Annotated in this window: 49 protein-coding genes and 3 pseudogenes (1 of these 52 running past the window's edge); 15 read left to right on the plus strand and 37 right to left on the minus strand. The window is 47.3% G+C overall.

The features are described 5' to 3' along the window. Positions 1–1,488: 1,488 nt before the first annotated feature. The 4 genes and pseudogenes from BMX14_RS16935 to BMX14_RS12865 form a co-directional block, all read right to left on the minus strand. Positions 1,489–1,692, minus strand: coding sequence for a hypothetical protein (locus BMX14_RS16935; protein ID WP_092677413.1), 204 nt, complete (start codon positions 1,690–1,692; stop codon positions 1,489–1,491). Between the two features lie 27 nt (positions 1,693–1,719). After that, on the minus strand, positions 1,720–2,037 hold the full coding sequence (locus tag BMX14_RS12855; protein WP_177173151.1) for a phage gp6-like head-tail connector protein: 318 nt from the start codon (positions 2,035–2,037) through the stop codon (positions 1,720–1,722). A 448-nt stretch (positions 2,038–2,485) separates the two neighbouring features. Next, entirely contained in the window at positions 2,486–3,370 is an 885-nt protein-coding gene (locus BMX14_RS12860; protein ID WP_092677417.1) for a GNAT family protein, read from the minus strand. A 231-nt stretch (positions 3,371–3,601) separates the two neighbouring features. Beyond that, positions 3,602–4,201 (minus strand): annotated as a pseudogene (locus tag BMX14_RS12865) (IS1 family transposase). Positions 4,202–4,278: 77 nt separating this feature from the next. Between BMX14_RS12865 and BMX14_RS16940 the strand changes: the two are divergent. Then, a pseudogene (locus BMX14_RS16940) lies at positions 4,279–4,459 on the plus strand (recombinase); the annotation flags it as partial. A gap of 175 nt (positions 4,460–4,634) precedes the next feature. On the opposite strand, the gene BMX14_RS12870 reads toward BMX14_RS16940, so the two are convergent. Together BMX14_RS12870 and BMX14_RS12875 are read right to left on the minus strand one after the other, a co-directional pair. Continuing rightward, positions 4,635–5,573, minus strand: coding sequence for a DUF535 family protein (locus BMX14_RS12870; RefSeq protein WP_092677419.1), 939 nt, complete (start codon positions 5,571–5,573; stop codon positions 4,635–4,637). Positions 5,574–5,740: 167 nt separating this feature from the next. Continuing rightward, entirely contained in the window at positions 5,741–6,001 is a 261-nt protein-coding gene (locus BMX14_RS12875) for a hypothetical protein (RefSeq protein WP_092677421.1), read from the minus strand. A 165-nt stretch (positions 6,002–6,166) separates the two neighbouring features. Here BMX14_RS12875 and BMX14_RS12880 point away from each other — a divergent pair, with 165 nt between their 5' ends. Further along, positions 6,167–6,901 carry a 4'-phosphopantetheinyl transferase family protein gene (locus BMX14_RS12880; RefSeq protein WP_177173152.1) on the plus strand — a complete coding sequence of 245 codons (735 nt, stop codon included), beginning with the start codon at positions 6,167–6,169 and terminating at the stop codon, positions 6,899–6,901. Here BMX14_RS12880 and alkB read toward each other — a convergent pair. Beyond that, on the minus strand, positions 6,896–7,516 hold the full coding sequence (gene alkB, locus BMX14_RS12885; protein WP_092677425.1) for a DNA oxidative demethylase AlkB: 621 nt from the start codon (positions 7,514–7,516) through the stop codon (positions 6,896–6,898). The genes BMX14_RS12880 and alkB overlap by 6 nt on opposite strands. Positions 7,517–7,526: 10 nt before the next feature. Next, positions 7,527–8,567 carry an FAD:protein FMN transferase ApbE gene (apbE, locus tag BMX14_RS12890; protein ID WP_092677427.1) on the minus strand — a complete coding sequence of 347 codons (1,041 nt, stop codon included), beginning with the start codon at positions 8,565–8,567 and terminating at the stop codon, positions 7,527–7,529. Between the two features lie 164 nt (positions 8,568–8,731). Between apbE and BMX14_RS16595 the strand changes: the two genes are divergently transcribed. Next, positions 8,732–8,896, plus strand: a complete 165-nt coding sequence (locus BMX14_RS16595) for a hypothetical protein (RefSeq protein WP_177173153.1) — start codon at positions 8,732–8,734, stop codon at positions 8,894–8,896. Between the two features lie 60 nt (positions 8,897–8,956). Here the strand turns inward: BMX14_RS16595 and ompC are convergent, their stop codons facing one another. Next, a complete protein-coding gene (gene ompC / locus BMX14_RS12895) occupies positions 8,957–10,072 on the minus strand; it encodes a porin OmpC (protein WP_092677429.1) in 1,116 nt (371 codons plus the stop codon). A 515-nt stretch (positions 10,073–10,587) separates the two neighbouring features. Between ompC and rcsD the strand changes: the two genes are divergently transcribed. Further along, positions 10,588–13,242 carry a phosphotransferase RcsD gene (gene rcsD, locus BMX14_RS12900; RefSeq protein WP_177173154.1) on the plus strand — a complete coding sequence of 885 codons (2,655 nt, stop codon included), beginning with the start codon at positions 10,588–10,590 and terminating at the stop codon, positions 13,240–13,242. Next, positions 13,235–13,882, plus strand: a complete 648-nt coding sequence (rcsB, locus tag BMX14_RS12905; protein WP_092677433.1) for a response regulator transcription factor RcsB — start codon at positions 13,235–13,237, stop codon at positions 13,880–13,882. The genes rcsD and rcsB overlap by 8 nt, the downstream gene beginning before the upstream one ends. A gap of 31 nt (positions 13,883–13,913) precedes the next feature. On the opposite strand, the gene rcsC is transcribed toward rcsB, so the two are convergent. Both rcsC and gyrA read right to left on the minus strand, forming a co-directional pair. Next, positions 13,914–16,763, minus strand: a complete 2,850-nt coding sequence (gene rcsC, locus BMX14_RS12910; RefSeq protein WP_092677606.1) for a two-component system sensor histidine kinase RcsC — start codon at positions 16,761–16,763, stop codon at positions 13,914–13,916. Between the two features lie 85 nt (positions 16,764–16,848). Then, a complete protein-coding gene (gyrA, locus tag BMX14_RS12915) occupies positions 16,849–19,482 on the minus strand; it encodes a DNA topoisomerase (ATP-hydrolyzing) subunit A (RefSeq protein WP_092677435.1) in 2,634 nt (877 codons plus the stop codon). A 170-nt stretch (positions 19,483–19,652) separates the two neighbouring features. On the opposite strand from gyrA, the gene ubiG reads away from it, so the two are divergent. The 4 genes from ubiG to yfaE all read left to right on the plus strand — a co-directional run bounded on the left by ubiG (position 19,653) and on the right by yfaE (position 24,496). Further along, complete coding sequence (ubiG, locus tag BMX14_RS12920) at positions 19,653–20,384, plus strand: bifunctional 2-polyprenyl-6-hydroxyphenol methylase/3-demethylubiquinol 3-O-methyltransferase UbiG (RefSeq protein ID WP_092677437.1); 732 nt, start codon at positions 19,653–19,655, stop codon at positions 20,382–20,384. Between the two features lie 344 nt (positions 20,385–20,728). Beyond that, a complete protein-coding gene (nrdA, locus tag BMX14_RS12925; RefSeq protein ID WP_092677439.1) occupies positions 20,729–23,014 on the plus strand; it encodes a class 1a ribonucleoside-diphosphate reductase subunit alpha in 2,286 nt (761 codons plus the stop codon). An 82-nt stretch (positions 23,015–23,096) separates the two neighbouring features. Further along, positions 23,097–24,227, plus strand: coding sequence for a class Ia ribonucleoside-diphosphate reductase subunit beta (gene nrdB, locus BMX14_RS12930; protein WP_092677441.1), 1,131 nt, complete (start codon positions 23,097–23,099; stop codon positions 24,225–24,227). A gap of 2 nt (positions 24,228–24,229) precedes the next feature. Beyond that, a complete protein-coding gene (gene yfaE / locus BMX14_RS12935) occupies positions 24,230–24,496 on the plus strand; it encodes a class I ribonucleotide reductase maintenance protein YfaE (RefSeq protein WP_092677608.1) in 267 nt (88 codons plus the stop codon). Positions 24,497–24,512: 16 nt separating this feature from the next. Here yfaE and BMX14_RS12940 read toward each other — a convergent pair whose 3' ends face one another. After that, a complete protein-coding gene (locus BMX14_RS12940) occupies positions 24,513–25,688 on the minus strand; it encodes a CinA family nicotinamide mononucleotide deamidase-related protein (RefSeq protein ID WP_092677610.1) in 1,176 nt (391 codons plus the stop codon). Between the two features lie 31 nt (positions 25,689–25,719). Beyond that, positions 25,720–26,025 carry a DUF883 family protein gene (locus tag BMX14_RS12945; protein ID WP_092677442.1) on the minus strand — a complete coding sequence of 102 codons (306 nt, stop codon included), beginning with the start codon at positions 26,023–26,025 and terminating at the stop codon, positions 25,720–25,722. A gap of 254 nt (positions 26,026–26,279) precedes the next feature. Here BMX14_RS12945 and BMX14_RS12950 point away from each other — a divergent pair, with 254 nt between their 5' ends. Next, positions 26,280–27,938: a glucan biosynthesis protein D gene (locus BMX14_RS12950; protein ID WP_092677444.1), complete on the plus strand. Its 1,659-nt coding sequence runs from the start codon at positions 26,280–26,282 to the stop codon at positions 27,936–27,938. 178 nt (positions 27,939–28,116) lie between these two features. Continuing rightward, entirely contained in the window at positions 28,117–28,422 is a 306-nt protein-coding gene (locus tag BMX14_RS12955; RefSeq protein WP_092677446.1) for a hypothetical protein, read from the plus strand. A 91-nt stretch (positions 28,423–28,513) separates the two neighbouring features. On the opposite strand, the gene BMX14_RS12960 is transcribed toward BMX14_RS12955, so the two are convergent. The 15 genes and pseudogenes from BMX14_RS12960 to BMX14_RS13030 form a co-directional block, all read right to left on the minus strand. Beyond that, on the minus strand, positions 28,514–28,882 hold the full coding sequence (locus BMX14_RS12960; RefSeq protein WP_092677448.1) for a hypothetical protein: 369 nt from the start codon (positions 28,880–28,882) through the stop codon (positions 28,514–28,516). Between the two features lie 155 nt (positions 28,883–29,037). Next, positions 29,038–30,495, minus strand: coding sequence for an NADH-quinone oxidoreductase subunit NuoN (nuoN, locus tag BMX14_RS12965; RefSeq protein ID WP_092677450.1), 1,458 nt, complete (start codon positions 30,493–30,495; stop codon positions 29,038–29,040). 6 nt (positions 30,496–30,501) lie between these two features. Continuing rightward, complete coding sequence (gene nuoM / locus BMX14_RS12970; RefSeq protein ID WP_092677452.1) at positions 30,502–32,022, minus strand: NADH-quinone oxidoreductase subunit M; 1,521 nt, start codon at positions 32,020–32,022, stop codon at positions 30,502–30,504. A 99-nt stretch (positions 32,023–32,121) separates the two neighbouring features. Further along, on the minus strand, positions 32,122–33,957 hold the full coding sequence (gene nuoL, locus BMX14_RS12975; RefSeq protein WP_092677454.1) for an NADH-quinone oxidoreductase subunit L: 1,836 nt from the start codon (positions 33,955–33,957) through the stop codon (positions 32,122–32,124). After that, on the minus strand, positions 33,954–34,256 hold the full coding sequence (nuoK, locus tag BMX14_RS12980) for an NADH-quinone oxidoreductase subunit NuoK (protein WP_048912308.1): 303 nt from the start codon (positions 34,254–34,256) through the stop codon (positions 33,954–33,956). The genes nuoL and nuoK overlap by 4 nt, the downstream gene beginning before the upstream one ends. Further along, positions 34,253–34,807, minus strand: coding sequence for an NADH-quinone oxidoreductase subunit J (gene nuoJ / locus BMX14_RS12985; RefSeq protein ID WP_092677456.1), 555 nt, complete (start codon positions 34,805–34,807; stop codon positions 34,253–34,255). The genes nuoK and nuoJ overlap by 4 nt, the downstream gene beginning before the upstream one ends. A 10-nt stretch (positions 34,808–34,817) precedes the next feature. Next, complete coding sequence (nuoI, locus tag BMX14_RS12990) at positions 34,818–35,360, minus strand: NADH-quinone oxidoreductase subunit NuoI (protein ID WP_048912310.1); 543 nt, start codon at positions 35,358–35,360, stop codon at positions 34,818–34,820. Between the two features lie 11 nt (positions 35,361–35,371). Continuing rightward, positions 35,372–36,349, minus strand: coding sequence for an NADH-quinone oxidoreductase subunit NuoH (nuoH, locus tag BMX14_RS12995; protein WP_092677458.1), 978 nt, complete (start codon positions 36,347–36,349; stop codon positions 35,372–35,374). Further along, on the minus strand, positions 36,346–39,069 hold the full coding sequence (gene nuoG, locus BMX14_RS13000; protein ID WP_092677460.1) for an NADH-quinone oxidoreductase subunit NuoG: 2,724 nt from the start codon (positions 39,067–39,069) through the stop codon (positions 36,346–36,348). The genes nuoH and nuoG overlap by 4 nt, the downstream gene beginning before the upstream one ends. A 92-nt stretch (positions 39,070–39,161) precedes the next feature. Then, a complete protein-coding gene (gene nuoF, locus BMX14_RS13005; RefSeq protein ID WP_092677612.1) occupies positions 39,162–40,502 on the minus strand; it encodes an NADH-quinone oxidoreductase subunit NuoF in 1,341 nt (446 codons plus the stop codon). Positions 40,503–40,504: 2 nt separating this feature from the next. Next, positions 40,505–41,020: an NADH-quinone oxidoreductase subunit NuoE gene (nuoE, locus tag BMX14_RS13010; RefSeq protein ID WP_092677462.1), complete on the minus strand. Its 516-nt coding sequence runs from the start codon at positions 41,018–41,020 to the stop codon at positions 40,505–40,507. Positions 41,021–41,022: 2 nt separating this feature from the next. Then, positions 41,023–42,836 (minus strand): annotated as a pseudogene (gene nuoC / locus BMX14_RS13015) (NADH-quinone oxidoreductase subunit C/D). 88 nt (positions 42,837–42,924) lie between these two features. Then, positions 42,925–43,605, minus strand: a complete 681-nt coding sequence (locus BMX14_RS13020; RefSeq protein ID WP_092677466.1) for a NuoB/complex I 20 kDa subunit family protein — start codon at positions 43,603–43,605, stop codon at positions 42,925–42,927. 12 nt (positions 43,606–43,617) lie between these two features. Beyond that, entirely contained in the window at positions 43,618–44,061 is a 444-nt protein-coding gene (locus BMX14_RS13025; protein ID WP_092677468.1) for an NADH-quinone oxidoreductase subunit A, read from the minus strand. Between the two features lie 478 nt (positions 44,062–44,539). Beyond that, entirely contained in the window at positions 44,540–45,478 is a 939-nt protein-coding gene (locus BMX14_RS13030; RefSeq protein WP_092677470.1) for a LysR substrate-binding domain-containing protein, read from the minus strand. An 813-nt stretch (positions 45,479–46,291) separates the two neighbouring features. On the opposite strand from BMX14_RS13030, the gene BMX14_RS13035 reads away from it, so the two are divergent. Continuing rightward, positions 46,292–47,509: a pyridoxal phosphate-dependent aminotransferase gene (locus BMX14_RS13035; RefSeq protein ID WP_092677472.1), complete on the plus strand. Its 1,218-nt coding sequence runs from the start codon at positions 46,292–46,294 to the stop codon at positions 47,507–47,509. A 58-nt stretch (positions 47,510–47,567) separates the two neighbouring features. Next, positions 47,568–48,173 (plus strand): 5'-deoxynucleotidase, encoded by a 606-nt coding sequence (gene yfbR, locus BMX14_RS13040; protein ID WP_092677474.1) that lies wholly within the window; start codon positions 47,568–47,570, stop codon positions 48,171–48,173. 51 nt (positions 48,174–48,224) lie between these two features. Here yfbR and BMX14_RS13045 read toward each other — a convergent pair whose 3' ends face one another. Further along, positions 48,225–48,866 carry a sugar phosphatase gene (locus tag BMX14_RS13045; protein ID WP_092677476.1) on the minus strand — a complete coding sequence of 214 codons (642 nt, stop codon included), beginning with the start codon at positions 48,864–48,866 and terminating at the stop codon, positions 48,225–48,227. 14 nt (positions 48,867–48,880) lie between these two features. Further along, positions 48,881–49,330 (minus strand): terminus macrodomain insulation protein YfbV, encoded by a 450-nt coding sequence (yfbV, locus tag BMX14_RS13050; RefSeq protein WP_092677478.1) that lies wholly within the window; start codon positions 49,328–49,330, stop codon positions 48,881–48,883. A 297-nt stretch (positions 49,331–49,627) separates the two neighbouring features. On the opposite strand from yfbV, the gene BMX14_RS13055 reads away from it, so the two are divergent. Beyond that, positions 49,628–50,830 carry an acetate kinase gene (locus BMX14_RS13055; protein ID WP_092677479.1) on the plus strand — a complete coding sequence of 401 codons (1,203 nt, stop codon included), beginning with the start codon at positions 49,628–49,630 and terminating at the stop codon, positions 50,828–50,830. A gap of 41 nt (positions 50,831–50,871) precedes the next feature. After that, positions 50,872–53,022 (plus strand): phosphate acetyltransferase, encoded by a 2,151-nt coding sequence (gene pta, locus BMX14_RS13060; protein WP_092677481.1) that lies wholly within the window; start codon positions 50,872–50,874, stop codon positions 53,020–53,022. Positions 53,023–53,071: 49 nt separating this feature from the next. Here pta and yfcD read toward each other — a convergent pair whose 3' ends face one another. From yfcD to purF, 7 genes are all read right to left on the minus strand, one after another. Further along, positions 53,072–53,593, minus strand: coding sequence for an NUDIX hydrolase YfcD (gene yfcD, locus BMX14_RS13065; protein ID WP_092677483.1), 522 nt, complete (start codon positions 53,591–53,593; stop codon positions 53,072–53,074). A gap of 118 nt (positions 53,594–53,711) precedes the next feature. Next, positions 53,712–54,485 (minus strand): ABC transporter ATP-binding protein, encoded by a 774-nt coding sequence (locus BMX14_RS13070; RefSeq protein ID WP_092677614.1) that lies wholly within the window; start codon positions 54,483–54,485, stop codon positions 53,712–53,714. Between the two features lie 13 nt (positions 54,486–54,498). Beyond that, a complete protein-coding gene (gene hisM, locus BMX14_RS13075) occupies positions 54,499–55,206 on the minus strand; it encodes a histidine ABC transporter permease HisM (RefSeq protein WP_092677485.1) in 708 nt (235 codons plus the stop codon). After that, positions 55,203–55,889, minus strand: a complete 687-nt coding sequence (locus tag BMX14_RS13080; RefSeq protein ID WP_092677487.1) for an ABC transporter permease — start codon at positions 55,887–55,889, stop codon at positions 55,203–55,205. The genes hisM and BMX14_RS13080 overlap by 4 nt, the downstream gene beginning before the upstream one ends. A gap of 64 nt (positions 55,890–55,953) precedes the next feature. Continuing rightward, entirely contained in the window at positions 55,954–56,736 is a 783-nt protein-coding gene (locus BMX14_RS13085) for a lysine/arginine/ornithine ABC transporter substrate-binding protein (protein WP_092677489.1), read from the minus strand. Positions 56,737–56,861: 125 nt separating this feature from the next. After that, positions 56,862–57,434: a UbiX family flavin prenyltransferase gene (locus BMX14_RS13090; RefSeq protein ID WP_092677491.1), complete on the minus strand. Its 573-nt coding sequence runs from the start codon at positions 57,432–57,434 to the stop codon at positions 56,862–56,864. Positions 57,435–57,539: 105 nt separating this feature from the next. Beyond that, on the minus strand, positions 57,540–57,671 hold the 3' end of the coding sequence (purF, locus tag BMX14_RS13095; protein WP_092677493.1) for an amidophosphoribosyltransferase. It continues 1,386 nt past the right edge of the window; only the last 132 of its 1,518 coding nucleotides appear in the window; its start codon lies off the right edge, out of view; it ends in the stop codon at positions 57,540–57,542.

Consider the following 57,671-nt stretch of genomic DNA (forward strand, 5'->3'; position numbering starts at 1 on the left):
AGATAGTGAGTAATTTTACCACTGTAAGACAACGTTAGACAGTAAATAAGCCGTGATAATGTTGGTTCACTCATACTCAATGTTGGTTCAAAACGTATTTTGGTTGGTTCACTTTTTGAGAAAAATACTAATTAAAACAAACGTCTTTACAAATTGAACCAACTGAACCAACTGAACTAACGTGTTTTTCTATATTTATAATAAAGTGTGAGTGAGCAGCGATGATTGCAAAACCGGATTAAAGAGGTGAAGCTATTTTCGTAGCTTCGGTGGTGACCTGCTAAACTATCGTAAGTACATACGAAAGACCTACCGACAAATCAGGCGGCAGTTTTACCCTTTAAGTGCTAAACCACTAATTTGTGGTGATTAGCGATACGGTGTTTCCCGTAACGGTAGGTAGCAAAGCCCTGATTCGGGCTTAGAGTATAACTGCGACAATTCCGTAGTTAAGTTTTACGAATCTTTCGTAATACCGATAATCCAGAAGCCTCATATCGATGAAGTGCCAAAAAATCGACACGTTATCGGGATATGTCGATAGTGCGTACATAGATATTTGCCAGCCACTAGCAGGGGCTCACAACAGAGTTACCGATAGTTACCCTGTTAGCTGGTGATCGAAAGCATCGACAGAGTAAACATTGCTTACCCTGTTAGTTGGAAGCCAATGAGATTGGCTCACAAAGGCAGAATATTGCCTTAGCTCATTATCTGAGAGTTACCGACAGTAACGCACAAAGTAGGAAGCTCCGAAATCGGAGGCACCTAGAGGCGATAATCGAAAGCGCAGATTTACGTTGTCGAGATAATCAGGGGGTTACAAAATTATTGTGACCGTCACTCTATAGGTTCCCTTCAAATCAAGGCGACCAGAGCGCAATTCTACGCTTTGCTTTTTAATCATGTGTTTAACACACATTTAGAACCCCCCCTCAAAATTGAGGAGGGGTAACGTGGCTCAAAATTGAGCTGGCTGATTTAATTGATAAAAACGACCGCCACCCCATAGACCTACTACACAAAAAAGGTAGTGGCCTACCCTACCCCATGAAGGGAATAAGATTACGGCAAGGTTTAACGGGGATATTACGGGGAGGTTGTTACTCGATGGCTGACCGTGGGGATCTAACTAATAAAAAAATATGAGGGAATTTACTCACTGGACGGCTGAATAAACTGAGGCAAGAAAGAGCGTCAAAAATGGGGTAAGAATTATTTTTAGGACTACGTTTAGGACTACGTTTAGATATTTTACAATGACGTGACTTTATAAATCATACACTTATGATACCAGTTCATAGCCTCTCGTGCCGACCAAAAATCCCTAAAAAAAGCAGCCACTTACGGCTGCTTTTTTTATGTCTGATATTTGCCAAGGGTAAAAAGAGGGTAAAAGTACCGCCTCAGTCGAGGCTTTTGACCATAAAAGTCACTCCCCCTATCACTCAGGCATTATCAATATCGTCACCCTCGATAACGCCATCGTTAGTCTTGAAACTCCCATACCCCACGTCGGCAAACATCAGCTTGCCCTTTACATCGAGCAGCCCGCGTCACTTTATAGCCAGGTTCGGCCACAGCATATCCCTCGTCGGTTAGAATGGTGATCGAGGATTGGCTAACGTGCATAAGTGACGCGGGAGTAAGTCTTGCTTCTACGTAATCTATTGCGGGGAATAGGAAGGCCATAGCTGTCTCTGGTTAATATTTGTGCGTTTATATTGCTGCATCAATCTCACAATTAACCCATTGGCGACCATCACTTTGAGACAGCGAGATCGACCGCAGAAGCGCTACCATTGGTGATGACAGCGTCCCTATCTGCGTACCAGTTGCCCAACTAAGCATTGCGGTTTCAATATCAGCATCATAGAGAAGCCGAAACGATTCTCTCAGAGACTTATCATCGTCTGCTGATTCGAATAACTTCCTACGGGTGTAGGCTTCAACATAACGCGAGGCTAGTTTTATTTTTGCCGAGATCCATACGGCTTCGGCTTCATCCGTATTACTTGCATTAATACGGCAATACAATTTAACCTGCTTAATCGTCAGGATTATTGACCGCCTTTTTTCCACAAACACCTTGGGTGATTTCGCTACGACGCCACTTTGGCTATCGACGTCGACCCTTTTGATCTCCGCTAGCGTTGCGTATCCGAGTAAAATAAGTCCACATCCACGTTGTTCTTTACAGTAAATGTTTCACCTTCTGCGATAACCTGACCTGCTACGAGTAGTGGTTTTATTCGCTATCAGTTTCAGCTAGAGCTTTGGCGTAGCAATACACCTACTAATTTTTCTAAGACTAGTAACTTGATGATTATTGCATTAGATGAGGGTCATAATATCTTACTACTTCAAGAGATCCTGATGTAGTAAGTAAAAATATATTAAAATACTGGTAACGTTACCCATCACCGCCAGTCAATAGATTGATGTCATCACCTATATTTCCTATTAGAAAAAATGGGAAATATTCTTAGAAAATCATTTTCCCTAACTTCATCTCATGTGCCCAAATATTTTTATATGACCATTTTTTATTAGATAATCCAATGCTGAATATAAATTCTTTATTCGCATCCTGGCAAATTCGTTGGGCTTCAGCAATATTTACTGATAATAAAATACTTCCAAGACTGAAATCTTTCACACTTATATCAATACTACCATTATGATCATCAAAATATATCCAATTATTACATTCAGCTTTGTAAATCAAATCGTATGCACATGGCTTACCATTAAACATTAACACATTACCAAAAATCATGGGTCGAATTGATTCAATAAACTCTGAAAGTTCTTTAATATCATTTTCATCATACTTATTATCCCAGCGAAGCCCCATCAATGAAAGATATATGCGACTTAACTCAGTACTATTAAATGATGTCACAGGTAAAATTCCACCACCATTGGCAAGAAACTTTCTTGTCTCCGCTTGTCTTTTTTTCAGGGTCTTTTTAGAGAATCTCTCTTTTACAATACAAACAGATCTACGATTAAGTAGACCATAGCTTGCGTTGAAAAACTGTTTTTTATGTCTAATTGATAATGCTTTGGTCTTTACAGGAAGATAGCACCTACCTTTTTCCGGACATATAGGGAGTATTATATTTTCAAAAATAAGTGGTATTTTATTGTAATTATGCTTTAAGTTTGAATGTTCATCAGTAAAGTATGCACCTACAATTTCACCATTAACTTCTCTATGATAAAACTTAATTCGATTAGGATTTTTCTTTTCAAGAAAATCTAACATGATTGGGTGATTACAAACGGCCCCTCCAAATTTCGCATACGCTTTGCAATAGTTTTCATAGTTGGATAATTCCCATCCAGATATTTTTTCTAAAATCATAGGATTAATATCTCCATATTTTTTTGGTAATACTACCAAACTGTTTAAAGTCCATTCCTAATAACCTCAAAGCCTCTTAGCGTATAGAGATTTCGATGACCTTTACCACTGACAATAATTATCATGTTGTACCTAACGCCATTCATTACTGCCGGGGAAATATTAGCATTTAATGAATAAATGGTAAGTAAACATAAATTACTCTAATGGTTCATAATCGGCGGAGGCATCCTATTGGTAGAACAAGTATTTCTCAATGACGACACCGATGACTTTTTCATGCGACTCAACAGAGCATGAGAAGCAAATCGTTTTCCGAGCTAGGCGATTCATTCGGGTTCTGAGTGTGAGGTTGTTACGCTTAATACGTTGGGTGAAGATTTTTCCCGTAAAATGCTTATCTCTAGGTACTTCTTTTGCACAACTCCCCCCGTTATCGCTGGTTATCATATCAGTAGAAAAGGTGTAAGCAGAGACAATAGCTCATAACAGGTATCATCTGTTCTTGACCCGAATGTAAACGTAAACGCCAACACCGTACCCGTTATTGTGTTGGAGGCATACCAGATCCAGTATGCTTGAGCTTTACTGCCGACAACCTCCCACTGCTCATCACGCTCACAGATAAGTGCAATATCAGCATGTATTAGCGGAGAGGAGATTATTCGTTTTGGTGAGCGTTTTTTAAAGTGCGGATAACGTTATTAATACCCACTTTAAGCGTTCTTGCTGTATCACGGACACCCGCACCATTGAATGGCATCTGCGTAATTTTTTTTGGCGGCAGCGAAAACAGTCAGCCCCCTTAGGGTTTTGACCATACCGTTAGATTTAAGCAGAGTGACAGCGGGGAAAATGAACAGTAGTGCTTGCCATGATAAGATCTCAAATTCGACCTTGCTCTATAGACGAATCATGCAAGGCTTGAGGTTTCACGTATAAAACAACCTAATTAAGTTATCGTCGGTTGCGTAGGGTTATCAGCCAGAGGATGAATTATTCGGAACGCTACATATTCACCTGAAGACAGTGCAGCAAAAGGAAGCTTCTCATGTTGCGATACCTATCGGGTCAGCACTGAAATTTATTTGAGACGGTAAGGGTTGATGAACAGCCTTTCTTTAACCTTAGGTGAGTCAATAAGAGCGATAGGGGGGAGAATGGCCCCAAAAGAATAACCACTCGATCGGTGGCCGGTTAGTTTCATTAACTTTTCTACCCTGCTCACTCCATCTCACTGAACGATGAAGTAAGCAAGGGTGTTTTATGCATTCGACACTTGTAATGTCCGAGCCGCTTCTTGGGGTTGAGAATGGTCAGCAATACGTTGGAGATGATTAACAATATCCAGCGCCATCTGCTGGCGTAGGGCTTCTCGTTTTCGGAAAGCTGATCGGTGTTTACTTTCTACCTGCTCAACGTTGCGCTCCGCTTCCTGACGTGGAAGTTGATACCATCCCTGCCCATCAACCTCTGGGGTGAGTTCTGCCCAAAAGGCATCATAACTCGACTTAAGGTGGTGCGATTTGATGTGGTGGCTATCGGCTATCCCGCAAATTTTCTCTACCTCATAGCTATCGGCTAACGCATAGGCGGCGGACAGCAGCAGATTTTTTGGCCGCAAACCAAACATCGCTTTGGTTATCGCTCTAACCTGATCTTGTCCTTCACCCGGTTTAGGACCTTGTAAGCCGCAGAGGTAAAGTGTTTTTCCAGTGGCATCGAACGAATACGTCAGGCTATATAACGGTGCCTCACTATTTGGTGCAAAAAGATAAAGCCCCATCTCCCCTTCGCGAACAAAGCGGGAATGCATCAGTCTGAGGGTTGCCTGCTCGTCGTTTTTTAATTCTAAGGTCGCAATCGTCAGCCCCGTCGAGGTATCACTAAATAACGTTGGGATAAAGCGTGGATCAATGCTCTGGTCGAGGCGCTGTAGCGTAGTCGACATAGAGGCCAGCTTTTGCTTGATAGTCCAGTGTTTGTTCAGATATTTATTAAAAGGACGTGCAGCTAGACTCACGACTTCTTTACGTTGTGAAACCTGCTGTGCAATTAGCGAACGCTGACATAACTGGAAATAGCGCCAATAAAGCACTGGATGACTGACTAGAGTTCGGCAGGCGCGCTTATAAAAATTAAATTTTCTAAGCGCTTCATTCCACTTTGGATTATTTTTACGCCAAGTTCTAAAACGTCCCATCGAAATATCCTAATTCTATGCAGAGTGGCGCGAGTTAACGCGGTTCAGCCACAGAATAACGGGAATTTTCTCAACGCATTCTCAACGGAATAGGGGTTTACTTACGTAATCTTAACGGAATCTAAACAGAAGGAAAAAACAGAGCAGCCGTAGCTGCTCAGAAGATTTTAGCTTTCTTGCTCTTGATGATTGATTTCAATATCAATATTCTGAATTGTCGCATCAATATTATCGAGTAATTTACCTTGCTCGTTAAGTAATGTATTAATTTGATCCGCAAATTCTTTATGCTTGTATTCACCCGCGTCAAACGCTAACCACTGTGCTGAAAGCGTCTCAGTGTTGTTCTGCGCATAATGGCGCATCTCCTTTAATTGCGAGGTCACATCACGAAAATAATCCAGTTGAGTTTTTTCTACTTCGCTCATTACGACAACTCCTCTATCATTAATTTTTGGGTGTGTCCTAAGCTTGGCAAAAATTCTGCGGTTCGCCTTCAGATTAATCCGCAATAGTAAGTCATACACTTTTACTCGCGGCGAGGTGATTTAGTCGGTATTCTGAATCCTCTCTCTAACGTGATGAAATGGATTATGCCTCGACTGCTCCCCCCAACCTTTCAAATCGAACCGCTCGAGCCATGCCTGCCTTTTATTTTACAGGCCGAAGTGAGCACAGACCCTCTACGCGCAGCGTGCTGTCTCTTTGATCCCAGTGCTTTCACGCCGCAACTCACCCGTCAGTTCGGCTTGGTGCTGCCCGAGGCGCTGCGCCATGCGGTCAAAAAACGCCAAGCGGAATATGTGGCGAGCCGCTGGCTAGTGGCGAAACTGTTAGAGACTATCGATATCCCGAACTTCCAACTTTTTAATCGGCCTGACCGTTCACCGATCTGGCCAACGGGCAAAGTAGGATCCCTTTCACATCATGATCACAAAACATTTGCCCTTATCGACAGCTACCCGACATGGGTTGGCAACGATATCGAGCGGATGTTGACCCAGCAGAAAGCCGCAGAACTTCGATCGATGATCATGACCCATGAAGAGCTATCTCTGCTAACTTCAGCCGGTTTTTCATTATCTCAGGCAACAACGTTGGTTTTCTCTGTGAAAGAAACCGTCTACAAAGCGGTCTATCCTGAGGTGCAAACAGTGTTTGGGTTTGAACAAGTCACAATCACTGCCTGTGATCCCCATATCGGTAGGGTGACGGCGCACTTATCTGCCGTCGCGCAACCTATATCGAGCCATCATCCACACTGGGACATTCATTATTGGCTCACCGACACAGAAGTCATGAGTTGGGTAGCGAGGAAAACATTATAGCGCTTTGCGAAAGGTGATATTAAAGCGATAAGGCCCGGTAAGTGGATGAATACCGGGCTTCAAGGGCGAAATACCATGGAAACAGAGACGCGATTCCCTCCCCCACACCACCACGTCGCCGTGTTCCAATAACACTTTATTGGTCTTATCACTACGTTGTCGGCCACCGAACAGAAATACCGCAGGTAAACCGAGTGACACTGAGACGATAGGTTGATGGAGATCGCGCTCATTTTTATCTTGGTGTAATGTCATTTTACTGCCTACCGCATAGCGATTGATCAAGCAGCTATCAGGAACGAAGTCTGGATAGTCGGCCGCGATGGCTGCACGTTGCGCAACTGCTAGGAGTGTGTCACTGAGCGGTAGGCTCTCAGCATTAGACAAATAGCCATCTCTCCCTGAAAGCCACTGCGCCGCGCCACAGCCCGTCATGGCGACAGACATTTTAACCCCCCCCGGTGTTATACGATGAATGAAAGGGCTCTGCGTGGCGATACGATTTATCTCTCGAAAAAGCGCGTCGTCATCCCCTTGTACAAAACGCCTCAAGATTACTGCACCGGACGCGAGCGGCTCTTGCCAAGGTGCTTCATCTTCGAAAAAATCAAACATTTCTCCCCCGTTAGTGACTCTGATTGTTAACTATAAACGTGTTGAACGTAGGCGACGCCCATCCTACAAAATCATCGCCTTGTTTCGTAATCAGATACACCGCAAGGTTAAGGCGCATCGCCAAGGCTTTCGCTTTTTCGGTCCCTAACACCATCAATCCGGTATCCCACGCATCCGCTTCCAATGCAGTAGTGGCAATAACAGTTGCGGAGACCAGATGATGTTCGATCGGTTGCCCGGTACTCGGATCAATAATATGAGATATCCGCTTACCTTCTAATTCGTAATAATTACGGTAATCGCCGGAGGTACTAATTCCATGCCCCTGTAGATCTACCACTACCTGGGCTTGATTCACCTTATCGGTAGGCTTCTGTACAGCCACTCGCCAAGGTTGACCTTGCTGAGGCTGACCACGGGAAATAAGTGCTCCCCCCACCGAGACGAGATAATTTCGCACGCCCTGCTGTTCCATGAGTCTTGCTAAGTGATCCGCGGCAAATCCCTCACCGACCGTAGAAAGATCGACATAGAGATCGGGAATATCTTTGCGTAACGTACTGCCATTTATCGTTTCACTGAGCGTCAAGTGTTGTAAGCCCACTCGATTTCGTGCTGCTGTAATTTGCGAGGCTGAAGGAGTACGGGTCGGCACTGCATGAGGACCAAAGCCCCAAAGATTAACGAGGGGACCAATCGTAATATCCATTGCCCCCTCAGTCATCCGTCCAACATACAGTGAACGAGTGATGATGGCGGCAACATTATCACTGACTGGCTGGGGATCAAGGCTTGGATTTTGATTAAAGTGCGAGAGCCAAGAATCCTTTTTCCACGTCGATAACTCTTGATCATCTGCGTCGAGACGTTGCTGAATCAATTGTGGTAACTGTTTTACTTGCTCAGGAGTCAAACCGCCTGCGGTCACTCGCCAGACCGTGCCCATAGTTTTACCTTGGAATATCTGATCGGGTTGAGATGAACGGTCACAGCCGACTAAGACCGAGCAAACGAGTAATAATAATGTTTGGCGAACTATTGATAATTGCATAGCCACTCTCTGTGTCGTTGAGCGATTTTGGCGCACTCTACTCTTGGCATGCACCGAAACGGAGCCTTTATTTTACTGATTATGCCTCAACACACGTGTCGAGCGGTGCTAAGGTTGGCACTATCTTTGCATCGATTGTAAAACCCTCAATGTGGAGATAGCTTATGCAAACACTTCAACAGTTATTCACTCAATGTCGTGCGCTCTATGATCAGTGGCTTATTGCAGGCGGATTCAGTGCTAATGGGATGTTTATGGAAGGGCATTATTGCATAAGAGAGTCCGTGACCTTAGCGGAAGTCGACTCGCCGCCACCTACTCAAAATTAAAGCATAGCGAAAAAAAACAGGATGCTTGAGCATCCTGTTTTTTTATGCGCCGAGATACCCTTAGAACTGGTAAACAAGGCCTAGAGCGACAGTATCGTCTGTAGTAATGCCTGCAGCTTGAGTGAAGTCGTTGTTCTTCATCAAGTTGATTTGATAATCAACATAGGTAGACATATTTTTGTTGAAATAATAGGTCGCGCCGACATCCACATATTTCTTAAGATTCTGATTACCGTATTGACCTAAATCAGAACCACGTGAGTTCACATAGGCTAAAGATGGACGTAAACCAAAGTCGAATTGGTACTGAGCCACTAACTCCCAGTTATCGGCCTTGTTGGCATAACCGTAAGCAGTAGAGCTGGTGTCACCAAATTTTGTGGCGTTATAAGAGCGTGTGTACATGGCCGCAAGGTATACGCCGTTCGCATCATATTTTAAACCACCGGAATACGCTGTCGCTTTATCGCCACTTCCTTGAATATTACGATAATTTCCGCGACCGTTTTGGTCGTTAGTCCGGTCAGAAGCAAAGAGTGCACCACCCAGTGACAGTCCGTTACCTAAATCATAGGTAGAGCTTAACCCCCAACCATCGCCATTTTGCCCTAGGACATCACGACCATTAGGTGACTCTGTCGCATTACCGTTTTTCCCTTGATACTGAACAGCGAAGTTAAGACCATCAACTAAGCCAAAGAAATTATTATTACGGTAAGTCGCTAAGCCATTGCTGCGTTGGAATAAGAAGTTGTCCGCGCCATAAGTATCACCACCAAACTCAGGCAATACATCGGTCCAGCCAGCAATATCATACATAACACCGTAGCTACGGCCGTAGTCGATTGAACCTGCGTCACCAAAACGTAAACCTGCATAACCAATACGAGTATAGTTATTTGCTGTACCTTGTGATTCAGCATTGTTCAGGGCAACTTGGTATTCCCACTGACCATAACCGGTCAATTGATCGGTAACTTGCGTTTCACCTAGGAAGCCAAAGCGCATATAAGATTGATCGCCGTCATTCCCATCATCTTTAGAAAAATAATGTAAGCCGTCGACCTTACCGAATAAATCTAATTTATTACCGTCTTTATTGTAGATTTCTGCAGCACTTGCGGAACCTGCCATAATAAGTGCTGGAACGAGCAAAGAAAGAGCGCGGATTTTCATCTGTATTTTCCTCGAAAACCGTAATCCTGAAAAAATGTCAACTAATTATGCAAAAAACGCTTCATTGACTATAATTAATTTTTGAAGCGGAAAATTGTCAATGCGGAAGTTACTAAAGCACAGAAGATATTTCAATGTGTTTCTTATTTATGTCTAAATGTAAATTTAATAATATAAATTTTAGTTATACTTGTAGTGGATGACAAGTAATGACACTGATTGATAATTTTCATTTATCCATTTCTCTGACGTATCTACGCGATGTTTCGTTTCCGCACTGAATGTACAAACGTTTAGCCCTCTAAGTACTATTATCACCTCGCTATCATCATTTATATTCATTATTGTTTTTTAACTTATTTTTATAAGTTTTCACCTACTTCTTACCGAGCTTATGCTCGGTATTTTTTTATCTGTTTTTGTTATCCGCCCCGTGGTTTCCCCCTCACACCCGTTACACACTCAATGAGATCTGGCATAATTGAACTCCCTTAATGCCTCAAATTGAGACCTGTATGCTGTTCAAAATTCCTGAAATGACACCGAATAACTTACGTAAGCTACTTATTGTATTGCTCACGCTTCTAATCATTTCGTTTATCAGCCTGATTTACAGCAGCAGTTCAGCCATTGTTGAACAACAGGGTTCGTCATTGAGTAGCTTTACACATTCGCTACAAAATCGTATCGAAAAATACCGTTATATCTCATGGCAGATTTTTGACTCGGCCACACAAGGTACGACGGCTACGCTACCCGGGCCGGTAAACCAGTCAACCCTTCAACCCGGTATTTTCGCGGTCAGTACCTCTTCACCGAAAATAGAGACATTAATCTTTGGCGAGCACGAGCTGGCTACCCAGAACCTTGCCGCTCAGATCTCACAATATACCGAAACGCTTTGGGCCTCGGCTAAACTGACGTGGGCCTTGTATTACCTCAATGGTGAAGATAACAGCCTGGCAGTCATTACTAACGGTCACTTGATTAAGACGCTGAACCGTTATGAAGGGCGTAACATCGCCGCCTCAATTGCCGGGCGGCGGAATGAAATGCTTCAGCAATCCAATACGCTGGATGAAAAAGAGAGTTTTTCCGCGTTACGTCGTAATCAACTACTTTCTCGTGGCGCCTTTATCACCTTACGGACAACCTTTAATCAGCCTGGGCACTTGGCAACCATTCTCGCCGTTGATTTGCCTCTCGATGATCTGAACAATAACGCGTTGGATCTCTCCGCCTTACAAATTCATAATGAAGAGTCAGTAACAAAAAAGAGTGCTAAGGGCAGTTATTTCCTAAACCTGTCTGCCTTGAGTATTGATCTCCTTCGGCCCGTCTCGGGTGCGCCATTAACGGTAACTTACCATTTACCGCTAATGACCGTCTTCCATGCCATGATCGATGAACTGCTGCCTGTTTATTTAATATTGTTCGCATTGATCCTCTTAACCGCAGGCGCGTTGTTTTTCGTGCACGAAAATAAAGCGCAGCCGACTAATAAGGTCGACCCTTGGGTTGAGAAACTTCAGCAATTCACTCAAGAACTCGTCAAAAATTTTCCGATGGGCTATCTAATTTATGATGCTAACCAAGGGAAAATTCTGCTTTCAAACGACATGTCAGACCACCTGGTGCAACATCTGAATTTTAAAAAAATGGTTGATATGTCATCGAACCCATTCGAGCTGTTACAGGTGACGGTGAATAACGAAATTTATCAAGTACGCCATCACACCAGCCAGATTATCAGCCACTACCACATATTCACCTTCCGCGAACAGAATCGTGAGCAACTGGTCAGTCAACAACTACAGAATGCTCAAGCCATGCTAGAGAAAAATCATACCTTACGCCGTCAATTCTTCGAACAGTTGAGCAACACCTTTAGCCGACCCATGTACCAAGTCGATGCGGCGGTGGCTGAGTTACTCGTCACAACGCCCACGCTGCTACCTCATAGCTTGCTGCAAGGTGTACGCTCTCTGAGCAGATTAACCCGCAATATTGAAATGCTGAATACAGTCGAATCGGGGAAATATCCTGTTAACCGCCAGAGCGTCGATCTCCAGCAGATTTTAGACGATGTGATCGCTGAAAACCAACCTATGATCACCGAAAAAGCAGTACTTCTGGTAGTAGATAATAGTGAGCTAACGCAATCGACACGGTTGGGCGATGAGACACTTATTTTTCAGATAATTACAACTGTACTTCGCTATTCCATTGAAAATACAGTGTGGGGCAAAATTAAATTAAAGATTTCGCAAAGTGCGGAATTTGCTGATCGACTTTTGCTTGAAATTGTTGATACTGGGCCGGGGCTCTCAGCACAGGAACAGGAAAATATCGATTTTCCGTTTATCAGTGCAGTCAGCGCCAAGGTCGCCGACTATTCGACTAGTCTCGATCTGTTCTTTTGTAAACAGCTCTTGGCGCTGTTTGATAGTGCATTGACCATCGAATCGAAAAGTCACATTGGTACCCGCTATCAAATGCAACTTGTGCTACCGCCAGAGAATGATGTCACAGAGGATGAAGGAAAGCTCCTCGAAGATGTCAGAGTGCTGGTCAGTATCGTCGCCGATGACATTCGCCATATCGTCTGTCGGCAGCTACTGCGCTGGGGAGCTAAATATGATTTTCCAGAAGATCGCTACTCGGGTCAACAATGTGACCTCATGATTACCGATGATGTGGAACAACTCGACGATTGGGGAGTCTTACTTTCAACTAACAGCGAATTGCTGGTCAGTGATCCCCGTCAAAGGCAAGCTAATGTCAACATTAGCCGTTCTATCCTTGATGCCATTATGGCGTTAATAGAGCAACAAATTGGAGAGGATGTAATATCACAGGGAGAGGAAGCAGTATCGACGTCATTGTGGGAAAGTTCAGAGTATTACTCTATCTTTGAACAGACCGTTAAAGAAGATATGGATAAGCTGCGGAGCGAAATAACGCAAGACGACTACTCTGCGCTTGCCCTGACTGCACATCGACTCAAGGGTGTTTTTGCCATGCTTACTTTGCAAAAAGGAAAAACAATCTGTGAGGAGATTGAGAGTCAAATAGAGCAACACCAAAAATTGAACATTACGAACAGTATTAGTGAATTACAAAATTATGTCGATTCGCTGTTACAGCAAGGTAGCCAAAAAAATGAATAATATGAATGTAATTATCGCAGACGACCATCCAATTGTACTCTTCGGAATCCGTAAATCCTTAGAGCAAATCGAATGGGTAAACGTTGTGGGCGAATTTGAAGACTCTACTACGCTAATTAATAACTTAGGTAAACTTGATGCACACGTCCTGATTACCGACCTCTCCATGCCTGGAGACAAATACGGCGACGGCATCACACTGATTAAATATATCAAACGCCATTACCCTGATTTATCGATCATTGTCTTAACTATGAACAATAATCCGGCAATTTTAGGTTCTGTGCTCGATTTGGATATTGAAGGAATTGTTCTTAAGCAAGGTGCACCGACAGATCTGCCTAAAGCGTTAGCCGCTCTGCAAAAAGGCAAAAAATATACGCCTGATTCGGTCGCGCGTCTTCTTGAAAAAATAAGCGCAGGCGGCTACGGCGACAAACGCCTTTCTCCGAAAGAAAGTGAAGTATTACGTCTCTTCGCAGAAGGCTTCTTAGTAACTGAGATCGCGCGTAAACTTAACCGCAGTATTAAGACCATCAGTAGCCAAAAGAAATCGGCGATGATGAAATTAGGCGTCGATAATGACATCGCCTTGCTCAACTATCTCTCTTCGGTGAGTCATTCCAGCATAGACGAGTAATCAAGTAGAGAGTAGAGGTAACTAAAAGCCTTTACTCTCTGTTAGCTTTCGATAAGTACTTTCCTAGTGCTTGCTGTAGCTCTTCTAAGGTAATTGGCTTAGACAGGCAATCATCCATCCCTGCCTCTATGCACTGTTGTTGTTCTTTCGCTAACGCGTTGGCAGTAAGACCGATAATCGGGTAACAGTAGCCATCACCACGTAGTTGACGCGCTAAGCCGTAACCATCAAGGTTTGGCATGTTAATATCGGTTAGCACCAAATCAATATCGCCGAGGCTTAGCACCTCTAAGGCATCAATTCCGTCTTTCGCTGTGCGAGTGCGATAGCCAAGCGTGGTCAATTGTTCACTGAGTAACAAGCGGTTAATGGGATGATCGTCCACCACTAAGATAAGATGCCCTGACTGCTCATCAATCGACGGCATTACCCCAAGCTGCTCGCCTTTGGTATTCTGTGGGGAGCTTTGCCAAAGTTGCGCTAATAGCTCAGGGAGTTGGTAGGCTTCCGCCGTTGAAATGAGCCAATACCCTTCAGCTGTGCGAATCGATTTATCATTATGTAACGCAGAGAACAGGACCCATTCCTGTTTTAACTGCCGATGAAGTAATAGCGCCTGATTATCGGTAATCACCAGTTCTATTCCCTGCTCGGCTGTCGGCAGCTGGGTGGTCACGTCAAGTTCCAAAGCCTGTAAACGTCGAACGATATAATCGGAAAAATAGCGGTTATTAATTAACACAGCCACCGTTCTGCCGCGTAGCTCACCATAATCCTGTTGGAAATCCGCCTGCCAAATAGGAAGCCGCAAGGTAAATTCACTGCCGATATCCGGTTCAGATAACACCGTAATATCGCCCTCCATCATATTGATCAGTTTTTCACAAATCGCCAAGCCTAAGCCGGTTCCTTGGAAATTACGCTGCGCTTTTCCTTCAACTTGGAAAAAGGGATCAAAAAGTTGCTGAACATCGCGCTGACGGATACCAATGCCAGTATCACGAATTCTGATATGGAGGTAGCCGTGTTCACACCAAAGATGGAGAATTATGCCGCCTGTATGGGTAAACTTGATGGCATTGCTCAGTATATTAGAGATGACTTGCTGTAAACGAATTGGGTCACCGAGCATAGTCTGCGGTACATCAGCTTCGACCATACACCATAAGGTTAACCGCTTGCGGACAACCAATGGCAGATAGTTCATTTGAACATGGGACAGCACTTCGCTCGGTGAGAAACTGACCGGGGAAATTTTTAACTGCTCGGATTCAATCTTCGAGAAATCGAGAATATCGTTGATAATCTTCAGTAATAACCCGGAAGAGTTATTCATTCCTTGCACTAGGCTGTGAATGTTTTCCGGCAGTTCACGGGTTTGTAGTAAGTCAAGATTCCCGATAATGCCGTATAGCGGCGTACGTAATTCATGACTGACGGTCGCCAAGAACATCGATTTAGATTGGCTCGCTTGCTCCGCACTGTCGGCAATTTCCTGGAGCGATTTTTCCATCATCACCCGTGCACTGACATCTATCAGCACACAAATCGCAACATCTTCATTACGATAGCGGCTATGCACAAAACTCAATTGAAGATTAGTTTTGGATGCAGTCAACACATCCATAAAGTTAACTTCTTGACCACGGATGATTTCACCAATTCTAACCCGATCTTCGGGGGTCAAGACGCTCAGATAATTATGCGCGAGTTCGTTACTAAGAATATTGCTGCCATCACTGGTACGGAGAATACAGATCCCTACCGGCGCCGAGGCGACGATTTTACGGTTGAATTGTTCATGCTCCTCAAGCCGTAACGCGTTATTAAAGGCCGGGACAAACATCCGCTTTTCGAACATTAGCGTCAAACAGATTAAAAATAATCCGGTAAATAGATTCAATAATAGCGTGTTGAGCAACATTAATCGCATCTGGTCGAAAAGAATCGAGGTCGGGACCAGGTAGACCATATTGAATGGGCCAGGGGTTAAACTATTTTTAAGTACCAGATAGCGGTAATTATCGACATAACCGAACCACTGTTTACTGCTCGGCAGCGACGAGATAATGGGTTGCAGCGACCAATCATTGTTGGCGAGTAATAAGCGATTATTTCGATCAGTAATAAACGACTCAATCGGGAGATTACCGACCACTAGGCCATCATCGAGTCTGATGTTTTGCTCCACAACAATCTCGGCAATCCGCTGATTGCCCGAGTAGATTGGCATACTCATAAAGATGCCACCGGTAGCGCGGGCTGCCCCGCTGGCTATCCAATAGAGTGGATTACGTAAGGCTTCATCATTAGCACTTTGAAAGACTAATTGATGATCACGTAATATCGTTCTACTTCCGGCTTGGCCCAAACTGCTTTCATTAAACATAAAGTTGCCGGCACAGCTACTCTGCTGGTCAACAAGGTAGATATTACTCAGTTCATAGGTAGAGGCGTACTGACTGTCGAGCACATGCAGATATTGGCTGAGTGTGGCGAGCGCATTCCGCCAGGGTGAAAACGTCTGTTGGCAGTCAGCCCCCACAGAAAGAGAGAAAATAGCAGCACTATTGGCGCCTAATGCCGGAGCGTTTGCAGGGGCCAACGCTACCTCACCTCCCGTCAGCGTTGGCCGATTAAGTTGGTTCTCGGCAACGTATTTCAGTCCGCGGACGGCCTCGGCAAGATGTGAGAGATGAGATTGTGTTTGTGAGAAGGAACTAAAGAGCTGCTCACGAAGACGATTCTCTTTTTGATTGAGCACTTGTGTCAGGGTAAAGAGAGAGATCAATATCCCCACAAGCCACATAACCACTGCCAAGCCACGAAAAAGATAGCGTGAGACACGTATCGCGGTCCTAAAAGAGACTAAATATTTCACGTAAAGCGCTCTCTTTTTCATATAGGCCATGGCAGGATTAAAAAAGGCATCTTACGATGCCTTTTTCATTTATGTTGCGAGTTTATCACTCATCATCGATGACTTCATCGTCCTCGTTATCGACTTCAGGGGGTAAACTATCTTCGCCTTCAGGGACTGATCCATCAATGGCATCAAGTTCCTCTTCTGCAACCGGCTCAGCGACACGTTGTAACCCTACGACGTTCTCATCATCCGCAGTACGGATAAGGATAACGCCTTGCGTGTTACGCCCTACAATGCTCACTTCGGATACACGCGTTCTGACTAAGGTCCCGGCATCAGTGATCATCATAATCTGGTCGCTGTCCACCACTTGTACGGCGCCAATCACAGGACCGTTACGCTCGGTCACTTTAATTGAGATCACCCCTTGGGTCGCACGAGACTTAGTTGGGTACTCTTGAGTCGCCGTCCGCTTACCAAACCCATTTTCCGTGACGGTCATGATTGCCCCTTCTGCATCGGGGATAATCAATGACACAACCTGATCCTCTGCAGCCAATTTAATTCCACGAACACCTGCGGCGGTACGGCCCATGGTTCTTACCGCTTGCTCAGAGAAGCGGACCACTTTACCTGCTGCCGAGAACAACATCGCTTCGTCTTCACCTTTGGTTAAGGCGACGCCAATCAACGAATCATCCTCACGCAGATTAATCGCAATGATCCCAGCACTTCTTGGACGGCTGAAGTCGGTCAATGCGGTTTTCTTCACCGTACCACTGGCCGTTGCCATAAAGACATTAACCCCTTCTGCGTACTCTTTTACCGGCAGAATAGCGGTGATCCGCTCGTTCGCCTCAAGCGGCAGTAAGTTGACGATTGGACGGCCCCGTGCGCCACGGCTTGCTTCAGGTAATTGATAAACCTTCATCCAGTAGAGGCGTCCTCGTGAGGAGAAGCAAAGGATCGTATCGTGGGTGTTAGCCACCAGCAATCTATCGATAAAGTCTTCGTCTTTAATTCGTGCGGCCGACTTGCCTTTACCGCCACGACGTTGTGCTTCATAGTCTGATAACGGTTGATATTTGACATAACCTTGATGCGACAGGGTGACCACTACGTCTTCTTGGTTAATCAAATCTTCGATATTGATATCAGCGCTGTTTGCGGTGATTTCAGTACGACGTTCGTCACCAAACTGTTCGCGCACGGCTTCCAGCTCTTCACGGATCACTTCCATCAGGCGCTCGCCGCTACCAAGAATATGCAGAAGCTCTGCAATTTCTTCAAGTAACGCTTTGTACTCATCCAGCAGTTTTTCATGCTCAAGACCGGTCAGCTTTTGCAGACGAAGGTCAAGAATAGCTTGGGCCTGTTGCTCGGTGAGATAATAAGTATCACCCCGAATACCATATTGCTCTTCCAGCCATTCAGGACGCGCAGCATCGTCGCCCGCTTTTTCCAGCATTGCCGAGACATTACCTAATGCCCAACCTTGCGCAATCAGCCCTGCTTTCGCTTCAGCGGGCGTTGGCGCTCGGCGAATTAACTCGATGACCGGATCGATATTCGCTAACGCTATCGCTAAACCTTCTAAGATGTGCGCACGATCGCGAGCTTTACGAAGTTCAAAAATGGTTCTACGAGTAACGACTTCACGGCGGTGACGCACGAAGGCCTCAAGGATATCCTTGAGAGGCATAATTTTAGGTTGGCCTTGATGCAGGGCCACCATATTAATGCCGAAAGAGGTCTGTAATTGGGTTAGCGAGTAGAGATTATTTAATACGACTTCGCCGACCGCATCACGTTTAATCTCGATAACGATACGCATACCGTCTTTATCAGACTCGTCACGCAGTGCGCTGATCCCTTCAATCCGCTTATCTTTAACCAGCTCAGCGATTTTCTCAATCAAACGCGCCTTGTTAACTTGATAAGGGATCTCGTGAATAACGATAGTTTCGCGGCCAGTCTTCGCGTCAGCCTGCACTTCTCCACGGGCGCGAATATAAATTTTACCCCGGCCGGTGCGATAAGCTTCTTCAATCCCGCGGCGTCCATTAATGATTGCCGCGGTCGGGAAATCAGGTCCCGGAATATGCTCCATGAGGGCTTCTAACGAAATTTCGTTATCGTCAATATAAGCCAACGTTCCATTAATCACTTCCGTCATGTTATGAGGCGGAATATTGGTCGCCATCCCAACAGCGATACCAGAGGATCCATTAACCAGTAGGTTAGGGACACGCGTTGGCAGGACGTCAGGAATTTGCTCATTCCCGTCATAGTTAGGAACGAAGTCTACAGTCTCTTTTTCAAGATCGGCAAGCAGTTCATGGGTAATTTTCGCCATGCGCACTTCGGTATAACGCATCGCAGCGGCAGAGTCACCATCGATTGACCCGAAGTTACCTTGTCCATCTACTAGCATATAACGGAGGGAGAATGGCTGCGCCATACGGACTATCGCATCGTATACTGCTGAATCACCGTGTGGGTGATATTTACCGATAACGTCACCGACGACACGGGCAGATTTTTTGTATGGTTTATTCCAGTCGTTACTCAATTCGTTCATCGCGAATAACACGCGACGGTGAACAGGCTTCAATCCATCACGGACATCGGGTAACGCGCGGCCAACAATGACCGACATGGCATAATCGAGGTAGGAGGTTTTTAGCTCTTCCTCGATATTAACCGGTGTGATTTCTCTTGCAAGGTCGCTCATGGAGCCGCTATCCCTCTAGAATATTACCTAATATAAAGAACGGAATCATAACACATTTCACCCGCCAGATGCACCTCTCAACCGCACTAACTCCACTTATCGTAATCCTTAGGTGATGAAGTGCGTTGAAGCGTTTATACTGAGCTGACATATCTTAGGAGTAAGTGTCGATGAGTGACCAATTTGAAGTCGAAAAACAGAACGTTGACCAACAAGAAATTGCAAAATTTGAAGCGGTTGCGAGTCGCTGGTGGGACCTTGAAGGGGAATTTAAGCCACTTCATCGTATCAATCCTCTGCGATTAGGGTACATCTCCCAACAGTGCCAAGGGTTGTATGGGAAAAAAGTCTTGGACGTGGGATGCGGTGGCGGGATCTTAGCCGAAAGCATGGCTAAAGAAGGCGCTGAAGTGGTAGGCCTTGATATGGGTGCCGAACCCCTGGCTGTGGCCAGACTGCATGCCTTAGAAAGCCAAGTCACTATCGATTATGTTCAGCAGACCGTTGAGGCCCACGCTGATCAGTACGCAGGGCAATACGATGTGGTCACCTGTATGGAGATGCTGGAACATGTCCCGGATCCGCACTCCGTGGTGCTTGCTTGTGCACGTCTGGTCAAACCGGGCGGTGAAGTCTTTTTCTCGACCATCAACCGCAATCCTAAAGCTTGGCTAATGGCAATCTTTGGTGCGGAGTATGTGTTGCGGATGGTGCCTAAGGGTACCCATGACATTAAAAAATGCATACGCCCATCCGAATTATTAGGCTGGGTTGATGAAACCCCCCTGAAAGAGCGTGATATGACAGGTTTACATTACAATCCATTCACAAACCGTTTTTCATTGGGCGGTAATGTCGATGTCAACTATATGATCCATACCCACTATCCTCTCCCTCGCTAAAAACATCTCCCTTCCTTTAATGAGGAAGGGAAGTTGACGCACGAATCATCAATTTGACCGAATTCTCATCATACGAATTAAGGATGAAAAAAAAAGCCTTATTTTATTGACAAGGCGTTCCCCCTTTTCCCATGCGGTTTTCGCAAAAAACAAGCCATTCTTAGCATAATTTTATACTTGTATAGTCCTTAATTCCCACTACAATAAAACATCATATTGTTACCTCATTAGCAGCAAGACACTACATGTAGTGTTTATCCACAGTCTTATTCACAAATACGACTGTGCATAACTTTGTTAATAGGTAGCGTCCTAAGACTTCCGTAACAATAGGAAACTCCTGCATGAATCAGAGTCTGCTCGTGACTAAACGCAATGGCCAGCAAGAACGTATCAACTTGGATAAGATACACAGAGTACTTGATTGGGCTGCTGAGGGATTAAACAACGTCTCCGTTTCACAAGTTGAACTACGCTCTCATATCCAGTTTTATGATGGCATAAAGACTTCTGATATCCATGAAACCATCATCAAAGCGGCGGCGGATCTGATTTCGCGCGATGCGCCAGACTACCAGTACCTGGCCGCCCGCCTCGCTATTTTCCACCTGCGTAAAAAAGCCTACGGTCAATTTGAACCGCCGGTCTTACTCGACCATGTCAAAAAGATGGTCGGGCTGGGTAAATACGATGCCCACCTGCTGAACGACTATACAGAAGAAGAGTTTGCTGAACTCGACAGCTACATCGATCACTGGCGTGACATGAACTTCTCTTACGCCGCGGTGAAGCAGCTTGAAGGCAAATATTTAGTTCAAAACCGCGTCACCGGTGATATCTACGAAAGTGCGCAGTTTTTATATATCCTGGTCGCAGCGTGCCTGTTCTCTGCTTATCCGAAAGAGTCTCGCCTCGATTACATCCGTCGTTTTTATGATGCCGTGTCGACCTTTAAAATTTCCCTGCCTACGCCAATCATGGCTGGAGTGCGGACCCCGACCCGTCAGTTTAGCTCCTGTGTGCTTATCGAATGCGGCGATAGCTTAGACTCGATTAACGCAACCTCGAGCGCTATCGTTAAATATGTCTCACAACGTGCCGGGATCGGCATCAATGCTGGCCGAATTCGTGCATTAGGTAGCCCAATCCGTGGCGGTGAAGCTTTCCATACCGGTTGCATCCCTTTCTACAAACACTTCCAGACTGCCGTGAAATCCTGCTCGCAAGGTGGAGTCCGTGGCGGTGCCGCGACACTGTTCTACCCTATGTGGCACCTGGAAATTGAAAGCTTACTCGTGCTGAAAAACAACCGTGGTGTCGAGGGTAACCGTGTACGTCACTTAGATTACGGTGTACAGATCAATAAACTGATGTATCAACGTCTGGTGAAAGGCGGCGACATCACCCTGTTCAGTCCATCGGATGTACCAGGGTTGTACGATGCCTTCTTTGCTGACCAAGCAGAATTCGAGCGTCTTTATACACAGTACGAAGCGGATGACGCCGTTCGTAAGCAAAAAATCAAAGCCGTCGATCTCTTTGCCCTGATGATGCAAGAGCGGGCGTCAACGGGCCGTATCTATATTCAAAACGTTGACCACTGCAACACTCATAGCCCGTTTGATCCGGCGGTTGCCCCTGTGCGCCAGTCGAACTTATGTTTAGAAATCGCGCTGCCAACGAAACCGTTAAACGATATCAATGATGAAAGTGGTGAGATTGCGCTCTGTACACTGTCTGCCTTTAACTTAGGCGCGATCAACGATCTAAGCGAGCTAGAAGAGTTGGCGACCCTCGCCGTGCGTGCGCTTGATGCCCTGCTTGATTACCAAGATTACCCTATGATTGCCGCAGAACGCGGAGCGATGGGTCGTCGTACGTTGGGCATAGGAGTGATCAACTTTGCTTACTACTTAGCGAAACATGGTAAGCGTTATTCCGATGGGTCGGCGAATAATCTGACGCATAAAACCTTTGAAGCGATTCAATACTACTTATTGAAAGCCTCAAACCAATTAGCGAAAGAAGCAGGTGCCTGCCCATGGTTCAACGATACGACCTACGCTGCAGGGATCTTACCGATCGATACCTATAAGAAAGATTTGGATGCGATCAGCAACGAACCTCTGCATTTAGATTGGGAAAGCTTACGTGAAGAAATCAAGACGCATGGCTTACGTAACTCAACGCTTTCAGCGCTGATGCCATCAGAAACCTCATCACAGATTTCTAACGCAACCAATGGTATCGAACCCCCACGCGGCTATGTCAGTATCAAAGCCTCGAAAGACGGTATTTTACGCCAAGTTGTTCCAGAATATGAGCGCTTACAAGACCAGTATGAGCTGCTGTGGGAAATGCCTTCCAATGATGGATACTTACAGCTTGTCGGGATTATGCAGAAGTTTGTCGACCAAGCGATCTCTTCAAACACTAACTATGATCCAACGCGTTACACCGGTGGGAAAGTCCCGATGCAGCAGCTACTCAAAGATCTGCTGACGGCGTACAAATTCGGCGTCAAAACACTTTACTATCAAAACACGCGTGACGGTGCCGAAGATTCCCAAGAAGATCTGTTACCTGAAGCGGAAGACGATGGCTGTGCAGGCGGAGCATGTAAGATCTAATTACTGAACCGGCTTAAGGTAAGCAGGCAATGCCCTGCTTACCTTCAACATTTTCTTATTTGCTAATGATTGGGATACCTCAATGGCTTACACCACATTTTCACAAAACAAAAACGATCAGCTCAAAGAGCCGATGTTCTTTGGTCAACCCGTCAATGTTGCGCGTTATGACCAACAAAAATACGAAATTTTTGAAAAACTGATTGAAAAGCAGCTCTCCTTCTTTTGGCGTCCTGAAGAAGTCGATGTCTCACGCGATCGGATCGATTTTCAAAAACTTCCTGAACACGAACGTCATATCTTTTTAAGTAACTTAAAATACCAAACGCTATTGGATTCGATTCAAGGCCGTAGTCCAAACGTTGCGCTGTTACCCATAATCTCTATTCCTGAACTGGAAACGTGGGTCGAAACCTGGGCGTTCTCCGAAACGATCCACTCACGCTCTTACACCCACATTATTCGCAACATCGTCAACGACCCGGCACTCGTGTTTGACGATATCGTGACGAATGACCAGATCCTGCGCCGTGCTGAAGATATCTCTAAGTACTATGATGACCTGATCGAAATGACCAACTACTGGCATCTTTTAGGTGAAGGGGACCATCAGGTTGCAGGGAAAACCGTTACCGTTTCGCTGCGCGAGTTGAAGAAACAGCTTTACCTCTGTCTGATGAGCGTCAACGCCCTTGAAGCCATTCGCTTCTACGTTAGCTTTGCCTGCTCGTTTGCGTTTGCCGAACGAGAACTGATGGAAGGGAATGCGAAGATCATCCGTCTTATCGCACGTGACGAAGCCCTGCACCTGACGGGGACTCAGCATATGTTAAATCTATTGCGTAGCGGTGAAGATGACCCGGAAATGAAAGAGATTGCTGCTGAGTGTGAGCAAGAGTGTTTTGAGCTGTTTAAAAAAGCTGCTGAGCAGGAAAAAGAGTGGGCGGAATACCTGTTCCGTGATGGGTCGATGATCGGCATGAACAAAGATATTCTCTGCCAATACATTGAATATATCACCAATATTCGTATGCACGCCGTGGGACTTGAACTGCCGTTCAAAACCCGTTCTAACCCGATCCCTTGGATTAACTCATGGTTAGTCTCCGATAACGTGCAGGTAGCTCCGCAAGAAGTTGAAGTCAGCTCTTATCTTGTTGGCCAGATCGACAGCGTTGTCGACACTGACGGTTTCAACGACTTCGAACTGTAATGATGGCGACTAAACCCGCGCGCATAGTACTCACTCATTCTGGGAAGATGGTGGAGCCGGAGCTTCATCATTCCAGCTTGTTACAGACCTTAGAGCATCACCAGCTCGAGGTCGAGTTTCAGTGTCGCGAAGGTTACTGCGGCTCTTGCCGAGTGAAATTATGTAAAGGACAGGTTTGCTATGCGAGTCAGCCCTTAGCCTTTATTCAGCAGGGTGAAATTCTCCCCTGCTGCTGCCAACCCGATGGCGATATTGAGATCGAGCTGTAGCCTCGTCAATGTCGACTTAATCAGCGATAAGCTCCAGACCTTGATAGATAAGGGTGACCGGTTGGCCTGATAACCACCGATGGACTAAGTACATCGCCTGCAATACCACCACTTCCTGTAGCCGGTGCGGCGCAGCCAACAGTGCATCGGAAATCACTGCCTGAAGAGTATATGTCTGCTGAGGCGTAGCCAAAATAAATCCGATTTCACGACGATTGGCCAAGGGACTTATCGCGAGGAAAAGGGTTTGTGCTGCGGGCTTCTCGGACAAGGGTGCGGCCCAAGTCTCTAGGTCGATAATCTCTTCAGTTCCAGTGATCTGGGTGCCACCGAGCGCAACGCCGCCATTGGCCAATGTCCAATTGAGCAATCCGGCTGAAAACCCTTCATTTAACTGTAATCGATAATGATGCTCGCTCAGCCAAGTTGCGATCTCTGCCGCGAAGCTTCCCTTTCCTTCGAAGAGCGTAAAATCGCTGACTCTGGCCTTAATAACTTGCCAACAGGCTTCCATGTCAGCAAGTTGAGTTTGGTAACCGCTCAGTTTGATCTCCACGATAGGCGCTGCTGCACGATAGCCTAACGTTGCCTCGGCGGGCAGGCTGATATCTGCCAATAACGCGGCAATAAAACTTTCTCCACGACCAAAAGTGGTCAACCTTAAGCAGGATAATTTCTCCGGCAGGGGAAAGTATTGGGCAAGCCTTGGTAATACCTGCTCAGTGATCATTAATTTGAATTCAGCCGGCGGTCCTGGCGTAAAAAAGATCTGGCAATCATTAAGCTCAAGGCGAAAACCACAAGCAGTCCCGTTACCGTTCGGCAGCATTTCTGCCGTATCAGGGTTATCGGCTTGTTTAAGGTTAATGGCTGCCATCTCCCTTCCCCGACGTTCAAAGAAGGCCTTCAGTTCTCTCAACCACTCAGCATTACGGACTAAGCCGACGCCTGCTGCCTGTGCCGCGGCTTGGGCAGTAAAATCATCGCTAGTGGGACCTAGTCCACCATTAACGATTAATACGTCAGCGACTCGGCTGCGTTGTTGAAGTGTCTGCACCAGCGTCAGCAGACAATCTCCTGAGGTCGTGCGAAAGGTCATCGCGTAACCGGCTTCATAAAAAGTGTTAGCGAGCCAGACAGCATTGGTGTCGACGATTTCACCATGGAGTACTTCATCGCCAGTAGACAACATTTCGACCTTCACAGAGACGACCTCATTTTCGTTAACGTTTAGTCGAAACAATACCGCAAATCATCCCTGCTGCCCATCCTAATGCGAGCGTGCGCCATGGACATTCGGTCACGAATTGATTGACACAACGCGCCCGGCGGCGACTTCTTGCGATTAGCCCTTCTTTATTGGCCTCGAGCGATTCTCGGGCGTGGTCGAGCGCTTGTTCAGCTTTGGCTTTTACTCCTAGATAGTAGGTGTCGGTTAGGTCGACTTCCGCTGCCAGTAACGCCTCAACACTCTCCGCTAACGCGGATAATTGCTGCTGTAGTTGCTCCTGCTGCTGTTTCTTAGACATACGCTCTCCTCATACGATTAAAGTCAGTGGGTAACAGTCGGCGTCATGCACGCTTTTCACTGATCAGTGCTACGCTTTATTAATCTTAGCATACGCTGCTTATCCCTTAATTTTATGCAAGAATATCGGCGGACAAGATTACTCTGAAAAGCAGTAGTAAAACGAATTTTAAGCACGCTATAGTATCTGAAAGTTATCCATCGCGGAGGAGAGCTTCCTCCATTCTTTCATAGCTCTAAGGAAATGTTTTCGGCATGAATCGTAGAAAGTTTGTTAAAGCCTCAGTCGCATTATCCACCCTCGGTGGCCTTTCTGGGATCTCAGGATTGTTGTCAAATCAAGTGTGGGCAGCGGATGGGATTGCCGATGGCACAGCCAAAAAATTCAGCTTCGATAAGCTTAAAGCGCACGCCAAACAGATGGCCAGCAGCTCTTGGTCCGGTGCGCCAGGTGCCCTACCTGCGACCTTAGCCAACCTAACACCACAGGCCTACAATAATATTCAATATGATGCCAAACACTCGTTATGGGCTAACGTACCGCATCGTAAGCTAGATGTTCAGTTCTTCCATGTTGGGATGGGCTTCAAGCGTCCAATCAGAATGTTTTCAATCGATACCGCCAGCCAAGATGCGCGGGAGATCCACTTTAGACCTGAGCTGTTTAATTATCATGACGCTAATGTCGATGTAAAACAGCTACAGGGAAAAACTGACCTTGGCTTCGCAGGGTTTCGTGCGTTCAAAGCCCCAGAACTGGCACGTCGCGATATTGTCGCGTTCTTAGGCGCTAGCTATTTCCGTGCCGTGGATGACACCTTCCAATATGGCTTATCGGCACGCGGCGTTGCGGTAAATACCCTTACTCAACATGAAGAGTTCCCGGATTTCACGGCATTCTGGTTCGAAACGCCAAAAGCCGATGCCACCACTTTCGTGGTCTACGCTTTACTGGACGGCGCTAGCCTGACCGGTGCGTACAAATTTACTATAGCGTGCGAAGATAAACGCACTGTGATGAAGATTGAAAACAGCCTCTACGCACGCAAAGATATCGAACAACTGGGTATCGCGCCGATGACCAGTATGTTTAGCTGCGGGACCAACGAGCGCAGAATGTGTAATACCTACCACCCGCAAATCCACGACTCGGACCGCCTCGCGATGTGGACAGGTAAAGGCGAATGGATCTGCCGTCCGCTGAATAACCCACGTCAGTTATCGTTCAATGACTTTACTGATGAAAACCCGAAAGGCTTCGGGTTGCTACAACTCAACCATGACTTCAATGATTATCAAGATGTCATCGGCTGGTACGACAAACGTCCAAGTCTGTGGGTAGAGCCGGTCGGAAGCTGGGGCAAAGGCGCCATTAATCTTATGGAGATCCCAACAACGGGTGAAACGCTCGATAACGTTGTCTGTTTCTGGCAACCTGCTACGGCGCTCAAAGCGGGCAGCGAAGCGAGTTTCGCGTATAACCTCTACTGGAGTGCCCTACCACCGGTCGAGAGCAACTTATCTCGCGTTGTCGCCACGCGTACCGGTATGGGTGGATTCCCTGAAGGCTGGGCACCTGGCGAACACTTCCCTGATACCTGGTGTCGTCGTTTTGCTGTCGACTTTACCGGTGCTGAGTTGAAAGACGCTGCACCGAAAGGGATTGAGCCTGTGATCACCGTCTCTTCAGGAACCTTTAAACAGGTTGAAATTCTTTATGTCGAGCCAACGAATACTTATCGTATTCTGTTTGATTGGTATCCCAACAGCGATAGTACAACGCCTGTTAACATGCGAATGTTCCTGCGTACTAAAGATCAAACGCTCTCTGAAACCTGGTTATATCAGTACTTCCCACCGGCGGCCGATCAACGTCAATACGTTGATGACCGTAAGATGACTGCTGGAAACTAATCCTCTGTTCCGAGCCGCTCTAGCGGCGACTCGGAAAATACCGCTAACTTTTCGGCCCTACCTTATCGACCTTTGGTCTCCACAAGAATTAGCGATAGTAAAAGTAGACAAGCTTCGAAATCATCACCTATCATTACTTTATTCTCGCTTGATTCTTAACATAAAAAAGGAAATCGCTATGCGTAAGGCTAGTTTATTAATTATTGGAATGTTAGTGAGTGGTACCGCGATGGCAAACATGGCGGCTGGTCAATCAGAAGGTGAGCAAATTGCCGGCGTTTGCACCCATATCAAACTGAATGCACACGCTATCGCTGAAAGCGATGCCAACACCATGAATGTCGGCAATGAGGTGCGTTTAGCTTTTAACCATGTGTTAAAAAATAACCCGCAACTCGCGCAAAATCCGACTGATGCTAAAGTCGAACAATGCAAACAATTAGTCGGTCAATCGCTGCATCACCTGAAAAGCAAATCTTTATAACAGTATTTAAGATAACAGTCCGAACCTTGGGCTGTTATCTCTTTCTCTCACGCTTAGGCTTTACCAAGATCATCGTCTATCAACTAGGATGTCAAGGCTTACGAATATCCAGTCCTGCTTGAGGCCCACTTTGCTGTAAAATGTATTTCCCCTTCTCTTTATCGAAAACCCGCTCTTGTACTGAAGGCCTTGCAGTAGGCGTTATTGAAAAGTCGGAAGCTTCGCTTCGAACGGCGTTCTCAAGCGCATAACACCGCTCATTATTAATACGCGATCCACGGCATTCCAATTCTGCATGAATTTTCAGCACCACGCTGCCATCGCCCTTGTAAGTGCCTAAACCACGACACAATTCATCATTCGTCCAGGTCGACAATTTTTCCTCGGTAATAGAGGAAGGGTTTGCACAACCGGTGACCGCTATAATCCCCAGCGGAAGGAGTAATTTTATAAATCTCATCGTTCATCCTTGAAAAAGCCGTTATGGGCATAACTGTAAGAAAGATTTTTGCGAGCGTTGACGAGGTATTATAACACTAATGAGAGCTAGCGATCGGCGGGAGCTTGCACCTACTCAACACGAGGTTTTTCGGTGCAAATAGAGTCTTAATAATCTTACAGCAGTGGCTGCGCCATCTGTACCAAGCTAATCAGCGGTTGAGGGTAGAAGCCCGCTACAATAATCACTACGGCTGAGAACAGTACCACAATGCCGCCAGCGGTATACGCCCAATTATTGTTGGTATCACGACTACGCTGCTCTGGACCTTTTAAGAACAGACTGACGGTAACCCGCAAGTAGTAATAGAGGCCGATTGCACTCCCTACCACCACCGCAGCGGTTAACCACCAAAGCTGAGCCTGTACACCATTCGCTAACAGATAGAATTTACCGATAAAACCGAAAGTTGAAGGGATCCCTGCTAAAGAGAGCATCGAGACCGCCATCACACTGGCCAGCACAGGGCGCTGCCAGAATAACCCACGGTAAGAGTAAAGCGAGTCCGTATCGCTACCATTCGCCGGTGAAGACATTAGGCTGATCACGCCGAAGGCAATGAGGCTACTGAACAGATACCCGATCAGATAAACCCCAGTCGCTTCCAAAGAAAGTTGATGAGATGGCGTAGCAATCAAGGCAATCAATAAATAACCAAGGTGGGCAATCGACGAATAGCCCATCAATCGCTTGATATTGCTTTGAGAGAGCGCCATCAAGTTACCCACTAACATAGACGCTAAGGCGATAACAATGAGTACCACACGAATCGACTCATTATCGGCGACCGGGATGGAGACAAATAAGCGAATCAGTACCGCAAAAATTCCAATTTTACTGGCTGTGGCAAGAAAGGCTGAAACCGGTGCGGGTGCGCCTTGGTAAACATCGGGGGTCCACAAGTGGAAAGGCACCAAGGACAATTTAAAGCCAAGACCGATAATCAACAGACCAAAACCCGTAATCAATAGCGATTGCTCGACCACGCCATCCGTCAGTGCCTTCGCTAAGGCTGGGAAACCAAGACTGCCGCTTGCCGCATAAATCAGTGCAATACCGAACAGCATAAATGACGAGGCCGCCGCAGACAGGATCATGTACTTAAGCGCCGCTTCCAGAGAACGTTTTTGTTGGAAGGCATAACCGACCAGGCCAAATAGCGGCAGCGACAGCAACTCTACCCCAATAAACAGTGAAGCAAAGTGATCCGCATACGCTAAGACTATCCCACCAAGGCCCGCGATCAGGACGAGTAGATAAAATTCATCTTTGTGGTCCGTATAGCGCTCCAACCAACGGTAAGCAAACGTACAAGTGGCGAGGCTCGCTAAAATCACTAGACCGCTATAGAAAAAAGCGTAATGGTCTGCTCTTAATAAATCCGTCACCGTTGTAACAGGTTGATGCGCAGGGATCCAGAGGGAGAATAGCGCAAGGTTAAGCCCAATCACCGTCAGCGTAGCGTTTAGAAAATGATTGCGACGCCAAGCAATGGATAGCATCACGACTACCACAGTTAATCCAACGATTAACATCGGCAGCAGTGAGATCAATTGTTGAGAAGTTATTGTCATGGCGGATTACTGCCTTGTCATTGTAAGTGAAGCGTTAAACCAGTGCTGAATGGCACCCATGGTTGACGAAGACGTATCGAGAATCGGTTGCGGGAAAATCCCCAGTAACACGACCAATACGACTAGGATCAGGATCATGGTGAATTCGCGTGCATTCATTGCCGCCAGCGGTGTCTCGGACTTTGGCGCGCCGTAAAAGGCGCGCTGCATCATGATTAATGAGTAAACCGAGGCAAACACTAGGCCAAAGGTCGCAATCACGATAATCACTGGCACCACTTGGAAACTGCCGGTTAAGATCATAAATTCACCGGCGAAATTACCCGTGCCTGGCATACCGAGATTGGCCACGGCGAAAAACAGCGACATCGCGGGGATCCATTTAATACGCGCCCACAATCCCCCCATCTGACGCATATCGCGCGTGTGCAGACGCTCATACAGTTGTCCACAGAGAATAAACAGCGCCGCCGAAGATAGGCCGTGTGCAATCATCTGAACGACCGCGCCCTGGTAGGCAAGTTGGCTGCCGGTAAAAATAGCGATAACGACGAAGCCCATATGCGAAATCGAGCTATAGGCAATCAGACGCTTGATATCGGTTTGGGTGAAAGCCATCCACGCACCATAAAAGATGCCGACCAAGCCGAGTCCCATCGCAATGGGGGCAAACTCTGCCGAGGCTTGCGGGAACAGTGGCAGGCTAAAACGCAACAACCCATAGGCCGCAGTTTTTAACAAAATACCCGCCAAATCGACTGAACCGGCTGTCGGTGCTTGGCTGTGTGCATCCGGTAACCATCCATGCAGCGGAACGATCGGCATTTTCACCGCGAAGGCAATAAAGAAGCCTAGCATCAGTAAATACTGAACATTGTGCGACATCGGCGTGTTTAACAGTTGCTCATACGCAAAGGTCCAGACCCCGGTTGCCGAATAATGCGTGAACACTAACCCGAGGATCGCAATCAACATCACAAGACCCGATGCTTGGGTATAAATAAAGAACTTAGTCGCAGCCGAAATGCGTGTCTTCCCGTCAGAGGCTTTATGTCCCCATAAGGTAATCAGGAAGTACATCGGCACCAGCATCAGTTCCCAGAAGAAGAAGAAGAGGAACATATCCAGGGAGAGGAACACTCCCATCACGCCACCTAAAATCCACATTAGGTTTAAGTAGAAAAAGCCTTGGCGCTTCTGGATCTCTTGCCAGGAACACAGTACTGCCATCAAACCGAGCAGTGCAGTGAGCACTACCATTAATAGCGATAAGCCATCGATGGCGAGATGGAAAGTAATCCCAAAACGTGGGATCCACGCCGCAGTAAACGAAGACTGCCAGTGATCAACGCCAGCCGTCTGAGTGAATGAAAACCCACCTTGCGACCAAAGTTGCAAAGCGAGTGCTAGCGTTAGCCCCATTGTGACAAGCGCAATCCAGCGCGGTACTTTAACGCCTAAGCGTTCAGCCAGCCAGCAGAGTAAGCCGCCAACGAAGGGGAGGATAATTAGCCAAGGTAGTAACACGGCGTAGAGTTCCCTTTTTTAGTGATTTTGAGTCACATTGCTCAAAAAATTTACGCTTGGAGGTAAAGGCGACCATTAATTCGCCCTTACCTACGCACCCTAGATCACCAGCAGTAACGCTAGCACAACCACTGCACCGATACCCATTGACGCCAAGTACCAACGCAGATAACCATTTTCACCGACCACTAATCCACGATTAAACAGACGGGAGAACACAGCAAAGAGATTCATCAACGCATTAAGCGGATCGGACTTCAGTAACCAGCCTACTGCTTTAAATGTCTTCACAAACAGTAGGTCGTAGAGCCAATCGAATCCCCATGCCGCAAACCACCACGTCGACAGGAAGCGTCCTGGTCCACTCGCGGCCACGGCATTGACTAAGCGGCGCTTTCCTAACCATAACGCTGCCGCAATCAGAATACCGATAATGGCTACGCTACCCGACACCATCTCAAGCATCTCTTTTCCTTCAGAGGAGAAATGATTCTCTGGCAACACCCCCGCTAACGGCGGCGTAATCATGGCCCCCACGAAGGTCGATAACACCAATAGCACCAGCAGCGGCAGGTGGTGAGTAATCCCTTTACCAGCGTGTGCCTTGATCTTCTCTTCGCCATGGAAAACGATAAAAATCATGCGGAAGGTATAGATTGAGGTTAAGAACGCCCCGACTAAACCAGCAATCATTAATCCTTGATGACCATTGGCCAGTGCACCAAACAGAATTTCATCTTTACTGTAGAAACCTGCGGTAATAATCGGTAACGCCGACAGCGCCGCGCCGCCCACCAAGAAACAGATATAAACCAGTGGAATGGATTTACGTAACCCGCCCATTTTGAAGATATTCTGCTCATGGTGACAAGCCAAAATGACCGAACCTGAGGAGAGGAAGAGCAATGCTTTGAAGAAGGCGTGCGTCATTAGGTGGAAAATAGCAGCATCCCACGCTTGGACACCCAGTGCCAAAAACATGTAGCCGATTTGGCTCATGGTTGAGTAGGCTAATACCCGCTTGATATCGGTTTGTACCAGTGCCGCAAAACCTGCCAGGACTAGGGTGACTGCACCGACGATCCCCACCAAATGCAGGACTTCAGGAGTGAGCAGGAATAAACCATGAGTACGGGCGATAAGATAAACCCCTGCCGTTACCATGGTTGCGGCGTGGATCAGCGCGGAAACAGGCGTTGGACCAGCCATCGCATCCGCTAACCATGTTTGCAAGGGAAGTTGCGCCGATTTACCGACGGCTCCCCCTAATAACATCAAGGTCGCCCACTGCAACATATGATTATCTGCAGCGAAATGTTGTGGTGCGAGTTCCACCACTTCACGGAAGTTTAACGTTCCTAATTCGTTATAAACGATAAACAAGGCGAAAGCTAAGAACACATCCCCGACACGGGTGATGATAAAAGCTTTCATCGCCGCTTTACCGTTATCAGGATTGGTATAGTAGAAACCAATTAATAGATAGGAGCATAGCCCTACCCCTTCCCAACCCAGATACATCAACATTAGGTTATCGGCGAGTACCAACACCACCATGCTGGCAATAAACAGGTTGGTATAAGCGAAGAAACGCGAATACCCCTCTTCACCGCGCATGTACCAGGAAGCGAACATATGAATGAAGAAGCCCACCCCGGTGACCACCGATAGCATGGTCATTGACAGACCATCTAGCGTGAAGCGCACGGGAATGTTGAACGGTGGTACGCTCATCCAAGTCCACAGCGTTTGTTCAAATACGGCGCGCCCGTGAGCGAAGAAGTCCATCCCAACATAAAGCGTCGTTAACGCAGCGAGTCCAATCGAACCGATTCCCACTGTCGCAGAGAGATTTTCACTCCAACGGCCACGTGAGAAGGCCAATAAGACGAAGCCAATTAAGGGAAAAAGGACGGTTAAATAGAGTAAGTTCATCCGCGCATCTCGCTCACTGAGTCAATGTTGAGTGTCTGACGACGGCGATGGAGTTGGAGTAATAAGGCTAGGCCAATACTTGCTTCCGCCGCAGCTAAACTGATGGCCAAAATATACATCACTTGCCCATCCGCTTGTCCCCAATAGCTTCCTGCCACCACCAATGCTAAGGCTGCCGCATTGATCATGATCTCAAGTCCAATCAGCATAAACAGCAAATTGCGACGTAGGATAATTGAGGTAAACCCCATGACGAACAAAATCGCCGCCAGAATTAAGCCATGTTGTAACGGGATCATGAACGGTTCTCCTTCTCGTTATCCGCCCGATCATCTTCGCGGTTAGCTAATACTTCACCCCGGCGCTCTTCGCGACCCATGTGATACGCCACCACGACACCGGCCAGTAATAACATCGACGCTAGTTCAACCGCCAACACATAAGGGCCGAATAAGCTGATACCCACTTCTTTTGCCGCAATCACCGTTCCATCGATACCTTGATCGTTAATGGTCAGAATCGATCTGACGATAACCACTAGTAGCAACAGAGCAATGGCACCCGGCCCAATCCATAAAGAAGGCTTCAGCCACTCCTGTTCTTGTTGCACAGTACTCTTACCTAAGTTGAGCATCATCACAACGAAGACAAACAGCACCATGATGGCACCGGCATAGACAATAATTTCTAATGCACCGGCAAAGTAAGCCCCAAGTGAGAAGAACACGCCAGCAATGGCTAATAGCGACACGATCAGGTAAAGCAACGCATGAATCGGGTTGCTATGTGTAATGACGCGTAGCGTTGCAAGAATGGCAATAATGCCGCAAAGATAAAACGCAAATTCCATGCCCGACTCCTTAGGGTAATAAGCCTTTCACATCGATAGGTTTGGCTTCGTTTTCTGCAGAGCCCTTCTCTTTACCGTCAATCGCCATGCCTGCCATGCGATAGAAGTTATATTCAGGATATTTACCGGGACCTGAAATTAATAAATCTTCTTTTTCGTAGACAAGATCTTGGCGTTTAAACTCCCCTAGCTCGAAATCGGGCGTCAATTGAATCGCTGTCGTAGGACAGGCTTCTTCACAAAGGCCACAGAAAATACAGCGAGAAAAGTTAATACGAAAGAACTCGGGATACCAACGGCCATCATCCATCTCCGCTTTTTGCAGCGAAATGCAGCCTACCGGACAGGCAACCGCGCATAAGTTACAGGCGACACAACGTTCTTCACCATCAGGATCGCGCGTTAGCACGATCCGTCCACGATAGCGTGGCGGTAAATAGACCGGCTCTTCCGGGTACATCTGTGTCTCACGCTTGGCGAAGGCATGCATCCCAATCATCCAAATACTTCGGACTTGGGTTCCAAAACCCACCACTATATCTTTTATTTTCATGGTGTTATTCCTTACTGCGCGCTATAGAGAATGACGGCTGCGGTCGCCAGTAAATTCAATAACGTTAGCGGCAAACAAACTGTCCAACCAAAAGTCATCACCTGGTCATAACGTGGACGAGGCAGCGCCGCACGGATCAAGATAAACATCATCATAAAGAAAGCTGTTTTCAAGGCGAACCAGATAAACGGCGGTAACCAAGGTCCATGCCAGCCCCCAAAGAACAGGGTAACGATCAGCGCGGAAACGGTGGTGATGGCCACATACTCACCGACGAAGAATAAGCCAAACTTCATCCCGGCATATTCGATGTGGTAACCATCCGCGAGTTCTTGCTCGGCTTCCGGTTGGTCAAAAGGATGTCGGTGACAGACGGCAACGCCCGCGATACAGAATGTAACGAACCCGAAGAATTGCGGGATGATATTCCATAGATGCGCCTGACTGTTGACGATATCCGTCATGTTGAACGATCCGGCTTGTGCCACAACGCCCATCAAGGATAACCCGAGAAACACTTCGTAACTGAGTGTCTGGGCTGACGCCCGCATCGCGCCCAATAACGAGTATTTGTTATTACTCGACCAGCCTGCAAACAGCACGGCGTAGACAGCCAAACCTGCCATCATCAAGAAAAACAGCAAACCGATGTTTAAATCCGTCACTTTCCAGGTTGGCGAGACGGGGACGATCACAAAGGCCAGCAGTAAGGAGACAAAGGCAATAACCGGTGCCATGGTGAAAATGGCACGGTCGGTAAAAGGAGGTACCCAGTCTTCCTTAAAGAACATCTTGATCATATCTGCCGCGAGTTGTAATGATCCGCCCCAGCCCACACGGTTAGGCCCGTAACGGTTCTGGAACAGGCCCAACAGACGACGCTCAGCAAAACTCATGAATGCGCCACATGCCACGACCACCAGTAGAATCACCACCGATTTTACGACTTGCAGAATGACATCTATCACCTCAGGTGTGAACCAGCTCATGCTTGTGCCTCCTGCAACATCTCCACCTCTGCCCCACTCAAGTAAGGGGGGATACCTGGCATACCAACGGGAAGTCCCACCAAGCCTTGCGTTAAGGTTTCAGAGAGACGTAACGGTAATGTCATCCCCACCCCTAGCGCATGCAAATTGACGGATTGACCCGCTTGAAGTCCTAACTTTTGTGCATCTTCAGGGTGTAACACCACTTCCGCAGGGGCGGTACGCTGTGCAAAGACGTCGGAGCGTTGAGAGAGTTCTTCACTGCCAAACAGACGCCATAACGGCACGACACGCCATTGTGCTTGTGGATGATACGCCGCCGGGATAGCGGTAAACCACTCTCCACCACCGCCTTGCCCATCGAATAAACGCACACCTGGATCACCGTGGCGTAGGTGCCCACCCACTTCGTCTTGGAACTTATTCCATGCTTGCGGCGAGTTCCAACCTGGCGACCAGGCGAACGGGATTTGTGAACGTGGTGCTTGTGGCTGGTTGTTACCTTCCATTGAGAAGGCGAACATGGTGTCCTTATCTTGCGGCTGACGCGGTTCATGCACGCTAATGTTAGCGCGCATCGCCGTACGTCCGCTCGAACGATGCGGTGAACGTGCCAGTTTCTGACCACGAATACGGAATGACGCATCGGGGGCAGCCTCTTTGATGGCATTGAGGAAAGGTTTTTCCGCAATCACGGCATCAATAACATGGTCGAGCTGTGACCAATCGGTTTCCCGACGATTGACGGCGCGCTCTAACGCATGAAGCCAGCGCCAGCTCTCAAGCTGGGTCACCGTAGTGTCATAATAGGCCGGGTCATACACTTGGAAGAAACGTTGCGCACGACCCTCTTGGTTAATCAAGGTGCCATCCGCTTCAGCGAAACTGGCCGCAGATAAAATAACGGAAGCTTGCGCCAAGGTTGGCGTTGCTTGGTGGTCAAGCACCACGACCTGTTCAGCGCGCGTGAGTGCGGCATCCACAACGTTAGCAGGGAGGTGACGGTAGAGATCATTCTCCATCACGACCACCGCATCGGCCTCACCCTCGGCAAGCAGATCCAACACCGATTCCAGCGGTTTACCGCCCAGTAATCCAAGCCCGATACTGTTAGCTTGCGGGGCCAGTAGCGTAATACCGACATCGCTACCTTGTGCCTTTAGTGCTAGAGCAACGTTCGCGGCGGCATGTAGGAGGTCATCACTCCCGGCATGAGTCCCCGCAATGATCAGCGGTTTTTTAGCGCCACTTAAGGCTTGGACGATCACATCAACCTTGCCGGTCAAGCGGGTATCAAAATCACTCACTGCGGGCGCCGAACCATCTATCGCATGAGCGATCGCAAAGCCCAGTCTGGCTTGATCTTCTACCGCTGCACAGTAATTCCATGCCGCAATGTCATCAAGGCGAGTCGGCTGTGCCGTGGTCATAAAGAGGGGATGTTTTGCGTGCTGTCCGATATTAAGAATCGCCGCGATCTGCCAATCGGCCACTTTTTGCGCGGCGGCTAATTCGCGAGCCTTACCCTTGACCGCTTGGCGCACAGAAAGTGCGACACGGGCCCCGACCTGCGTCAAGTCTTCACCTAATACCAACACCGCATCGTAGTGTTCAATTTCACGCAATGATGGTGTATAGAGGCCACGGTTTTGCAGAATATCAACGATTAACTCCACCCGACGCTGCTCAGCAGCAGTCATGCCAGTAGAGAAATTGTCCGCACCCACCAATTGTTGTAAGGCGAAATTACTTTCTACGCTGGCGCGGCCAGAACCGATGCCGACCACGCGTTTCGCCTGGCGGAGCAGATCCGCGCTCGCGGTGATCGCTTGATCAGCGTTCATCGTTACCCAGTTATCGCCGTGGCGTAACTGCGGGTGACGAGGACGATCTTCACGATTGACATAGCCATAGCCAAAGCGGCCACGGTCACAGAGGAAGTAGTGGTTCACGCTACCATTAAAGCGGTTTTCAATACGACGCAGTTCGCCATAACGCTCACCGGGGCTAGTATTACAACCGATGCTGCATTGATGACAGATGCTTGGTGCATACTGCATATCCCATTTACGGTTATAACGTTCAGAGTGCGTTTTATCGGTGAATACGCCAGTCGGACAGACTTCGACGAGGTTGCCTGAGAATTCACTCTCTAAAGTGCCGGATTCAGTACGACCAAAGTAGACATTATCGTGGGCACCGTAAACGCCAAGATCGGTGCCGCCTGCATAATCTTTGTAGTACCGCACACAGCGATAACACGCAATACAGCGGTTCATCTCATGAGAGATAAACGGCCCTAAATCTTGGTTTTGATGGGTACGTTTGGTGAAACGATAGCGACGGAAGTTATGACCGGTCATTACGGTCATATCTTGAAGATGACAGTTCCCACCTTCTTCACATACCGGGCAGTCATGCGGGTGGTTGGTCATCAACCACTCCACCACGCTTTCTCGAAATTCACGCGCTTCAGCATCATCAATCGAGATAAAGGTGCCGTCGGCAGCGGGTGTCATACATGACATCACAAGACGTCCACGAGTATCTTCCGCATTTTGATACTGCTTTACCGCGCATTGACGACACGCACCGACGCTACCCAGTGCTGGGTGCCAGCAAAAATAGGGAATATCAAGGCCCATGGAGAGACAAGCTTGAAGCAAGTTCTCTGCACCATCTACCTGATATTCTTTTCCGTCTACATGAATTGTAGCCATAGTCAACATGCTCAAGTAAGGCTCGGTTTGACGCGAGCGTTAAACATTAATACTTATTTTTGTGTGATCGCTGGCCCTAACGGGTTAGCGTTCTACCAACGGCTTTTTAATAAGTTCGGTTGAATCCCGCTGATACTGCGTGTATTGCCAAAAACTTGCGGAGCAATGCCCGCTTCGAACTCTTCCCGGAAGTATTTAATCGCACTCTGTAACGGTTCAACCGCTCCTGGTGCGTGGGCACAGAAGGTTTTTCCCGGGCCTAGCTGACGACACAGTTGCTCGAGGGTTTCAATATCACCAGGCTGACCTTTACGCTGTTCTAACGCGCGCAAAATTTTGACGCTCCACGGTAAACCGTCACGGCAAGGGGTACACCATCCACAGGATTCACGGGCGAAAAACTCTTCCAAGTTACGTACCAAGGAAACCATGTTGATTTCATGGTCAACCGCCATGGCCAAGGCAGTACCTAAACGGCTGCCCGCTTTACCAATACTGGCAAATTCCATGGGTAGGTCTAAGTGGGACTCTGTTAAGAAGTCAGTCCCCGCCCCGCCAGGTTGCCACGCCTTGAAGCGCAAGCCATCACGCATTCCGCCTGCATAATCCTCTAAGATTTCCCGAGCAGTGATCCCAAAAGGCAGTTCCCACAGCCCAGGGGTCTTGACTCGCCCGGAGAAGCCCATCATTTTGGTGCCTGCATCTTCACTTTTCGAAAGACCTTTGTACCACTCAACACCGTTCGCTAAGATGGCAGGAACATTCGACAGCGTTTCAACGTTGTTTACACAAGTCGGTTTCCCCCAGACGCCTGCGCTGGCAGGGAATGGCGGCTTAGACCGTGGATTGGCGCGACGCCCTTCCAAAGAGTTAATTAGGGCAGTTTCTTCCCCACAGATGTAGCGTCCTGCACCGGTATGTACAAAGAGTTCAAAATTGAAGCCAGTGCCAAGAATGTTCTCGCCCAACAGACCCGCTTGCTTGGCTTCTTCGATTGCGCGACGCAGATTTTCGGCTGCCTCAACGTATTCACCCCGTAAGAAGATATAGCCGCGATAAGCCTTTAGCGCGAAGGCGCTGATGAGCATCCCTTCCACCAATTGGTGGGGCATTTGCTCCATCAATAGACGGTCTTTGTAGGTGCCCGGCTCCATTTCATCCGCATTGCACAGCAGATAGCGAATGTTCATCGACTCATCTTTCGGCATCAGGCTCCATTTCAATCCCGTGGAGAAGCCTGCACCGCCACGTCCTTTCAGGCCTGACTCTTTTACCTGCGCCACGATATCATCGGGAGACATCCCGCCTAGCGCTTTACGCGCCCCGGCGTAGCCGTTTTTAGCACAGTACTCATCGAACCAGACCGGTTGTTTATCGTCACGAAGACGCCAGGTCAGAGGATGGGTTTCCGCGGTACGGATAATGGTTTTGATGCTCATGAGTATTGCTCCAGCAGCGAGGCGATGGACTCGGGTGTCAGATGCACATGAGTGTGTTCGCCAACCATCATCGTCGGCCCCTTATCACAATTGCCTAAGCAGCATGTCGGTAACAAAGTGAAGCGACCATCTGCTGTCGTTTGTCCAGGTTTGATCTGTAGAGTTTCCTCTAACGCCGCTTGAATTCCTTGATAACCGGTAATGTGACACACCACGCTATCGCAATAACGAATGACGTGACGACCAACCGGTTGACGGTAGATTTGACTATAAAAAGTCGCCACCCCTTCTACATCACTGGCCGGGATACCCAATACCTCGGCAATGGCATCGATAGCACCATCAGGGACCCAGCCCCGTTGTTTTTGAACAATTTTCAGCGCTTCAATCGAGGCAGCTCGCGGGTCTTCGTAATGGTGCTTCTCATGCTCAATCGCCTGCTGTTCGACATCACTCAGCGTAAAGTCGGCTTGAGTGTCGATCGTTTTAATGGAAATGGTTTGATCGTGCATAATTAGCGGTCCACATCTGACATAACAAAATCAATACTGCCTAGATAGACGATAAGGTCTGATACCAAACTGCCATTGATCACTGAAGGGATCTGCTGCAGATGTGGAAAACTAGGAGTACGAACCCGGGTGCGATAACTCATGGTCGAGCCATCACTGGTTAAGTAATAACTGTTGATACCTTTCGTCGCTTCAATCATCTGGAATGATTCATTCGCAGGCATCACCGGCCCCCAAGAGACTTGCAAGAAGTGCGTAATCAAGGTTTCGATATGCTGTAATGTGCGCTCTTTCGGTGGCGGCGTAGTCAGTGGATGGTCAGCTTTAAAAGGCCCCTCTGGCATATTCTTCAAGCACTGCTCCAGAATACGCAGCGATTGCCACATCTCCTGCATTTTCAACTGTACACGGCTGTAGGCATCACTGATACCATCCCCCACCGGGATTTCGAAATCGAAGTTTTCATACCCAGAGTAGGGACGCCATTTACGCACATCGAAGTCCAGCCCCGTTGCACGAAGGCCTGCACCGGTGGTGCCCCAACGTAATGCTTCTTCTTGGTTGTACGCGGCAACCCCTTTCGAACGGCCAATTAAGACGGAGTTGCGCAGCGCTGCTTTGTCATATTCTTTGAGGCGCTTAGGCATCCAATCTAAGAATTCACGCAGCAGACGCTCCCAGCCTTTCGGTAAATCGTGGGCCACACCGCCAATGCGGAACCAAGCTGGGTGCATCCTAAACCCGGTAATCGCTTCCACTACATCGTAAATTTTCTGACGGTCAGTAAAGGCAAAAAATACCGGTGTCATCGCACCGACGTCTTGGATAAAGGTAGAGATATAGAGCAAGTGACTATTGATACGGAAAAGTTCAGAAAGCATTACGCGGATGACGTCCACTTTCTCCGGCACAGTAATCCCAGCCAGTTTCTCGACCGCCAGAACGTAGGGCATCTCGTTAACACAACCGCCTAGGTACTCAATTCGATCGGTATAAGGAATGTAACTGTGCCATGATTGACGCTCGCCCATCTTCTCAGCACCACGATGGTGGTAGCCAATATCCGGTACACAATCAACGATTTCTTCACCGTCGAGTTGCAGGATGATACGAAACGCACCGTGCGCGGAGGGATGGTTCGGTCCCAAATTAAGGAACATGAAGTCCTCATTGGCGGTTCCGCGTTTCATTCCCCATTTCTCAGGATCGAAGGTTAACGCTTCCATCTCCATATCCTCTTTTGCTTTCGTCAGCATAAAAGGATCGAATTCTGTGGCACGCGCCGGATAATCTTTACGTAATGGGTGACCGGTCCACGTATCAGGCATCATGATACGCGTTAAATGAGGATGACCCTCGAAGGTAATACCGAACATTTCCCAGGTTTCACGCTCGTACCAATTGGCGTTCGGGAAAATTTTGGTCAAGGTCGGTAAGGTGAGATCACGCTCGAGCAGCGCGACTTTCAGCATGATATCGCGGTTACGATCAATCGAAATAAAGTGATAGAACACTGAAAAGTCTGCTTCAGGTAGCCCTTGGCGATGTGTTCTTAACCGCTCATCAACGCCATGCAGATCATAAAGCATGACATAAGGTTTCGGCAGTTGACGTAGGAAACTGATAATTTCGAGCAGTTGCTCACGGCGTACCCAGACCACAGGGATCCCAGTTCGCGTGGGTTGGACCGTAAAAGCGTCAGGTCCAAAACGATTACGCAGCTCACCCACCACCGGATCATCAAGGTGATCCTGTGTCTGCCAAGCAGCGAGGTTTTGCTGTTGCGTGTTGATATCTGTCATACGTTGTTCACCATTCCGGCCAGTAGTGGCACGACAAAGAAGGCTGCCATTAGGCGTGAGAATTATTGTTATCGTTCCTGACGCCGCCTAATGGTTTTCGGGTCAAATTTCGTCTGGGGTGCGTAGTGTCATGACGGCGATACGCTCTCCGCGTTTACGCTCACGTTCCGATTGCATATTGGCGCGATAAACACCTTGATCCCCTACTACCCATGAAAGTGGGCGACGCTCTTTGCCAATAGATTCTTGTAACAGCAATAAGGCTTGCATGTAGGCCTCAGGACGCGGAGGGCAACCTGGAATATAGACATCTACTGGAAGGAATTTATCTACACCTTGCACCACCGAATAGATATCGTACATGCCGCCTGAGTTGGCGCAGGCACCCATCGAAATCACCCATTTTGGCTCTAACATTTGGTCATAGAGACGTTGGATAACCGGTGCCATTTTGGTGAAAGGTGTGCCAGCGATAACCATAAAGTCAGCTTGACGTGGCGATGCACGCATAACTTCCGCACCAAAACGGGCCACATCATGTACCGCAGTGAACGAGGTGGTCATTTCAACATAACAACATGAGAGGCCGAAATTGTAGGGCCAAAGGGAGTTTTTACGGCCCCAGTTCACCATATCGTGCAGCGCATGTTCCAATTTGCCCATGTAAACGCTTCTATGGACATGCTGTTCGAGAGGATCGCTAACAATTTCCTGTTTTTGTAAAGGATAGCGATCGTTCTCACCATTGTTATTGGGATCGACGCGGGTGAGTGTGTAATCCATCTTAATGCCTCTCTATAACTTTTGAGGAGAATTGCCGCGTCCGTTCTCTGATTTAACGACAATACGACGACGTGCTGGCGCCCAATCAAGCGCACCCGTTCTGACGAGATAAACGAGTCCAGCTAACAAAATAAGGATAAAGATTGTTGCTTCAGCAAAGCCAATCCAACCACTTTCGCGGACGGAGGTGGCCCAGGCGTAGAGAAATAGTGCTTCTACGTCGAAAATGACGAAGAACATCGCGACAAGATAAAATTTTGCAGAGAGGCGAAGATGTGTAGAGCCGACAGGCTCGATGCCTGATTCGAATGGGGTGTCTTTGTGTCGACCTTTAGCGCGTCCACCCAGTAACCAACCGCCGGTTAACATGAATGCACAGAGTCCGAAAGCGATGACGACAAAAACGACAAAAGCCCAATGATGAGCGATTACTTCAGTAGTGGTTGACATACTCATGCTTACTCTTCAAGTGTGGATGACAGTTTGCAAAACTGCGCAAGGAGTGACCACAAAAGTTTACGGAAGGTGTAACACCTTTTAGTAATGTCTGTTAAATAAAAAATTAACAGTATTTTTATTGGTTTTTTTTACTCCTTTTCATAACCTTTTGTCAACCTAAGCGAATAAATATAAATATCTTTTAACAATTGACAAACATGAAATGTAAAGTCTTAACCTTGGATCTACGTCACAAATTTTGATGAAATCTCAAACAAGTGTGGCAGGTTTATAGGAATTTTCACGCACAATAAGTAAGGTTTTTTTGATCTGACTCATAATTTCACTGATTTAAGGTCAAGGTGGCGGTCTGCTCCTCATTCATTCTGATGAGTAAACCGCCCCGTGAAGGTCGTAATGCTCGTGGGTAAACCCCCTCCACAGTGTTCACCTTTATCGGCAAAAGAAGCGATTTACCGAGGTTATCCCTGCGTATTCAGTCAACGGCTTCCGCCGGTTCACATGCATCGGTTTCAGCGACCGGTATTTCCACTAAACGATGAATAGTATCGGGGGCTGGGGCCAAGACATTGAAGAGCGATTGGACGAATGCTTTCTCAGCCTTAGGTAGACGGCACAATAGATACTGAGTGTCTGGCAGCAGAGGTAAGCCTTCTGCAGTGCCTAATACACGTAGCTCTGGATTTAACATTTCGGCCGGTCTGACAGTTGCCCCTAAGCCGGACTTCACCGCGACATTAATGGCGGCTTTAGAATTCGCAACATACGCTAAGCGCCAAGGTACTTGATGTTCATCGAGTGCATTAACCGCAATCTCTCTAAATAACTCGCCTTCATTCTGAATAACCAAAGGGATCGCTTCGCCTGGCGTGATAGCGAAATCGGCCGCACAAAACCAGAGTGTCGGAGACGTGCGTAAAATCTGCTGCTCGAAACGCGCGTCGCCTTGCGTCGTTAAGGCAACATCGATTTCTTGCTGGTCAAGCAGTGACAGTATGGTTTCTGTTTTGTTAACGCGAACTTCAACTTCTAACGAAGGGTAAAGTGCAGTGATACGATTAAGCACAAAAGGTAATAAACTTTCCGACGTATCTTCAGTCGCCCCAACAATAAGCTTTTCCTGCTCATTGCTATATTTCAACGACGCACAGGCTTCATCGTTAAAGCGGAGGATCTTCCTTGCGTAACCTAATAGTTGTATGCCATGTTCTGTCAGCAGTTTATTGCGGCCATGGCGGGCGAAAAGCTCACGGCCAACAATTTGCTCTAATCGCTGCATCTGCTGGCTCACGGCGGATTGTGTTCGGCACACCGCGGCGGCGGCGGCGGCAAAAGTATTTAAATCGGCTACTGCAACAAAAGTACGCAGCAGATCAAGTTCGAGATTGATCGATATATTGTTATGGATTGTCATAATTATTCACTTTTAATTTTATTTTAATACTTACTGGTGTTGTTTATTGCTAGTCAAGACAGACTGCATTTTAAAATGACTCAATAACTTAAACCTAAATGCTATCCAACAGCCATAGGCTATCCACGCTGCGTGCTGAGTCGCACTAATTTACTCATCGTTATCGGCCATTAGGAATAGTAAATTGTCTATAGTAGACAAAAAAATTCAGTTAACTCCCCTTCTACGATAAGTTTTAATTTGTTAATTAGACTTAATCATTTCTAGCCATAAATTGGAATTATTTTTCGATAAAACTGAACATTCTTTGACTTAGTTCATATTATCCAGCCCCAAGCCCTTGTTCTTTCCACTAATAGCTAGAGTTATAAGAAATCATCTTATGATTAACTTTTTCACCATAAATTATTAGTAACTAATAAATCAAAAACCTTTAAGACAAATTAATAATTAACCCTATAAATCCTAGCTAATTCTTTCGATTAATCGATTGAAATATTATTAATTATAATTCAAATAATTCTTATAAAAATTTACTCGCTATTTACGCTACTTTAAAAAACATTCCACAGATGTCGGATTAGACAATTATTTATACAATAGCTCTCGATGGAGTCCTCCCATTGACCGCCCCACTATAGCAATACATTATCTTGCCACATTGGATATTTTAGAATAAATCACTAAAGCATTAGATTTCCCTTCTGTAATCGACGTTGAGTACCTCGAGGCTCTTCATTAAACTGTCTGACCGGAGTACATTTACAAAAAATAGTAGTGTCATTTCCTATTCCTAAAGCCGAGATGAAGCGCATGAGTATAAAAATAGAAAAATCCGCCAAATTAGAGAATGTTTGTTACGATATTCGTGGTCCTGTATTAAAAGAAGCAAAGCGGCTTGAAGAAGAAGGTAATAAAGTACTAAAGTTAAACATTGGCAACCCTGCCCCTTTTGGTTTTGAGGCACCCGATGAAATTTTAGTCGATGTCATCAAACACCTTCCAACCTCACAAGGGTATTCTGACTCAAAAGGCCTTTATTCTGCACGTAAAGCCATCATGCAACACTATCAAGCATTAGGAATGCGTGATATTACCGTTGAAGATATCTATATCGGTAATGGCGTTTCAGAGCTGATCGTGCAGTCTATGCAGGCGCTGTTGAATACCGGCGATGAAATGCTCGTTCCCGCGCCAGACTACCCGCTGTGGACGGCTGCCGTCTCGCTATCCAGTGGTAAGGCAGTGCACTATCTTTGTGATGAGAGCAGTGATTGGTTCCCCGACCTTGACGATATCCGCGCAAAAATCACCCCACGTACTCGCGGTATTGTCATTATTAATCCGAACAACCCGACCGGGGCGGTGTACAGTAAAGAACTGCTGATTGAGGTAGTAAAGATTGCGCGCGAACATAACCTCATTATTTTCGCTGACGAAATCTACGATAAGATTCTTTATGATGCCGCTCAGCACCACTCGATCGCCGCTTTAGCGCCAGATCTCCTCACCTTTACATTTAATGGTCTTTCTAAAACTTACCGTGTGGCCGGTTTTCGCCAAGGGTGGATGGTATTAAATGGACCCAAAAAACATGCTAAAGGCTATATAGAAGGCCTGGAAATGCTGGCATCAATGCGCCTCTGTGCAAATGTCCCGGCACAGCATGCCATTCAAACAGCCTTAGGGGGTTATCAGAGTATCAGTGAATTTATCGTTCCTGATGGTCGCCTCTACCAACAGCGCGAACGCGCTTGGGAACTGATTAACCAAATCCCTGGGGTCAGCTGCGTGAAACCGCAGGGTGCGTTATATATGTTCCCAAAAATTGATATCAAAAAATTCAATATTTACGATGACCAAAAAATGGTTCTCGATTTCCTATTACAGGAGAAAGTGTTGCTGGTGCAAGGGTCCGCCTTTAACTGGCCGTGGCCTGACCATGTACGTATCGTGACCTTACCCAGGGTAGACGATTTAGAGATGGCGATTAATAAATTTGGTCGCTTTCTCAGTCACTACCGTCAATAATCAGTGTTCACTAAGACGCCGTAAGGCGTCTTTTTATTCGGCTTGAAAAGAGGATAGCATGGCGATCCAAAGTACTTTCATGGCGTGGATAACCCGCATGCCGTTAATCAAACGCTGGGCCTTAATGCACTGTGTACAAAAAGAAAACGTGGCAGAGCATAGTCACCAAGTCGCTGTCATTGCCCATTTACTGACCGTTATTGGTAATAAACGCTACGGCAACACGCTCAACCCCGATCGTGCAGCCGTCGTCGCCCTCTACCATGAAGTGTCAGAGACCAAGCTCCAAGACATCAACTCCCGCACGAAATATTATAATCCTGAATTTACTCTGGCATTTAAACATCTTGAAAAAATTGCAGAGCAAGAGTGCTTAACCACACTTCCCGATGACCTACGCGACGCATTTTCTGGACTGATCATTCAAGATAATGTCGATAGTGAGTATAAGAAAATCGTCAAGGCAGCGGATATCTTAGCGGCGTATATCAAGACGTTGAATGAGCTACGGTTTAATAACGACGAATTTATTCACGTTAAAGAAGGACTTGAGGAGAGACTCACCCATCTTCGCAGTACCATGCCAGAGGTGAATGACTTTATGGAGATCTTTGCAGAGAGTTGCACCACGACGCTTGATCGTATTTCAGAGAACTATCAATAGTAGTAAGCAGACATCGGGTCACCCGATGTCTTCGCTAAGTCCTCTACACACTTATAACCTAAACCCTTGAGCCGCTGGCTTAATGGATAGCTCGGTCAAGCTCTTAAGTCGGTACGTTGCATTAAGGTGGGCCGCATCCAGTGGAGCATTCACTGCAACAACGGCGCATTTCGCTGCCAAGCCTGCCTCGATGCCTGCCGCCGCGTCTTCCACCACCACACAGTTTTCTGGCGCTAACCCAAGACGCTCAGCCCCTAACAAATAAGGATCCGGATAGGGTTTACCTTTAGCGACCTGTTCAGCGGTAATAAACACCGCCGGACAGGGCAAATCCAAGACTTGGAAACGTGCAGTCGCGACTGGGAGGCTGCCGGAGGTTACAATTGCCCATGGGATTTGCTGGTCAGTCAGATGAGTCAGCAAAGCTCTCGCACCCGGTAGCGGTACAATCCCCTCCACCGTTGTCGACTCAAGATGTTCCAGCCACAAAAACTCTTCTCGCAAAGTCGCTTCATCCGCTAGCGGTAAAAAGTGACGTAATGAGGTGATTGCTTGCTTACCGTGAATGAATGCAAGGATCTCTGAGGCAGGAATGTTATGCCGTTCCCCCCATTTCGACCAAGCGGTTTCCACTACGGCTAAAGAGTCAACTAACGTACCGTCCAAGTCAAAGAGGAATCCTTGATACATAATGACTTACCTTATCACTACAATTCATCTAAAAAGGCTTTATCCAACTGTTTAAAAGCCCGCATTAATAATTCTGCTAGGTGCTGATAGGTGACCTCACCTTGAGGGAGGTTGATAGTTTGCCCGGAGGTTTGTAGCTTTTCGCGAATAGTATGAAACCACTCTAAGGTTCCGCCCGTTAACGGTTTACACGCCCGTTTCCCCAACCACCAAAGGCCTTGCACGGGTAAACTACAGGCAAACACAGCGGTCACAATCGCCGGTCCGATTTGCGCATGAAACGCGAGCTGCCAGCACAGAATAAAGATGGCAATGGGCGGCATAAACCGAATGCCAAATTGTGTGGCTCGACACACCCTGTTTTCTGCAAAAATGGCAGAGAGACTCTTTTCCTGTGGCCAACTTTTCATATATTTTTTGCCAAGACGCAGCGTTGAAAACAGCCCAGGTCGATGCGTATCGTTCATTGTTTTGCCTCAAAAGCCGAAGAATTTAAAAAGTTTTAAATCCCGATTAATTGGGAGTACCATTCGCACCACACTCTCTGCGCGCATGAATGGGTCTAGGATACCACCCCCATCGTCGAACGATGAGAAAGATGACACAAACTTACACTGATTATTCTGAACAATCCGATTAGTGACACTGGTATTGCCTCAGAACATAGTTAACCCTATTGACCAGTGTATAGTAGCATTAACGGTAGCGACGCTGATTCAGAGGAATTTGGTGGTTGCTCACACATTTCATTTACAGGTGCGTTTATGTCGAATAACTTAGTTCTGGTTCTCAATTGTGGCAGTTCCTCTCTCAAATTCGCAATTCTTGATCCCGCTACTGGCGCTGAATACCTTTCCGGTTTAGCAGAGTGTTTTTCGCTACCGGAAGCACGCATAAAATGGAAACACGCGGGGGTAAAACAGGAGTCGGCACTCGGTGCGGGAGCCGCCCACAGAGAGGCATTGGCCTTTATCGTTAACCATATTTTAGTCGACGCACCGGAACTGTCTGAAAAAATTAGTGCTATTGGTCACCGAATCGTTCATGGTGGCAAGCATCTCAGCCAATCTGTGGTGATCACCGATGAGATCATTAGCGCGATTGAACAAGCAACATGCTTTGCGCCTCTACATAATCCTGCACATCTGATTGGTATACGCGAAGCATTCAAAAACTTCCCTCATCTCACCACCAAAAACGTGGCCGTTTTCGATACTGCCTTCCACCAGACCATGCCGGAAGAAGCCTATCTTTATGCGTTGCCTTACGCACTCTATGAAGAACATGGCATTCGTCGCTACGGCGCACACGGCACGAGCCATTTTTACGTCTCTCGACAAGCCGCTAAACTACTCGAAAAACCGGTTGAGGAACTAAACGTCATCACTTGCCATCTCGGTAATGGTGGTTCGGTTGCGGCCATCCGCCAAGGAAAGTGTGTTGATACTTCCATGGGACTCACCCCGTTGGAAGGATTGGTAATGGGCACACGCAGTGGCGATATCGACCCTGCCATCATCTTCTACTTGCACGATAATTTAGGGATGGACGTCGCACAGATTAATCAGTTATTGACCAAAGAGTCAGGATTACTGGGGCTAACGGGCGTGACGAGTGATTGCCGCTTTGTCGAGGATAACTTCGCCGAAAAACCTGAGGCTAAGCGTGCTTTAGACGTATTTTGTCATCGTCTGGCCAAATATATCGGCGCTTACTCTTCACTGATGGACGGCAGGCTCGATGCGGTGATTTTCACAGGCGGAATCGGTGAAAACTCTGCCAAAATTCGGGAACAAACGGTACAAAAACTCGCGCTTTTGAATTTAGCTATCGATGAGTCGAAAAACTTAGCCGCGCGTTTTGGTGAGGCAGGTGCGATTCAGCGTGAGGGAAGTTGCCCGATCCTCGTTATCCCAACCAATGAAGAGTGGGTCATTGCACAAGACGCGGCAACACTAACGGCTTAAGAGATTTACTATCTGTTTCAAGAATTGTAGAGGGGGTTAATTTGTCTCGTACTATTATGCTGGTGCCACTGAGCACAAGTGTGGGTCTGACCAGCGTGAGCTTAGGGGTTATCCGTGCGATGGAACGTAAAGGCATGCGTATCAGCATGTTCAAACCCATCGCTCAAGCGCGTGATGCTGATCCGTCGCTGGACCATACCACGGCAATTATCAACGCCACATCCTCGATTCCGGCGGTGGCACCCTTAGCATTAAGCTATGTTGAAAATTTACTCAGCAATAATCAGCAAGATATCCTGATGGAAGAGATTATTGCGCATTTTCATGACAATACCGCCAATGCGGAAGTGGTATTGGTGGAGGGATTGGTCCCTACGCGTAAAAATCAATTTGCGCAAACCCTTAACTATGAAATTGCTAAGACCCTTAATGCTGAAATTATTTTTGTTGTTTCCCCCGGAACGGACACGCCAACCCAGCTGAAAGAGCGAGTTGAACTACAACTTAATAGCTTCGGTGGTCGTAAGAATAAAAACATTGCTGGGCTTATCATTAACAAGATTAATGCTCCGACCGATGAAGAGGGCCGCACAAGACCTGACCTGTCGGAAATGTTCGATGACACCAACGAAGCCACCGTGGCAAATTTCACGGTCGAACAACTGAGTCAGGTCTCCCCTCTTCCAGTGCTTGGCGCTGTCCCTTGGAATTTCGATCTGATTGCTACCCGTGCAATTGATATGTGTCGACATCTCAAGGCGGAAATTATTAATGAAGGGGATATTACTACGCGCCGGATCCAATCGGTGACCTTCTGCGCTCGTAGCCTACCGAATATGCTGAAGTTATTCCGTCCAGGCTCCCTGCTGGTGACCTCGGCTGATCGCCCCGATGTGTTAGTGGCTGCTTGTCTAGCGGCAATGAACGGGGTGGAGATTGGTGCAATCTTACTGACTGGCGGTTACCAGATTGATCCTGCCGTGCAGGAACTCTGTTCGCGGGCATTCCAAACCGGCCTCCCCGTCTTCTTAGTGAAAACCAATACCTGGCAAACCTCACTGACTCTGCAAAGTTTTAACTTAGAAATTCCGGTGGATGATACTCAGCGTATTGAGAAAGTGCAGGAGTTTATTGCCAGCTATATCGATAAACCTTGGATTGATTCCTTAGGTTCGGTCGCCGAACGTAGTCGACTCCTCTCGCCGCCAGCATTTCGTTATCAATTAACCGAGCTCGCGCGCCAAGCCGGTAAGCGTATTGTGTTACCTGAAGGCGACGAACCAAGAACCTTACGCGCGGCAGCAATTTGTGCAGAACGTAAAATTGCCCAATGTGTCTTACTCGGTGATCCCGCAGAAATTCAACGAGTCGCCTCTGTGCAGGGAATTGTGTTAGGTGACGGCGTCAGCATTGTCGATCCGCAAGCGGTCAGAGAAAACTATGTTTCACGCCTAGTTGAGCTACGTAAAAACAAAGGAATGACGGAAGTCGTAGCCCGTGAGCAGTTGGAAGATAATGTTGTACTCGGTACTTTGATGCTGGAAAAAGGAGAAGTCGACGGATTGGTCTCCGGTGCGGTCCATACTACGGCCAATACCATTCGTCCACCGCTACAATTAATCAAGACTGCGCCGAATAGCAGTATTGTCTCTTCCGTCTTCTTCATGTTGTTACCTGAGCAGGTACTGGTATACGGTGACTGTGCGATCAACCCCGATCCCAATGCTGAACAATTGGCGGAAATTGCCATTCAGTCGGCAGACTCGGCCGCAGCGTTTGGGATTGAACCCCGTGTCGCGATGATCTCATATTCTACCGGCAATTCAGGTAGCGGCAGCGACGTCGATAAAGTGCGAGAGGCCACACGTCTCGCGCAAGAGAAGCGTCCTGACCTGATCATTGATGGGCCATTACAATACGATGCCGCGATTATGGAAGATGTTGCGAAGTCTAAAGCACCAAATTCTCGGGTGGCGGGTCGAGCAACAGTATTTATCTTCCCTGATCTGAATACCGGCAACACGACTTATAAGGCCGTCCAGCGTTCGGCGGAATTGATTTCAATCGGACCCATGCTACAAGGTATGCGTAAACCGGTGAATGACCTTTCACGGGGCGCATTAGTCGATGACATCGTCTACACCATCGCGCTTACCGCTATTCAGTCTCAACAAGCTGAGACTAGAGGCTAACCCATAAGCCACCTGTTACCTTCGGCGACAGGTGGCTAGTAAAAGGTCCTTAGCGGTTTTCTCCGTTACGGGTTAACCATAATGCCAAGGCTTTTAACGAGTCATCGGTAAATTCATCGCAACGTGCGGTGATCTCTTCCGGTGTCATCCAGGACACCTCTGTCACCTCACCATCTTGTAACGCAAAGGGGCCATGGCAGACGCAACTAAATAGGCTGCCCCACACGCGACATCCTTCATCTTCAAAATAAAACTTACCATGTTCCGCTAAAGGGACATCCGCAATACCCAACTCTTCCTCCGCTTCGCGACGCGCGGAAGCGAGAAGTTCTTCACCAGATTGCACCACTCCACCGGCTGTCGCATCGAGTTTCCCGGGGGCAAAGTCCTTATTCTCTGCTCGACGTTGGACCAAAATACGACCGGACCCTTCTGTCACAACGATATAGGTTGCGCGATGGCGCAGTGATTCAGCACGCATTTGTTGACGGGCGGCTGTCGCAACGACCTCATCATTCTCATCAACAATATCAACCCATTCAATCTGACCTGCAGGCATTTGTTCAACCATGGTTAACCCTTTTTAACGCGAGTCGCTACTCGGCGCCATATGCTTTTATTTACCCTAAGAGTAATAAGTAAAATTTAATTTCGCAATCTCTAGCATTATGAAGAAATGCTTTTCATTTTTATGTTAAGTTATTGCTAAGAAATTGTTGCAAGCGTAACGACTTAGGACGGTTGAATATCTCCTCTGGTGAACCCTGCTCTTCAATCTTGCCTTGATGGAGGAAAATCACCTGTGAAGAGACCTCTTTTGCAAACGCCATCTCGTGCGTTACCATAATCATGGTTTTTCCTTCTTTAGCCAGTTGCTGCATAATCCGCAGCACTTCCCCCACCAATTCAGGGTCCAAGGCAGACGTCGGTTCATCGAATAACATAATCTCAGGATCCATGGCTAATGCTCGGGCGATAGCCACCCGCTGTTGCTGACCACCTGACAAGTGGACGGGATATTTTTTCCAGTTTATCGGATCGATCCCCACTTTACGCAAGGTATATTCCGCTTTCTCTTGCGCCTGTACTTTCGCTATTCCGAGCACTTTACACGGGGCTTCCATCACATTCTGTAGCACGGTCATATGACTCCACAGATTAAAGTGTTGGAACACCATACATAATTTGCTACGCAATAATTTCAGCTGTTGTTTATCTGTCACCTGCAATTGCTGGCTACGATCGGCGGCAAGCGGGATCTGCCGTTGATTGAGCCAAATCTCGCCTGCATTCGGGTGCTCCAGGAAGTTTAGGCAGCGTAACAAGGTACTCTTCCCTGACCCCGATGCGCCGATAATCGCAATCACATCCCCCTCCTTGGCGGTAAGGCTAATGCCCTTTAGTACCTCATGCTGACCATAAGCTTTATGGAGCTGCTCGATTCTTAGTTTTTCGGTGGACAACATACGCAAACCCTTAGCGTGAACTGATATGAGGTAACCAACGCTTTTCAATTTGGCGAAATACCATAATCAAAACGCAGGAGATAAAAAGATAAAGCAATGCGGCAATACCAAAGGCGGTAAATGGTTGGTAGGTATTAGCGTTAATATCTCGGGCCACTTTTAGAATATCGGGAACCGTCGCGGTAAACGCCAGGGAGGTCGAGTGTAATAATAAAATCACTTCATTACTGTACGCGGGTAATGCTGTGCGGAACGCTGAGGGAAGAATAATCGAACGCCACAATGTTACGCCACGAAAACCGTAGGCCTGGGCGGCTTCAATCTCGCCAGCGGGGACTGCACGTATGGCCCCCGCGAGGATTTCCGTGGTGTAGGCTGCCGTATTGAGGGTCAAGGCGAGAAGCGTACAATGTAACCCGCTACGGAAGAATTCATTCAGTAGCTGATGATCTTTAACTACGTGTAAGGTGTACAGACCAGTGTAGATAATTATTAGCTGTACATAAAGAGGCGTCCCTCGGAACACGAAGGTAAACAGCGCGATGGAGGTCGACAGCCAGCGACGGGAAGAGGTACGACCCATAGATAAGAAGAGTGCAAGGATCCCCCCCACCACCATTGAAAACACTAGCAACCATAAGGTCATGGCTAAACCACTGAGTTGGTAGCCATTGGTCCAGAGCAGCGATTGCCAATACTGTTGAAGGATCGCATTCATAATGTCACCTTCTTCACGCCAACAGAATAGAAACGCATCAATCCGGCTAAGATAAGTTGTGAAACTAGCGTGAACAGTAGATAAACCGCCCCCGCAACCAGTGCGAAGAACAGGGGTTGCCACGTGCTTTTCCCAGCTAATTGCGTGGCCTTGACCAACTCTTCTAATCCTAAAATTGACACCAGCGCAGTCGCTTTTAAAATCACTTGCCAATTATTACCCATTGCAGGGAGCGCAAAGCGCATCATCAGCGGAAAGTTGATGCGAACAAAACATTGCCACGGTGTCATGCCATAAGCAATCGCTGCCTCGCGTTGACCGATGGGAACGGATAATGCTGCGCCACGAAAGGTTTCCGTAAAATACGCACCATAAATGAACCCTAGGGTTAGAATTCCAGCTGGCAGCGGAGAAATATCGATATGGGTGAGATCCAGACCGTGAGTCAGTTGGTTAAGCGCAATTTGTAAACCATAAAAAATCAATAACATTAATACCAAATCAGGGATACCACGAACGATCGTGGTATACGCGGCACCGATGGCTCGCAACCAAGGATAGCGTGAGAGGCGCGCGGCTGCGCCACCTAGGCCAATGATCACCGCTAAAAACAATGCACTGAGCGCAAGCTCGACTGTCATCCACGTGCCTTGCAGAATAACCTGTCCGTAACCTTCTAGCATTTACGACCTCTCTTAACATGCGATGATAGAGCGCCAAACACGCGGCGCTCTATCACTGTCTGACTTACTCGTCGTAAATATTGAAGTCGAAATACTTTTTCGCCAATTTGTCGTAGGTGCCATCTTGATGCATCGCCGCAATGGCTTTGTTGATCGCTTGGGTTAATGCCGCATCACCTTTACGCAAACCAATTCCCGTGCCAACGCCGAAAATAGCCTTATCTTTCACTGCTGGGCCTGCGAAGCTATAGCCCTTACCACCCGCCGATTTAAGGAAGCCCTCACTTGCTTGGACTTCGTCTTGGAACGCCGCATCTAAACGTCCTGAGGCCAAATCTTGATAAACCTGATCCTGTGCTTGGTAAGGCACGATGGTGACACCTGCCGCACGCCAGTACTTATCCGCATAGGTTTCTTGTGTCGTCCCCTGCTCGACACCGATAGTTTTACCTTTCAACGATGTCGCAGTCGGTTGTAAAGGTGACCCTTTTACCGCCACTAAACGAGCATTAGCCGCGTATAATTTATCCGAGAAATCAATTTGTTGAAGGCGCTTTTCGGTAATCGATAACGCCGAAATGATCGCATCGATCTTCTCAGCTTTTAGCGAAGGGATCAGCCCATCGAAGTCACCCGGCACGAACTCACATTGCGTCGCAATTCTTTTGCAAATTTCGTTTACTAAATCAATATCGAAGCCAACGAGTTTTCCATCGGGGCTTTTCGCCTCGAAAGGCGGATAGCTAGGGTCTGTGCCAAAGCGAAGATGCGAAGGCAGCGCAGAGAAAGCTTGGCTAGAAAGTGTTAATCCTAAGAACAGCGAAGCGAGTACCGTCAACTTTTTCATGTCTATCACCAGTGAGAGAAGATTCTCACTGGAAATGCACAAAACATGCCAAGGCTTAGTAGGATTTTTTAAGGATCCGCGCGCAAATTAGCACGGAGTGGGTGCAAGAAAAATTCCGTGCACCATTATTGACCTTGCCAGCGGGTGAAGAGATCTGCCGGTAACTGAATATCGAACTGATCAATAATCCGGTTCACGGTCTGATCGACGATATCGGTAATAGACGTCGGACGGTGATAAAAAGCCGGGACGGGCGGCATGATGATAGCCCCGAGTTCGGCGGCGGTGGTCATCATTCTTAAGTGTCCGAGATGTAACGGCGTTTCACGCACGCCTAGCACCAATTTACGCCCTTCTTTCAACACGACATCGGCGGCTCGCGTCAGCAACGTATCGCTGTAGCTGTGCACAATAGCGGAGAGGGTTTTAATCGAGCAAGGCAAAATGACCATACCTAACGTTTTGAAGGAACCCGACGAGATCGATGCGCCAATATCACGCACATCATAAACCTCATCTGCCAGCGCTTGCACCTCTCGCCAGCTGTAGTCAGTCTCTAATGAGAGTGTTTGGCGGGCAGCCATGCTTGCAACAAGGTGGGTTTCAACCTCAGGTACCGTTTTTAATACCTCAAGCAGTCGTACACCATACAGCGCACCACTTGCCCCGGAGAGGCCGACAATCAATCTTTTGGTCATATTAACGAGTTTTCCACATATCAAGCGCTACGTTGCAAAGGCTGAGTATAGCAGAACGCAAAACAGGGCGATATTCGCCCTGTCGTCTATAGGTTCAGCCAGAGCTTATCCTTCGTTATGAAGTTCCAGCCCTTCCACCTCATTTTGCCGTGCCACCGCTTTCACATCGTCTTTGCGCAGTGATTGCAGATAATCCAAATATTCTTGATTAACGTCTTGGGTAACGTACACGCCGTT

It is taken from the genome of Rosenbergiella nectarea (assembly GCF_900111105.1).
Classification (GTDB): Bacteria; Pseudomonadota; Gammaproteobacteria; order Enterobacterales; family Enterobacteriaceae; genus Rosenbergiella; species Rosenbergiella nectarea.

Bases quoted from the DNA above. Each gene is read 5' to 3' on its own strand.
- BMX14_RS16935 (WP_092677413.1), bottom strand. From the start codon at position 1,692: ATGGCCTTCCTATTCCCCGCAATAGATTACGTAGAAGCAAGACTTACT.
- BMX14_RS12860 (WP_092677417.1), bottom strand. From the start codon at position 3,370: ATGATTTTAGAAAAAATATCTGGATGGGAATTATCCAACTATGAAAAC.
- BMX14_RS12870 (WP_092677419.1), bottom strand. From the start codon at position 5,573: ATGGGACGTTTTAGAACTTGGCGTAAAAATAATCCAAAGTGGAATGAA.
- BMX14_RS12875 (WP_092677421.1), bottom strand. From the start codon at position 6,001: ATGAGCGAAGTAGAAAAAACTCAACTGGATTATTTTCGTGATGTGACC.
- BMX14_RS12880 (WP_177173152.1), top strand. From the start codon at position 6,167: ATGCCTCGACTGCTCCCCCCAACCTTTCAAATCGAACCGCTCGAGCCA.
- alkB (WP_092677425.1), bottom strand. From the start codon at position 7,516: ATGTTTGATTTTTTCGAAGATGAAGCACCTTGGCAAGAGCCGCTCGCG.
- apbE (WP_092677427.1), bottom strand. From the start codon at position 8,567: ATGCAATTATCAATAGTTCGCCAAACATTATTATTACTCGTTTGCTCG.
- BMX14_RS16595 (WP_177173153.1), top strand. From the start codon at position 8,732: ATGCAAACACTTCAACAGTTATTCACTCAATGTCGTGCGCTCTATGAT.
- ompC (WP_092677429.1), bottom strand. From the start codon at position 10,072: ATGAAAATCCGCGCTCTTTCTTTGCTCGTTCCAGCACTTATTATGGCA.
- rcsD (WP_177173154.1), top strand. From the start codon at position 10,588: ATGCTGTTCAAAATTCCTGAAATGACACCGAATAACTTACGTAAGCTA.
- rcsB (WP_092677433.1), top strand. From the start codon at position 13,235: ATGAATAATATGAATGTAATTATCGCAGACGACCATCCAATTGTACTC.
- gyrA (WP_092677435.1), bottom strand. From the start codon at position 19,482: ATGAGCGACCTTGCAAGAGAAATCACACCGGTTAATATCGAGGAAGAG.
- ubiG (WP_092677437.1), top strand. From the start codon at position 19,653: ATGAGTGACCAATTTGAAGTCGAAAAACAGAACGTTGACCAACAAGAA.
- nrdA (WP_092677439.1), top strand. From the start codon at position 20,729: ATGAATCAGAGTCTGCTCGTGACTAAACGCAATGGCCAGCAAGAACGT.
- nrdB (WP_092677441.1), top strand. From the start codon at position 23,097: ATGGCTTACACCACATTTTCACAAAACAAAAACGATCAGCTCAAAGAG.
- yfaE (WP_092677608.1), top strand. From the start codon at position 24,230: ATGGCGACTAAACCCGCGCGCATAGTACTCACTCATTCTGGGAAGATG.
- BMX14_RS12940 (WP_092677610.1), bottom strand. From the start codon at position 25,688: ATGTTGTCTACTGGCGATGAAGTACTCCATGGTGAAATCGTCGACACC.
- BMX14_RS12945 (WP_092677442.1), bottom strand. From the start codon at position 26,025: ATGTCTAAGAAACAGCAGCAGGAGCAACTACAGCAGCAATTATCCGCG.
- BMX14_RS12950 (WP_092677444.1), top strand. From the start codon at position 26,280: ATGAATCGTAGAAAGTTTGTTAAAGCCTCAGTCGCATTATCCACCCTC.
- BMX14_RS12955 (WP_092677446.1), top strand. From the start codon at position 28,117: ATGCGTAAGGCTAGTTTATTAATTATTGGAATGTTAGTGAGTGGTACC.
- BMX14_RS12960 (WP_092677448.1), bottom strand. From the start codon at position 28,882: ATGAGATTTATAAAATTACTCCTTCCGCTGGGGATTATAGCGGTCACC.
- nuoN (WP_092677450.1), bottom strand. From the start codon at position 30,495: ATGACAATAACTTCTCAACAATTGATCTCACTGCTGCCGATGTTAATC.
- nuoL (WP_092677454.1), bottom strand. From the start codon at position 33,957: ATGAACTTACTCTATTTAACCGTCCTTTTTCCCTTAATTGGCTTCGTC.
- nuoK (WP_048912308.1), bottom strand. From the start codon at position 34,256: ATGATCCCGTTACAACATGGCTTAATTCTGGCGGCGATTTTGTTCGTC.
- nuoJ (WP_092677456.1), bottom strand. From the start codon at position 34,807: ATGGAATTTGCGTTTTATCTTTGCGGCATTATTGCCATTCTTGCAACG.
- nuoI (WP_048912310.1), bottom strand. From the start codon at position 35,360: ATGAAAATAAAAGATATAGTGGTGGGTTTTGGAACCCAAGTCCGAAGT.
- nuoH (WP_092677458.1), bottom strand. From the start codon at position 36,349: ATGAGCTGGTTCACACCTGAGGTGATAGATGTCATTCTGCAAGTCGTA.
- nuoG (WP_092677460.1), bottom strand. From the start codon at position 39,069: ATGGCTACAATTCATGTAGACGGAAAAGAATATCAGGTAGATGGTGCA.
- nuoE (WP_092677462.1), bottom strand. From the start codon at position 41,020: ATGCACGATCAAACCATTTCCATTAAAACGATCGACACTCAAGCCGAC.
- BMX14_RS13020 (WP_092677466.1), bottom strand. From the start codon at position 43,605: ATGGATTACACACTCACCCGCGTCGATCCCAATAACAATGGTGAGAAC.
- BMX14_RS13025 (WP_092677468.1), bottom strand. From the start codon at position 44,061: ATGAGTATGTCAACCACTACTGAAGTAATCGCTCATCATTGGGCTTTT.
- BMX14_RS13030 (WP_092677470.1), bottom strand. From the start codon at position 45,478: ATGACAATCCATAACAATATATCGATCAATCTCGAACTTGATCTGCTG.
- BMX14_RS13035 (WP_092677472.1), top strand. From the start codon at position 46,292: ATGAGTATAAAAATAGAAAAATCCGCCAAATTAGAGAATGTTTGTTAC.
- yfbR (WP_092677474.1), top strand. From the start codon at position 47,568: ATGGCGATCCAAAGTACTTTCATGGCGTGGATAACCCGCATGCCGTTA.
- yfbV (WP_092677478.1), bottom strand. From the start codon at position 49,330: ATGAACGATACGCATCGACCTGGGCTGTTTTCAACGCTGCGTCTTGGC.
- BMX14_RS13055 (WP_092677479.1), top strand. From the start codon at position 49,628: ATGTCGAATAACTTAGTTCTGGTTCTCAATTGTGGCAGTTCCTCTCTC.
- yfcD (WP_092677483.1), bottom strand. From the start codon at position 53,593: ATGGTTGAACAAATGCCTGCAGGTCAGATTGAATGGGTTGATATTGTT.
- hisM (WP_092677485.1), bottom strand. From the start codon at position 55,206: ATGAATGCGATCCTTCAACAGTATTGGCAATCGCTGCTCTGGACCAAT.
- BMX14_RS13080 (WP_092677487.1), bottom strand. From the start codon at position 55,889: ATGCTAGAAGGTTACGGACAGGTTATTCTGCAAGGCACGTGGATGACA.
- BMX14_RS13085 (WP_092677489.1), bottom strand. From the start codon at position 56,736: ATGAAAAAGTTGACGGTACTCGCTTCGCTGTTCTTAGGATTAACACTT.
- BMX14_RS13090 (WP_092677491.1), bottom strand. From the start codon at position 57,434: ATGACCAAAAGATTGATTGTCGGCCTCTCCGGGGCAAGTGGTGCGCTG.